A 57,671-nucleotide genomic window follows, 5' to 3' on the forward strand; every position below is an offset into this window, starting at 1 on the left:
CACTATACCTGAAAGAGTGGAACGATGCCATTACTTTCAGTACTGAATACATCAATGCAGTTCCTTTGGCTTCACGTACCAACTTCCCTGGAATCTGGACCGATGCCAACAACAGTGAAACTGCTTTTAAATTAAGTCGTACCGCTTCACTGGGTGGTCGTATCGGTAGCTTATGGCGCGGTACTTCTGCAAGTGCAAGTAATATTGGTGGTATTACCTGGACTATGTCGCAGAAGTTAATGGATATGTATGATCAGGCAAACGATATCCGTTTCTCTTCTTATGTGAAAGATGAGCCATTACTGGTAGGTACTGGTCGTAAATACACTCGTTTGATCACTAAATATGCTGGTACTGCTTATGGTACTGCAACTGAAAATGTAGCAGATGCTAAAGTGTATCGTACCGGTGAAATGTACCTGATCCGTGCAGAAGCACGCGCAGAAAGCAATGACCTGGTGAATGCTGCAGCTGATCTGAATGCACTGAGAGCTGCCCGTATCACCGGTTATGTTCCTGTAGTACTGGCTTCTAAAGATGCAGCCATCTCTGCTATTATGGATGAGCGCTTCAAGGAATTGCCTTATGAAGGACATCGCTTCTGGGACCTGAAGAGAAGAAACCTTCCTGTTGTTCGTCTGACTGTAGACTTACCACAGGTGAATGCAGCAACTACACTGCCTGCAGGTAACTTCCGCTTCCTGTTACCAATACCAAATGCTGAAATACAGGCTAACCCTGTTATACAGCAGAACCCGGGTTATACCAACTAACCTTATAATGCTAAATAAAAAAGAGGTCATCTGTTTAAAGCAGATGGCCTCTTTTTTTACAGGAAAATAGTATGTTTAAAGAGAGGTAAGTAAAATGAAAACAACATCGGTGCACTAAACCAATTTTTCATTCAAGAGAAAACCCATTGTTTCCTTTTCTTCAGGCAAAGTTGCTAATACCAGTTCAATGCCTTCTGTGGTAATATAACAATGCGGGGTATCAAGTTGCTGTAAAACTACAAGGCCTTCTTCTGCCAGGCTAATGAGGTGTTTATGAATAAGATCCCAACCATAAGTAGCATGCAATACCATTTCTCTGGGTGTACAGAGATATTGCTCAGGATGGGGTTCGTCTCTTACGATCCTATATAAGGTCTGTAAGGTTTGATAGCTGTTATCCATACCTGTAAGATACTTCAAGCCCTAATTTTTGATGCTTCCGGAAACCGGAATTTGTCAACATTGAATTCACCAAAAACACACAAAAATACACACATCAGGGAAATTTATGTTGAAAATCAATTTGTTAGGAGTTATTAGCTATTAGCAATTAGCTTTTGAACTGTTTCGATTTTAGGATTTTGTTCTGATAGTAAAACGCTCCCCAAGCACCTTCCGCCAAAAGAACAGAGTAATCTAATATTCAGATGTAGGTTCAGTTCGACATTGGACATTCCTCTGTTCCTCTGTTCAATATTTCATCAACCCTTTTCCAGCCATCAGTATCCCGGTAAGCAAAATAAAAATAAGTACAATTTTGCGGAACAGGTCTTGTGAAACACTGTTCAATAACTTTTTACCAATATAAGATCCTACAAAAGCAATCAGTATAAGTCCGGGCAAATACCACCAGTATTGTTCTTGAACATATCCCTGTTGTACATACACAACTGAACGACTTAAATCAACCCCAAAATCAATGGCAGCGGATGTCGCTATAAAAATATTTTTCTCTAATCCAAATGAGGTAAGTGTTACTGCCCTGATAGCCCCTCCGGTGCCAATAAATCCGGCCAGAAATCCTGCAATACCACCTCCGGTTATTGCATTGGCATTATTGGCTTTTAAGCGCAAATCTGGCTTCCAGAGGAACAAAAGCGCGAAAAATATACAGAAAACGCCCAATAACAATTCCGCATACACAAATGCTACCTGGTTGCTAAGCCAGGCCCCGCCAATTACCAGCAAAACGCTCGGAATACCAATTTTCCAGATCAGCGACCATTGTATATGCTGTCTGAATAACACCAGTTTGGCTATATTACTAAACACGTGGAGAAGCCCAGTTAAACCCAGAACTGTCTTAAAATCAAAGAAAAAGCCCGCCAAAGGCACAAAAAATACAGAAGATCCAAAACCGCCAACGGTACCCACTACTTCACTTAGTAGAGCCAGTAACAAAAAAAGAAATGCATTGGCCATGGGGCTTATTGTGTTTTAACGACTCATTTTTTCCGGTAAACTCGTACCTTTGCTCCCCATTTATCAAAAAAACCTTGAGCTGGTTAAAGATAAAGCTTGAGGATGAACAGCTAAAATATCAATAAAAAATACACCATGGCCACCGTTACCAGAGAGAATATCGGGTTACTGACCGACAAATTGACCGTTACCCTTAAAAAGGAAGATTATTTATCAGGATTTGAACAGAGCCTGAAAAAATATGCCAAGAATGCCAATATCCCTGGCTTCAGAAAAGGCATGGTTCCTGCCGGACTGGTTAAAAAAATGTACGGACAGAGTGTGTTTACCGATGAGGTATTGCGTACAATCGAGAAAGAACTGAACACCTACCTTACTACCGAGTCTCTCGACATCTTTGCCCAGCCATTGCCTTTAGACAATGATGCGCGTGCATTAGACATGAACAACCCGGCAGATGTAAGTTTTGCATTTGAAATTGGTTTGAAACCAAGTTTCGATATCGACACCAAAAAAATCAAAGTAACCCGTTACGTTATTGATGTAACAGATGAAATGGTTAACCAGGAAATTGAACGCTTACAGGTTCGTAATGGTAAAATGACTGAGCCTGAAGCTGTAACCGGCGATGATAACGTACTCAATGTAAAATTCATTGAAAGCGATAAAGATGGCAATGAAGTAGAAGGTGGTATCACCAAAGACAATTCATTACTGGTTAAATATTTTGAAGAAAAATTTCGCAAAAAATTAATCGGTAAGAAAAACGATGATACCGTTGTATTGCAGTTGGATAAAGCATTTGAAGACAAAGAGAAAGAAGCAATTCTTGCCGACCTCGGATTAACTGCAGAAGATGGTAACCGCTATTTCAAACTCCTGATCACCAAAGTTGGTTTGGTAGAAAAAGCGGAACTGAATGCAGAACTTTTTGCATCAGTTTATCCAAATGCTTCCATTGCTACTGAGGAAGATTTTCGTGCAGAAGTGAAGAAAGAAATTGCTAACTATTACGCTCAACAAGCGCGTAACCAGATACATGATCAGATTTATCACCACCTGGTAGACCATACCAACATGGAATTTCCGGAAGGATTCCTGAAACGCTGGTTACAAACTGGTGGCGAAAAACCAAAATCTGCAGAAGAAGCAGAAACAGAATACCCAAGCTTTGTCAACCAACTTAAATGGACATTGGTAAGCAGCAAACTGGCAGCAGATAATAAAATTGAAGTGTTACCCGATGATATCCGCGATTTCGCCAAACAACAACTGTTCAGCTATATGGGCGGTCAATTAGGCGCACTAGGCGATAACCAGCAGTGGGTTGAAGATTATGCTAACCGCATGATGCAAGACAGGAAATTTGTAGAAGACAGCTACCACCGCATCAGCACCGAAAAACTCTTTGGAATCCTGGAAACACAGGTTACTGCCAAAGAAGAAAGCATCAGCGCCGAAGCTTTCGCGGAGAAACTGCACCATCACCACCACTAAGACAAATGGCTGATATCTGATATTTTTTTGAGGCCGGATGCATCAGCATCCGGCCTTTTCATGTCAAATCCGACATCCGCCATCAGCCATCAGCCATCTTCACCTGTCTTGTTGTCGCAAAACCAACTTTGCACAGTATTTGAACAGTAATTTTGGTAGAAGTGCAAATCACTTATCTTCAAAGCGTAAAACGTACTATATGAATTTTGGAAAAGAGTTTGAAAAATACGCTGTGAAACACAGGGGTATCAGCAGTGCATCCCTTCACAGTTATCAGCAACACCATGAAGTAACCAATCTTACTCCTTATATTATTGAAGAGCGTCCACTGAATGTTGCCAGTATGGATGTATTCAGCCGTTTAATGATGGACCGCATCATTTTTATGGGTGAAGGCATCAATGACTATGTTGCCAATATTGTAACCGCACAATTATTGTTCCTGGAAAGCACAGACAGGTCACGTGACATCCAGATGTACATAAACTGTCCGGGCGGTAGTGTATATGCCGGATTAGGCATTTATGATACCATTCAGTTTATTGGTCCTGATGTAGCAACTATTTGTACCGGTATGGCAGCAAGTATGGGCCAGATATTGTTATGTGCAGGTGTAAAAGGCAAGAGAACAGCCTTAAAACATAGCCGTATTATGATGCACCAACCCAGTGGGGCCATCGGCGGACAAGCTACTGATATTGAGATTACTGCAAGGGAAATCAAAAAACTAAAACAGGAACTCTATTCCATCACCGCATACCATACTGGAAAAGAAGTAGAAACCATTGCCAAAGACAGCGATCGCGATTTCTGGATGACCGCCCTCGAAGCGAAAGAATATGGCCTGGTAGATGAAGTACTGTTAACCAATCCAAGGAAAGAGAAGAAATAGACCATAGTCAATAGACCATGGACCATGGTCTATTGACCAAAACCCATTTTCAAATTTTCAAATCTTCAAATTTTCAAATTACATGTCACACTTAAAATATATCAATCCTTTTCTCATGGAAGACGAGGAAGAGAACGAACCAAAAGATGATAAACAGGAACAACCAGGTTTTATCATGAAGAAGATGGAAAAGCTCTTCTTTGAAAAAAGGGCCGTTTACTTATGGGGGCCGGTTGAAGATAAATCTGCCCGCGAAGTGGTGAGCAAATTACTCCTGCTTGATGCAGATAAACCAGGAGAAGAAATCAAGTTTTATATTAATAGTCCAGGTGGTGTTGTAACCAGCGGGATGGTTATTTATGATACGATTAAAATGATCCAGAGTCCGGTTAGTACCATTTGTATGGGACTTGCCGCAAGTATGGGTTCAATTTTATTGAGTGTGGGAGCAAAAGGCAAACGTTTTATTTATCCTCACGGAGAAGTAATGATTCACCAACCAAGTTTGGGTGGTTATTTTCAGGCTACCAGTGCAGATATCGAAATACATGCAGAGCAGATCCGCAAAACAAAAGAACTGGGTGCTAAAATACTGGCAGAAAACTGTGGTAAAACAGTAGATCAAATCATGAAAGATTTCGATCGCGATTACTGGATGGATGCCACTGAAGCAGTAGAATATGGCATTGTAGACGGTATTTTATCAAAAATATAGGCCATTTAACCCATTTTCACCGAATTAAGCCCCGTTTGGTCACCCGAACGGGGTTACCTTTGCAACATAAGTCTTAAAAAATGTGTCTTGGTTTAAAGGTACCTGGTACACGATCATTGTATGGCAAAAGCAAATCATTTACATTGTTCTTTCTGCGGCAGAAACCGTGATGAAGTGAAAATCCTGATCGCCGGACAGGAAGGGCATATCTGTGAGAATTGTGTTGAACACGCTCAGGAGATCATAGTACAGGAACTCAGTAATAAAACAGATGTAAATAATGGCGGCTCAGGTTTTAAACTCAATGTTCGCAAACCGGCAGAAATCAAAAAATTCCTGGATGAATATGTGATCGGTCAGGATGATGCCAAAAAGGTATTATCTGTTGCCGTTTACAACCATTTCAAACGTGTTACCCAAAAACAACAGCAAGACGATATTGAAATTGAAAAAAGCAATATCATCATGGTGGGTGAAACAGGTACTGGAAAAACTTTATTGGCAAAAACCATCGCTCGCTTACTAAACGTACCCTTTGCCATTGTAGACGCCACCGTATTTACCGAAGCCGGTTATGTGGGAGAAGATGTAGAAAGTATGCTTACCCGCTTATTGCAAAACTGCAACTACGATGTTACTGCTGCAGAAAGAGGTATTGTATACGTTGATGAAATAGATAAAATTGCACGCAAAGGCGATAACCCTTCTATTACCCGCGATGTTAGTGGTGAGGGAGTACAACAAGGTTTACTCAAAATGCTAGAAGGCACCGAAGTACTGGTACCACCTCAGGGCGGCAGAAAACACCCTGAACAAAAAATGATTAAAGTCGATACGAGAAATATATTGTTTATCTGCGGTGGTGCATTTGATGGTATTGATAAAGTAATTGCCAGAAGGGTTAACACCAACGCTATTGGCTTTAGTGTAAACAAAGAAGAACAGGAGATGCAACGCAAGAACCTGTTGCAATTCATCAATGCTCAGGATTTGAAAAGCTTTGGATTGATTCCTGAACTACTCGGTAGATTACCGGTAGTTACCTATCTAAACCCACTCGATCAGGAAACCCTGAGAAGCATATTGGTTGAACCAAAGAACTCCCTGATCAAACAATACAATCGTTTGTTTGAAATGGAAGGCATTGAACTGATCATCGATAATGAAGTACTCGACTTCATGGTATCAAAAGCCCTTGAATATAAATTGGGTGCACGTGGCTTACGTAGTATCTGCGAAAGCATACTCACAGATGCCATGTTCGAACTACCCGGCACCGATACCAAACAACTGCATGTAACCAAAACCTATGCAGAACAAATGTTCAACAAAAGCAAGCTTAGCGCACTTAAAGTAGCCTAAAAAACTGAAGAACAGAGAAATAGAGAAATAACCAATTTTTAAGTAGGGAAATATTGATGAGCGATGGGAATAACTTCTTATCGCTTTTTTATGCAGAGCCATTAATTTGCAGTGAAGAATCGGGCCCGAACGACTCACTATTCACCATTCACTACTGACTACAATGAACGAACTAATTCAAAGATTAACAACTGAAGCAGGACTTACCCCTGAACAAGCACAAAAAGCTGTCGCTACTATTGCCGGTTTTGTAAAAGAAAAATTTCCGATGCTGGGAGGAGCCGTAGACCAGATTTTCTCGGCAGGTGCCAAGGAGGAAGAATAAATAAAATATGTTTTTCTGTGTACTTCAGTGCATTCAGTGGCAATCTATTTTTATTTATTGCCACTGAATGCACTGAAGTACACAGAAGACTATTTCTTTCTTTTACCTACTAACTGGTAGGAATGATTAATAAATTCTTTTAGCTGTCTGGTACTCAATACCCCATCTACCACAATTGTATTCCAATGTTTTTTATTCATGTGGTAACCGGGTAACACCGATTGCGGATACTGTTCCCGAAGTTCTATTGCCAGATCAGGGTCGCATTTAACATTGAACTGCACAATTTCATTATCGAGTCCCACGAGGAAAAAAATTTTCCCATTGATCTTATACACAAGTGTATCAGGACCAAATGGCGTGGTTTCTTCCACATCGGGAAGCGATAAAACATAATTGCGGAGATCTTCGATATGCAAGGGGGAAAAATTAAAAATTAAAAAGTCAAAAGTCAAAATCATCATTAGGTTTTGACTTTTGATTTTTGACTTTTGACTTTTGAACTATTTCTTTATCAACTCTCTCACTGCCGTAACCAACTCCCCTTTAGTAATCGGTATGCCCATGATTTTATTATATCCTTTGGCATCTACCAGGTATTGGTCGCGGATGATTTTGATGAGTTGACCGTTATTGATTTCGGGAATGAGTACATGTTCAAAATTGCCGATGATCTCTCCCAGGTTTTTCGGGAAGGGTCTTAAGTGGCGTATATGCGCATGACTCACTTCTATGCCTTCTGCCAGTAATTCCACTACAGCACTTTTAATGGCACCGTAGGTAGATCCCCAACCTAGTATCAATACTTTTCCTTTTTCGGGTCCGTTATCTAATGTTTGTAATGGAATGTAATCTGCAATCTTATCTACTTTGGCCTGGCGTGTTTTCACCATGTGCTGGTGATTCTCTGGCTCATAGTTTACATTACCCGTAACGTCTTGTTTTTCCAGTCCGCCTATACGATGTTCCAAACCAGCGGTACCAGGTACTGCCCATGGACGTACCAGTTTTTCATCGCGCTTATATGGCATGAATTTTTCTTCTCCTTCAGCCAACCCTTTTTTAAATTCAACCTTTATGGGCTGAAGATCTGATGATGATGGAAACTTCCATGGTTCGGCACCATTGGCAATATATCCGTCACTCAGTAAAATAACAGGAGTCATATGTTGCACCGCAATACGTACTGCTTCATAAGCCACATCAAAACAATCGCTAGGGGTTGACGATGCTATTACAGGCATGGGGCACTCCCCATTTCTTCCATAATATGCTTGCAATAGATCACTCTGTTCTGTTTTAGTTGGTAAACCGGTTGAAGGTCCACCGCGTTGGATATTTATAATGAGCAGTGGTATTTCAAGCATCACCGCCAAACCCATTGCTTCTGTTTTCAAAGCCATGCCCGGGCCTGAAGTAGTAGTGATACCCAATGATCCACCATAGCTTGCCCCAATTGCGGCGCTGATGCCCGCAATTTCATCTTCTGCCTGAAAAGTGCGTATACCAAATGCTTTATGTTTACTTAACTCATGCAGGATATCTGATGCTGGTGTAATAGGATAGGTACCCAGGAAAATAGGCAACCCACTTTTTTCACTCGCAGCGATTAAGCCCATCGATAAAGCCTGGTTTCCCATAATGCTACGGTATAAACCGGGGTTCATTTTGGCCTTCTCTACTTTATACCTTGTTGTAAACGATTCTGTAGTATCTCCATAATGGTATCCGGCTTGTAATACTTTGATATTACTTTGCAGGATCACATCTTTTTTACCAAACTTTTCTTTCAGGAAGTCAATAGTGTTTTCCAGACTACGGTTATACATCCAGTATAGTAGTCCAAGTACAAACATATTCTTCGCACGGTCTCTTTCCTTCGTACCAAGCTCAGTAAATTCTTTCAGCGCCTCGCGGGTAAGTTTGGTAACATCTACTTTGGTGAGTTCGTAACCGTCTAAACTGCCATCATCCAAAGGATTAACACCATCGGGATAATTGGCAAGTCGCAGATTTTTTGCATCAAACCCATCAATGTTTGCGATGATTTTTCCGCCGGTTTTTATACTCTTCAGGTTAACTTTTAAGGCTGCTGCATTCATAGCAACCAATACATCACAAAGATCACCAGGGGTAAATACCCGGTCGCTGGAGAATCGTAACTGAAATCCACTTACCCCGGGTAAAGTACCGATGGGGGCACGAATTTCAGCTGGAAAATCTGGAAAAGTAGCCAGGTCAATCCCCAATAGCGCAGTATTATTGGTAAACTGCTGTCCTGTTAACTGCATCCCGTCACCACTGTCACCGGCAAATTTTATCACTACATCCTGTAGAAGCGTTTCTTTTCTTTCCATCCGATAGGCTTTATATAGCAAAGTTAGCAATATTGAAGCTCCCCTGCCAGCAGATTTGCCAAAATCGAAAAACAATAATCATCTGTCATAAATTAGTTTATATTAATTAAATGTTTGTTATATTGATTTCCCATATGTATAGAATATTACTTTCTTTCTTGTGTATCGGCTTTGTTTTACCCTTGATAGCACAGGAAAGAATATATATTCATTACGATAGAGCCCAGTATAGTGCAGGTGATACTATCTGGTTCAAAGCCTACTTTTATAATAATGGGAAACCATCTTTCGCCAGTAAGAATTTTTACCTTCAACTCGTTGATTTGAATGGCAAGAAGATTGCAGAGCAACATTATGTGGTGATAGGCGGTTCTGTAAATGGTGGTATTGCGTTATCCGACACCTTAAAACAATCATATTATGTAGTAAGGGCTTTTACACCTGAAAGCATCGGGTATGAGGAAGCATTTATTTATAAAAAAATATTACCACTTCAGCAACGATCAATCGTACGAAAAAAAACAGGTTCACTATTAGCAAACTTTGTGGCGGATGGTAATGTATGGCCATTAGGTGTAGAAACTTCAATTTTTGCATATACCCGTTCTGCTGGTGGTGCACCCGTATCTGTAAAGGGGGTTATTAAAGATGAAAAAGATTCTATTGTTCAGCAATTTACATCTGATGAATATGGCATTGCGCAGTTTAACCTCAAAGCCATAAACTGCGGGCCGTACCGCGCCTCTATTATCTGGAACAATGAATCGCATATATATGAATTACCCAGAGTTGATTCTACGGGTATTGGTTTGAATGTTAGAACGGAAGGAAATGGGTTTGAATACAGGATAATGATAGGCAAGCACCTTGCCATTATGGATACTTTACTATTATCGGTTAAACAAAAAAACCAGTTGTTATTTTATAAAGAATATGTTTTACAAAAAGAGCTAGGTATTCAAGGAAGAGTAAATTTTTCCAATGCTGATGCTGGCTTTTTTGAATGTGTACTTGAAAATAAAAATGGTAAAGTACTGGCATCCAGAACTATTTTTGCCATCCCGGAAAAAATACAAACCACAGTTGAGATAAAACCAGAACAGCTTGATTTTGCAGCTCACGCACTCAATAAGTTCAATCTAATTTTTCCTGATACCATTCCACGTTCCTATTCCGTATCGGTGACAGCAGATTCCAACCTGAACGATAGCGAACAACAGGAATGGGTTGATTATCGTTTACTACTACCAGGTTTTCTCGAAGAAGATCTGAATGCTTTACAGCACGATTATGCCCGTTTTTTTTCTGACACGAATGGTATCAGCCAGCTCAATAGGGTATTGGCTTTTTATAAACCTCATCGCTTTATTTCGGAAGGGGTTAAAGCCGCTGATCCATATCTGATAAGTACAGAAGGAACTGTATATAATAATAAAAATACGGGAATAATGAGCGGCGGTAGTTTAAAAATGTTAATGGTGAATGATGGAAAACAATTACTGATTGAAACACCTGTATCTACTACCGGAAGATTTAAAGTTGATTCCCTTATTTTCTTTGGAGATGCCCGCATTTATTATACATACTATAATGAAAAGGGAAGAACACTAAGCGCCAAAATCAGGGTTGATAGTACAGAGCGTGATTTTCGTTTTAACCAGATCCCCTACTATAAACAGTTGTATGCTTCATTGATTGATACGGGTAATCTCAATCGCCCCGTATTTGCGCCCGCTACCGGAACTACGCTCAAAGAGGTAACCGTTTTCACCAAGATCAAAAAACCAACTGTTGCCGACAGATATGTAAGTGACCGTTTTAAAAATGATGGGAAGGTTTTATTTGATATGACCCAGACTTTAAGCCGACCAACGCTTGATCAACTGATTCGTGTAAAGCTCCCTTCTTTGTACATTAAACAGGAGGGGCCTGATGAATACAAATTACTTACTAAAACATATTACGGTTTAAGTCAACTGACAGGTCAATGGGAAGTTGATATTTATCTTGATGAATATAAAGTAAGGTTACAGGATGTATTAAACATCAATCTTGAAGACATCGCATTGATTAAATACAATACGGTTGGATTTCCAATTGGGGCCCTATTCATTTATCTTAAAAAAGCGGAAGATCGTGCCATTAATCTTCCATCCCGGACACAGTTTTTTGATATTAAAGGATATTCTCCCATTCTGACATATAACCCGGTTGATTATGAAGAGATAGACAAATCAAACCCTATCAGCGACAAAAGGAAAACCCTGTTATGGAAACCAGATATATATGTTCATTCTGTTGACGCAAAACCAGCTATCATATTTTATAATAATGATCAGGCAACTTCCTTTTTAATTACTGTAGAAGGCATGGATTTAAAAGGGAGACTATTTAAGAAACAGTTACGTGTACAGAAGTAAACCAACACGCATCAAATGATAAAGGTTAATTTTCCTGGGACACAGGTTAAGCTAGCATCTTTCCAAACCGTTTTGCATATATTTGAGTATTAAAAAAGAACAATATGGCTTTATTTAAATCTAGTAACCCTACCCTGTCTGAGAAAATGTTCAATAAGAGCCTGCAGGCAGATGCTGCGGCACAGGGTGTAATGAGTGTGAGAGGAACCATTAATAAGTTTGGTTTCCTGATGCTGATGGTGATAGGATCTGCATCTTATACCTGGCATTTGTTTGAGCAACTGAATGAAGGATTAATGAATACCCTGATGATTGTAGGTGCCATTGGTGGTTTAATCACAGGACTTGTTATTTCATTTAAACCGAATTGGGCTCAATATGCTGCGCCAGCCTATGGTATTTTACAAGGATTCTTCATTGGCGGTATTTCAGCCATATTGAATGCTGCATTTGCAGATAAATACCCTGGACTTGTAATGCAGGCTGTAGGACTAACTTTTGGTGTTGCGATTGCCATGTTTGCATTGTATAATTTCAGGATCATTAAACCTACTCAACGATTCAGGTCGATTGTAATATCTGCCTTAATGGGCATTATGATTTTTTACCTGATTACCATGGTGCTGAATCTTTTCGGTGTTACAGTAAGCTTCCTGTATGATAGCAGTTGGTTAAGTATTGGTATCAGTCTTTTTGTAATTACCATTGCTGCCTTAATGTTGATTCTCGATTTCGAAAGAATTGAACAGGGAGCAGAAATGGGTGCCCCTAAATATATGGAATGGTATTGTGCATTCGGATTAATGGTTACCATCATCTGGCTTTATATTGAAATACTGAAGCTTTTGAGTAAACTGGGAAGCAGAGATTAATCTCCTTTGCGTATAAAAAAACCATCCGCCAAAAAAGTGGATGGTTTTTTTATACCCACCATTAACGCAATCAAACTATCTTAGACCTGAATAATATTTGCCATGCAATTCAACAGAACCAAGCTAACAGACGACGAACTAGTATTCATTTACAGAAGCCTTGTATTGCCCAGAATGATAGAGGAAAAAATGCTGGTATTACTACGCCAGGGCAAAATCAGTAAATGGTTCAGTGGTATTGGTCAGGAAGCAATTGCTGTAGGCAGCACCCTTGCCCTGCAAAAAGATGAGTGGATTATGCCACTACATCGCAACCTCGGTGTATTTACCACCAGGCAAATGGGGTTGGAAAAACTGTTTAAACAATGGCAGGGCAATAAAGATGGTTACAGCAAAGGGCGCGAACGCAGTTTTCATTTTGGTAGTAAACCGCATTATATCTGTGGTATGATTTCTCACCTCGGTCCACAGCTTGCCTTGGCTGATGGGGTAGCACTGGCTTATAAACTCAAAAAAGAAAATAAAGTATCACTTGCTTATTCCGGCGATGGCGGCACCAGTGAAGGAGATTTTCATGAAGCTTTAAATGTAGCGGCAGTTTGGGAACTACCCGTAATTTTTGTGATTGAAAACAACGGCTATGGTTTGAGCACTCCCGTTAATGAACAATACCGTTGCGAAAGCCTGGTTGATAAAGCCAAAGGTTATGGCATGGAAGGAATTCGGATTGATGGCAATAATATACTTGAAGTATACGATACTATTCGCGGGGTACGCGATTACTGTATCAATCATCAAAAACCATATCTCATAGAATGCATGACATTCCGCATGCGCGGCCACGAAGAAGCCAGTGGCACCAAATATGTACCAAAAGAATTGTTTGAAGAATGGGGCAAGAAAGATCCCGTTAAAAATTATGAACAGTTCCTGATCAGCGAAGGAATTATCAGTGAAATGCAGGTAGCTGAAACCAGGAACGAATTCAGGGATTATATTGAAACAGAACTAAAAGCAGCATTCGAAGCAGAAGCAATTATACCAGACAGTGAAGAAGAACTGAGAGATGTTTATGCTAAAAAGTCAATGGTCGATAGTCAAAGGTCAATAGTTAATATTGAGGATACGCAAGCTACTATTCACCATTCACCATTCACCATTCACGAAAAACGCTTTATAGACGCTTTACAAGACGGCCTTCGGCAAAGTATGGAGCAACACGAAAACCTGATTCTCATGGGTCAGGATATTGCTGAGTATGGAGGAGCATTTAAAATCACCGAAGGTTTTGTTGATCAGTTTGGTAAAGACCGTGTACGCAACACACCTTTATGTGAGAGTGCGATTGTAGGTACTGCATTAGGATTAAGTCTGGAAAATTATAAGTCAGTGATGGAAATGCAGTTTGCCGATTTTGTAAGTGTTGGTTTTAACCAGATCGTTAATAATCTTGCCAAAATACATTACCGCTGGGGACAAAATGCCGACGTAGTAATACGTATGCCTACCGGAGGTGGTGTAGGTGCCGGACCTTTTCATTCTCAAAGCAATGAAGCATGGTTTACACATGTACCCGGACTTAAAGTTGTTTACCCATCTAATCCGCAGGATGCAAAAGGATTATTGACTGCGGCCATCAATGATCCGAACCCGGTGATGTTCTTTGAACATAAAGCCCTTTACAGAAGTGTAACGGGCATGGTGCCAAACGAATACTATGAAACACCTATCGGTAAAGCAATTATTACCAAAGCTGGAACAGATATCTCCATTATAACCTATGGCGCAGGCGTGCATTGGGCACTCGCATTCCAGGAACAGCACCCGGAAATCTCCTTACATATACTTGATCTCAGAACACTGCTTCCGCTTGACTTTGAAGCCATACGAAATGCAGTAGCTACAACCGGAAAAGTGTTGATTTTACATGAGGATACTTTAACCGGTGGCATTGGGGGAGAAATCAGTGCACTAATCAGTGAACATTGTTTTGAATTACTTGATGCACCAATTATACGTTGTGCTTCTTTAGACACACCGGTTCCTTTTAATATAGAATTAGAGAAAAATTTTATGGCTGATAGCCGGTTAGCAGATTCAATTAAAAAATTGATGACTTATTAATTATCTTAATACCTCCATTCATCTAACCCATCTGCGTAACCTTCCTTTATCAGGGTAACATTCGGAACCCACAGAACAAATGACAAAAAAGTTTACGTAAGGAGAGAGATATTTAATGTACGATTTATGAAAAAGATTATTTTTCTGGAATTGTTAGTACTGCTATGCATCTTCTGTAAAGCACAAAAGCAACAGGCTTACCAGCCTCCCTATTTTGCAGAACAAAACCGACTACAAAAAATAGCACCCCTGTTTCCGGCCATTGAACAACTCTACCGCACACACGCAGAAAAAAATCATTTCCCAGGTTACACATTTGGTATTGTGCTTGACGGCAAATTGGTATTTTCCGGTAGCGGTGGTTATCTTGATGTTCACAAAAAAAATCCGGTTACAACAGAATCGAGATTCCGTATAGCATCGATGTCTAAAAGTTTTACTGCAATGGCTATTGTAAAACTGAGAGACGAGGGCAAACTTCGCTTGGATGATCCGGTTGAAAAATACATTCCAGAAATAAAAGGACAACAACTCACCAACGACGCTCCAACACTTACCATTCGCGATTTGATAACACATGCAGGTGGCTTTCCGCAGGATGACCCCTGGGGCGATCGTCAACTGGCAGATACTGAAGCAGAATTACTGGCCCTCATTAAAAAAGGTCTGCATTATTCCAATGTAACAGGAGTTAAATATGAATACAGTAATCTCGGATTTACCATGTTAGGTTATATCATTCATAAGGTTTCAGGTAAACCTTATAGCAAGTATATAGCTGAAAATATCTGGGAACCACTTGGTATGACAGCATCCACTTTTGAATACAACAGCGTACCTGCAGCTTCGCTGGCTAAAGGCCATAGATGGATCAATAATAGTTGGAGAGATGAACCGCTTTTACACGATGGTATTTTTGGTGCAATGGGTGGAATGATAACCTCACTGAATTCATTCAGTAAGTACATGGCTTTACATTTAAGTGCATGGCCACCTTCCAATGATAAAGACTTAGGACCCATTAAAAGAAGTAGTATTCGTGAAATGCACCAGCCTCATAATTTTAGTTCATTAAACAGCCAGTACCGATACCCAGATGGAAGGTTATGCCCGATGGTTACCGCATACGGTTATGGCTTGCGCTGGTCGAGGGATTGTGAAGGAAGAACTTCTGTCGGTCACAGTGGTGGCTTACCGGGTTTTGGTAGCAATTGGGTAATACTTCCAGAGTTTGGAATTGGAGTGGTGATGTTTGCAAACCTTACGTATGCATCTACCGCCGGTATTAATGCACAGGTATTAGATACCTTGGTGAGAGCTGGTGGATTAAAACCAAGAATTGTCCCATCTTCCGATATACTTTTAGATGCACAAAAAAGATTACTTGAAATTATACCATCCTGGGATAAAGCAGAAAAATCAGGTTTGTTTGCCGATAACTTTTTTGATGATTATCCTATCGAAAGTCTGAAAGCGCAGTACCGTAAGATGTTTGAATCAGTCGGAAAAATTAAACAAGTGGGAGATATGATACCCGAAAATCAATTGCGTGGCAGCTTTACTATCTATGGCGAAAAGGGAAATATCAATCTCTTTTTTACTATGACGCCTGAAAACCCTTCAAAAATTCAAGAGTTAAGCATAAGGTAGCACTTGTCATTTTTTAATATGGCTTCTTTAAACCATTACAGTCCCAAGAAAATTGGCTGCAAGCCGCAAGCTACAAGCTTTGATGGGTGCTTATTATAGATTTTCTGGTTTTAATGGAATTAAAGAGGGGGAGAAAATTTAAAGTCAGTTGCTTAAAGAAATATTTGGTTGCCGTAAATGCACTATCTGCTATTAATAGAACACAGATCATCATACGCGACATCTACAGCACGCGGTTAAATTTCCCCGGACAACAATCTTTTTCAGGTATACCTATTACAGTTAATTCTGTAAATACCCAACCAATGTTATCAAATCATTACCAAATGATTAATAAATAGTTATTAAATAGTTACCGAATAATTTTGCGTCAACCATTTACGGCACTATGAACAGAATCTGGCTGGTAGCAATACTTTTAACTTTCGTAACTGGAATCAGTGCGCAACAAAAAGCAGATAGCCTGAAAGCCGTGGCTGCTTTACCAGAGAAAAAATGGTTTGAAACCATTTCGCTTCGGGGTTATGTACAGACCCGGTATAACAGGCTGCTCGAAACTAACCCAAACCTAAGCAATGAACAAGGTGATAAAAGCTGGGGCAATAATGGCGGTTTTTTTCTTAGGCGTGTGCGTGTAATCCTTTTCGGACAGATCAGTAAACAGGTTTATTTCTACCTGCAGCCCGACTTTGCCAGCTCTGCTGCTTCCAATAACCTGAACTTTGGACAAATCAGGGATGCTTATATTGATTTAGGGGTTGATGCAAAAAATGAATTCCGCTTTAGAATAGGTCAAAGTAAAATACCCTATGGTTTCGAGAACATGCAATCGAGCTCGAATCGATTACCGCTCGACAGAAACGATGGACTTAATAGCGCTTTCGTAAACGAGCGCGATCTGGGTGTTTTCTTTTATTGGGCACCTACTGCAAAAAGAGCTTTGTATTCTTCACTTGTTCGAGATGGATTGAAAGGTTCCGGCGACTTTGGTGTTTTCGCCTTTGGTGTTTTCAATGGACAAGGCGCCAATAAACCTGAACAAAATAATCAGCCACATATTGTAACCAGATTCTCTTACCCAATAGAAATTGGCAATCAAATAATAGAGCCAGGCATACAGGCGTATACGGGTAAATATGTGGTTACCAAAGACCAGACATCCTCTGGCATCAAACTAAAGCAAGATCGAAATTACCTTGATCAGCGTATTGCAGGCACATTTGTGCTTTATCCAAAACCTTTTGGCATTCAGGCAGAATATAATGTTGGGAAAGGACCAGAATTTAATCCGGTAACAGATTCTATTGAAACAAAATCATTGCATGGGGGGTATATCACATTATCTTATCTGCTAAAAAATAACAACAAACAAATTTTCATACCCTTTCTAAGAGGCCATTATTATAATGGAGGCAAAAAACATGAACTGGATGCACGTAGTTACCAGGTAAGAGAATTGGAAATAGGAATAGAATGGCAACCGGTAAAACAATTTGAACTTGTAGCCATGTATACCATCTCCTCACGCCGATTTGAAGATTTCAGCTTACAGAATAATTTACAAAAAGGAAGTTTATTGCGTATTCAGGCTCAGTTGAATTTTTAGATTTTTTCTAATAAATATTTTAGCCACAGATTCACAGATAAATCATTCATAATCTGTAAATCTGTGGCTAAAAAATCTTTCTTTACCGTTGGTTAGCCCGAAACACCCTGATAAAATTTCCGCCCAGTATTTTACGGATATCCTTATCGCTATAACCACGCTCCATTAAAACCTTTGTAATATTCGGGAAACCCGTAACATCATCAAGCCCTTGTGGTGATGAACTAATACCGTCGAAATCAGAGCCTAATCCAACATGATCCACCCCTATCAATTTTACAATATAATCCAGGTGATCGATTAATAAAGACAATGGTGGTCTCAATGATTTTACTTCTTCCGGATACTTTTCAAATAAATATTCCTGCACAAAATAATCTTCGGGATTTATTGCCCTTAGAGAATCTGTTTCTTTTTTATGTGCCTGCAGAAATTTTGTATTACGGTTGTTGAATCCGCTATCTAAAAAGCCAGAATAAAAATTCAAATGAATGACACCTCCATTTTTCCCTATTGCTTTTATTTGTTCATCATTCAGGTTTCGGAAAACAGGGCTTATCTGGTACACGCAGCTATGTGAAGCAATCACTGGTTTTGTGCTTATCCGTATAGCATCCCAGAATGTTTGCTCCCCAACATGTGAAATATCAACGATCATTCCGAGCTGGTTCATTCGTTTCACTACCTGTTCACCAAAATCGGTGAGTCCTTTTTTTCCTCCCGGCACAGTATTATTTGTTTCCTCCATAGCAGAGCTTGCCCAACTGGTAGAGTTGTTCCAGGTAAGTGTCATATAGCGTACTCCACGTTCGTAAAGTTTATCCAGGTAATCGATATTATCTTCCATCATGTGTCCGCCTTCTACACCCATCATAACTGCAAGCTTGTTTTTTCTGATCGCTTTTTTCAGGTCTGAATAATTTTTAGCAATCATCATATCCTGTGGATTTCGGCTGGCCCATGCATAAACAGAATCAATTTCACGATTGGCTCTTTCAAAGCCTTTGCCCTTTGTAAATGTTCCGTCGCTCCAGATTGAAAAAACCTGTACATCAATACCTCCTTGCTTCATCCGATTTAAATCGGAATGTGTACGCTTCCTCAGATCCTGATTAAATGAAACTGCCTTATCAATAGATTTATTGGGAAAGTCGTTATGCGTATCTACCACGATCGCTTTGCGATGAAGTTTTTCATAGCCTTGCGCCATCGATAAGATAGGCAGTAATACAAAAAACCAACAGATCTTTTTCATAAGCATTATTGTTTTCTGATACTGGCACCAGCACGAGCACCCGTATGTACCCCTTCATCCACAGTTACAGTTCCGTTAACCAATACGTATTTAAAGCCGGTTGAATACTGGTGTGGTTTTTCAAAGGTCGATTGATCTTTCACAGCATTTTCATCAAATATGAGGATATCAGCGGCATAACCTTCTACAAGCAATCCACGTCCTTCAAGTTTAAATTTATTGGCGGGTAAAGAAGTCATTCGACGGATGGCTTCCTCTATTGAAATTACTTTTTCATCACGAACATATTTAGACAAAACCCTTGCATTCGTTCCATAACCCCTTGGGTGAGGGTTACCCTGATTAAAGATGCGAATGCTTGCATCAGATGCAAACATGTTAAAAGGGTATTGCATGATATGCTTTACATCGTCTTCACTCATTCCATGAAATACCATACTTGCACCTCCCTTTTCCATCATCTGTACAATTGTTTCAGCTTCATTTACTGCATCGGAAGGTTTACCCATGATTTTATTTACTGCTTCAATACTTTTTCCATTCATGCTGGTATCTGCATCATAATAAGCCACAACGGGAAAACTGAAATGCGCCAATCCTCTTCTGGCAAGTTTTTGCAACATATAATCCTTTACAATCTTCCTGATGGTGGGTTTTGCCAGTCTGGCTTTTATAGAATCGCGACCATCCGCCAATACCCAGTCTGGTAACAAAGTACTTAATGAAGTACTGGATGCGGTATAAGGGTATTGATCAATGGTAACATCAAGTCCTTCCTGTCTGGCCTTAATAACCATTGGAACGGTTTCCTTACTTCTTCCCCAATTCTGCTGACCACTTAGTTTGAAATGAGATAGTTGAACCGGCAATCCGGCTTCTCTGCCAATATGCAGTGCTTCTTCAATAGCATATATAACGCTGTCGCCTTCATCGCGCATATGACTTGCATAAACGCCATGGTACTTGGCGGCTACTTTAGCGAGTCGCAATACTTCTTCTGTTTTGGAATAAGTGCCCGGGATATAAATAAGTCCGGTAGACATACCAACTGCCCCATCTTTCATTGCCTTCTCTACAATAGCCTCCATCTGTTGCATTTCCTGTTCAGTTGGGTCACGCTTAGCGGAGCCCATTACGGCTTTCCGAACATTATTATGTCCGATAAGCGCAGCTACATTTACAGAAGTTTTAAGGCTGTCGATCATTCCCAGGTAACGACCAATATCTGCATCAGATAAACCACAATTACCTGTAACTACCGTAGTAACTCCATCATAAATAAAATTACTGGCCTGTGGGTTCTTCTTTTCATCGTCTTCAATATGGGTATGTACATCTATAAAACCTGGAGTAACAAAAAGTCCTCTTGCATCAATCACTTTGTTGGCTGTCCAGCCATAAAGGTTTCCCTTTTTTACAATTTTACCGTTACTAACGGCCAGATCGCCATAATACCAGGAATTACCTGTTCCATCAAGTATCTTACCCCCTTTGATCAGGATATCAGCCTGTTGTCCAAAGGCTGAACTGCATACAAATAAGGCACAGAAAATAAATAAACGCATATTGGGCAGATTAGATGGAAAGATACTAATCTTAACTGACTGATTTACAGCTGTACAATTTCCTGGTAGGGGGGATATTTGGCTGCAAGCTTCAGGCTACAGGCTGCAAGTCTGCTCTCTATCAAGAACAGATAGCATTAACAGCAATCAATTATTTATTAAACCAGCCCATTATAAAATAGCTAATTCGCAGCCCCCATTATTTATTCTATTAATAGCAGAAAACCTAAAATGCCCCCCTATCAAGGCTTGCGGCTTGCAGCTTGCAGCTTGCAGCCAAATTTCCCGCCTGCAATGGTTTATTAGCACAAACTCAACCCGAATGCTGTAATTTTGCACTCCAATAAAAAAGCAGCTATGCTGGATAAGCTCGAAGCAATTAAGGCAAGGTTTGAACAGGTAGGGGTGGCATTAACCAACCCGGAGATCATCAATGACCAGAAGAAATTTGGTGCCTATAGTAAGGAATACCGTTCGCTGGAAAAGATTGTACAACCCTATGAAACCTATTTAAAGGTTATGGCGGATTATCAATTCGCCAAAGAGAGCCAACAAAGCAGTGATGAAGAAATGCGCGAATTGGCCAAAATGGAGCTGCCTGAACTGGAAGCCAAAAAAGAAGCACTAGAAAAAGAACTGACCAAACTCCTTATTCCAAAAGATCCTCAAGACGATAAAAACGCCATCCTTGAAATACGTGCAGGTACTGGTGGTGATGAAGCAAGCTTGTTCGCCGGTGATCTGCTGGGAATGTATCTCCGTTATTGTGCCAAAAAAGGCTGGAAAGCCGCGGTAGTTAGTGAAAGTGAAGGAACTGTTGGTGGCTATAAAGAAGTAGTGGTAGAAGTTACAGGCGAAGATGTGTACGGCACACTTAAATTTGAAAGTGGTGTTCACCGTGTTCAACGCGTGCCAGATACAGAAACCCAGGGAAGGGTACATACATCTGCAGCAACAGTAGCCGTTATGCCCGAGGCTGAGGAAGTTGATTTTGAATTGAAAGAGAGTGATGTGAAAATGGAGACTGCCCGTAGTGGTGGAGCGGGCGGACAAAACGTAAACAAGGTTGAAACAAAAGTATTCCTTACGCATATTCCAACCGGCGTTGTGGTGGTTTGCCAAACAGAACGTTCTCAGTTGGGTAACAGAGAGAAGGCTATGGCGATGTTACGTACCAAATTATATGAAGAGCAGGTGCGTAAACAGGAAGAAGAAATTGCCCGACACCGCAAAACACTGGTAAGTACCGGCGACAGAAGCGCCAAAATCAGGACCTATAACTGGCCACAGGGAAGGGTTACGGACCACAGGATTGGACTTACCTCCTATAACCTCGATGCGGTGATTAATGGAGATATCGATGAATTCATCGAAGCATTACAGGTGGCGGAAAATGCCGAAAAGATGCTGGAAAACTAATAGGTTCACCCTCCTTTTTGTCTTTATTTTCAGATTATGCTTATATTTAATACAGCAAGCCTGCTGATACAGGTCTGCTGTGGCATTACTCATGCATAATTGAGCTGATTTATTTATTTGGTAAAAAGGATAACCATTTCAGCATTATATGCATCAGATTTATGCTCACCTGTGTCACGAGGGAAAATAATGCACCATGAAAAAGCACTTCCTATTGCTGACGGCAATACCTGTTCTGTTGCTGCAAAGTATTTTATCTGCACAGGATTTTGATCGTATTGACATTCTCAGACATACCAAGGAAACCATTAACTTTCTCAACGACGCAAATGGCAAACCATTTAAATCACTTCGCAATTTCGAAGAAGAAGGTTCGCCTTTTTTTGCCCCTGATTATATTGATTGTGATATTCAAATGGTTAATGGGAAGACATACCATAATATTCCCATTAAAATAAATCTGCTAACAGGTGAAATAATATTCAAAACATCCGATGACCAGGAAATGCTTGTTGTCAACCCATTTCAGCGAATAGCTTTTATGTATGAAGGGAAGCAATTTGTATTCCGAAGTGGATTCCCATCAATTGATAAATTGAATGATTTATCAGTTTACCAATTACTAGATTCCGGCACCACCATTTTATTGAAACATACTTCAGTAAGTTATCAGGATAAATCTTCTTATAACAGCACTGCTATTACACGCAGTTATAACAAAAATGAAACCATGTATGCCTGGGTTCCGGATAAAGGGATGGTAAGATTACCAAAAAAAGAAGAAGACTGGAATGCCTTTTTCGGTGCTCAACTACCTGAAATGAAACGTTTTATGCGCGACAAAAACTCCAGGCTAAAAAAGGAAGAAGATGTGATTGAACTGTTTCGGTATTATAACCAGTTATTGAAACAGGTGGTAGCAAATAAAAACTGATGCGTTTATTTTAAAAAATGTATTTTAGAAAGACTATAATCTTGATACCATTTCAAATATCCCTTTAACATGAAATATTTTATCGCTTCACTTTGTATGTTTTTGGTATTGTCAGGAATAAATGCCCAGACTCCGGTAGTAGCTACAACAAGACTTGAACTCGATCGGTTTATGGTTGATGCAAACGGGAGGATGTTAAAACCTACAGGCGATTTTGATGAAGAAGGGTCGCCCTATTATGCCAAAGAATTTTATAACGGAACCGTTACGATATTAAAGGGTAAAACATATCATGGACTTAAACTGAAAATCAATTTCAATACAAACGAAGTTATTTTCATAGACAATAATGGCAATGAAATGGTGGTTGCTCAACCGATTGAAAAAATCACCCTGGAAACTCCAAACGGAACAAAGGTTTTCAGAACTGGTTTTGCACCTATTGAGAAGTTAGACGGCAATGCAATCTACGAAGTACTTGATTCGGGAAAAATCAGTTACCTGAAATATACTGATGTTAGTTTTAGTGAAAGACAGCCATACCCCAATGCACGTTATATCCGTACCTACCGCGATCAGGTTTCATATTATATTGCAATTGGAAATAGTGTAAAGAAACTACCTAAAAGTATAGATGAAGTTCCTGCACTATTCGGAGATAAAGCATCGCAGGTATCTGCACTCATCAAAAAGGAGAAACTAAAAATCAAAAAAGAGAGTGATCTAATTCAGCTCTTTAAATATGCAAATAGCCTGTAATTGGCATTGCATTAATTCCTGGATATATTTTCTTCTTCCTGTTTAATCTTTTGTTCCCAGGCCCAGGCAGTACGCATCATCTCATCGATATCGTATTGTATTTTCCATCCAAGTTGCTGAATGGCTTTTTCGTTATTGGCATAGATGGCTTTAATATCTCCGGACCTTCTTGGTCCTATTTCGTAATTAAGTTTAACGCCGCTAACCTGTTCAAAACTGCGGATTGCCTCCAGTACAGTTATACCAATACCTGTCCCGAGGTTAAATATTTCACAAGACGACCGATTTTTATGTGAACTCAGGTATTCTAATGCGAGTGTATGTGCCCTTGCTATATCAGAAACATGTATATAATCGCGAATACAGCTACCATCGCGGGTGTCGTAATCATTACCATATACCATCATTTTGGGTAATTTGCCTATCGCTGTTTGTGTGATAACTGGTACCAGGTTTTGTGGCTTGCCTAAGGGTAATTCGCCAATTAAACAGGAAGGGTGAGCCCCTACCGGATTAAAATAACGGAGTAACACAACTGAAGTCGCTTCTGATACGGTGGCAAAATCTTTCAGTATTTCCTCTCCCATTTTTTTTGTAGCCCCATAGGGCGAAGCTGCTGCCTGCAAAGGCGTTTCTTCTGTAACAGGAAACTCTTTGGGATTACCATATACGGTGCAAGAGGAAGAAAAAACAAAATTAGGAATAGCAAATTCCTTCACACATTTCATGATGCTGATAAGGGATCCCAGGTTGTTTTCGTAATACGACAAAGGTTGCTCTACCGACTCACCTACTGCTTTGTATGCCGCAAAATGTATAACACCGGAAATATCTGGGTTCTCCTGAAAAACAGCCAGGGTTTCATCAAAGTTTTTTAGATCAACCTTATAATTTTTGATTCTTTGGCCGGTAATTAATTGAATACCTGTTAAAGGATAAGGCGTGGAGCGCGATTGATCATCGACGGAAACGACTTCGTAACCATGCTCAAGAAGATCCACAATTGTATGAGAACCTATATAACCGCAGCCCCCAGTAACCAAAATTTTAGCCATGCCAAAAGTAATTAAGGCAGCAAATTACACCGTACCGCTAAAAATCAGATAAATAATTTCACTAGATAGTAAAACAAGGCTGCCATTACCGCAGAAACCGGGATAGTAAGAATCCATGCCCAAAGAAGATTCACTGTTACACCCCAACGAACAGCACTCAGTCGTTTAGTAGCTCCAACACCAATGATAGAACCAGTAATGGTGTGTGTGGTACTAACCGGAATACCCATTTTTTCGGTAAGAAATAAAGTAATGGCACCAGCGGTTTCAGCACTTACCCCTTCAAGCGGTGTAACTTTAGTGATACGTGTTCCCATTGTTTTAACAATCTTCCAGCCACCGCTAAGTGTACCCAGACCAATAGCCAGAAAGCTACAGAAAGGTACCCAGCTATATTCTGAAACAAACTGATTAAAACTCATATCAACACCTAAAGAATTCTCGTAGTAAATGATTGCGGCTCCAATGATACCCATTACTTTTTGGGCGTCATTACCACCATGACCAAGACTAAACGCAGCAGAAGAAATTAACTGTAGCTTTTTGAACCAGCTTTCTGCTTTATATGGATTAGATCGTTTACACAGGTGTACAATCAATATTGTAATAAAGAATGCGATAAACATACCCAGCAAAGGAGCCAGGAAGATGAACAGGAACGTTGGAATTACTTTTGCATAGTTTACTACATCTATACCACCATCGCTAAAGCCTCCGGCATGTGCCAGGGCAGCTCCCATAAAACCTCCTAATAGCGTATGCGATGAACTGGAAGGAATACCAAACCACCAGGTAACCAGGTTCCAGGTAATGGCTGCCAGAAGTCCGGCAAAAATTACTTCCAGTGTAATAAAATGTTCATTCACTGATTTGGCAATGGTATTACCAATTTTGAATTCTCCAATCAGGTATTTAGAAATAAAGAAAGCTGCGAAATTAAACAGTGCAGCCCACAGCACAGCCTGAAATGGTGTAAGTACTTTCGTGGAAACGATGGTGGCAATTGAGTTAGCCGCATCATGAAAGCCATTAATATAATCGAAGATGAATGCTAAAACAATAATAATAACCAGAAGAGTGAACATACGTTTTGGTTTTTGATGGCAGATACTGAAAACTCAACATTGAATAACTGGTTTTCAGTCGACCTTGCTACGCATACTTGATAATGATAGATTCAATCACATTAGCCGCATCTTCACATTTATCGGTAGCAATTTCCATTACCTGATAAATTTCTCTTTTCTTGATCACTTCTTTAAAGTCGTTTTCCTGCTGAAACAACATTTCAATACTCATGTCGAATACATCGTCTGCCTGATTTTCAATGCTGTTTACTTTTACCATGGCTTCCGTCATTTCGCGCAGGTTCTTCATATCGCGTAAACCATTTACCGCCTTTCTGATTTCTACAGTTCCTTGCAAAATAAGGTCAGCCATTTTCTGGATACCTGTATCGTTTGGATTAACGCTGTAAAAATTGATCTTCTTAGAAGAAGCGAAAATATAATCTGCTATATCATCCAGGGCAGTTGCGAGGTAGTGAATGTCTTCGCGATCGAAAGGAGTGATGAAATTTCTGCCCAGTTCTGTAAAAATGCGGTGGGTATTATCGTCGTTTTTATGTTCGAGGTCCTCAATCTGGGCCAATACTGCTGCTCTTTTATTATTGTCGGGCTCACTAACCATTTCCTTGAGCTTTAGTCCCATTTCGTAAACCTTTTCCGCAACATCTTCAAACAACTCGTAGAAAACCTTGTTTTTTGGCATGAACAAACGACCAAAAGTGTTGATACCCATAGTTTAAAATTTACGCAAAAATAGTTCCATCAATCCGATATCTAAAGTAAAACCGAGAATTAATAATTAGGTAACATTGAGATTTCCTGATTTTTTTGTATTAAAAATCAATGAAAATGATTATTTCATAACAGTTTCTTCTCATTTGCGTCATCTGCAGTTTACATTAGAATGCCAGATTTGCATTTCAGTTTATCGTATTTGAGCAACGAAAGTAGATTTTCTCATGTGTGAACCCCTGATGTCTATCGGGGGTTTTTTCGTGAATGGTCAATTGTCAATAGTGAGTGGGCTTATCATATAATGGTCCTATTCACCATTCACCATTGACAATTCACACCTCACTACTCCCGTTTCCTTTCCAGCGTAAACCCAATAGTAGTTCCCACATCAACCTTACTGCGAACATGCATGGTTTGTCCATGTGCCTCAATGATGTGTTTACAGATAGCCAGACCTAGCCCTGTTCCACCCTTATCCCTGCTTCGACCACGGTCGGTGCGGTAAAATCTTTCGAAGATGCGGGGGAGATGTTCTTCTGCGATACCAATACCATCATCACTGAATTCGATCAGTACATGTTCTTCATCGGTCTTATAAATACTTGCAACAATTGAACCATCCTGTTTGCCATATTTTACAGCATTCTCCAACAGGTTATTGATTACCTGTCTTATTTTTTCCTGATCAGCAAAAACAGCCACTGGATATTCACAGCCTTTTTTAATGCTGCATTTGATATTTCTGGCAGCGGTTTTAATAGACAAGGTTTCATATACTTCCCTGATCAGGTCCTGTATTATAAAATTCTCCTTGTATAAAGGTTGTTCTCCGCTTTCTAGTCTGGATATTTCATCAAGGTCTTTTACAAGGTTTACCATTCTGTCTACATTGCGGGCCGTGTTTTCCAGAAAACGTTTGCTTATTTCAGGCGATTCCATAGCACCCCCTAATAATGTATCCACATAACCCTGTATGGCAAAAATGGGGGTCTTGAATTCGTGAGCCAGGTTTTGTAAGAATTCTTTTCGGTAAGCTTCATTGTTTTTGAGCATTTCAATCTCAGCACTACGCTGTTCTGCCCATTTTTCCACATCTTCTCTTACTTCATCAATACCTTTTTGAGGGAGAATATATTTATAATAGGTTTCTTCCCGCTTACTTGCTTTGGTTTGGTAAATGAATTTATATATGAGTTTAATCTTCCTGTAAATAAAAGATTCCAGCATCATTCTTACTAGTAAATAACTACCCAGGAATACAACCACAAATGAAACAAGGGTAATTATCCAATCGGGTCTGATAACCCATATACCTAATGAAATAGGCAAAGAAAGAAACAATGCCGTTAAGGCCGACAATTGCTGGGGTGAGAAATTTTTTGTTTTAAACATTTGTACTAAGGTAAGCAGAAGTAAGAAGTTAGCGAGACAGATAGACCGAAAGTCGGAAAGTCCGGAAGTCCGAATGACGTTTTCTGGGGATCAACATAGTGATTTAGGAGTTAAGAAATTACTCTACTTAAATTTGTTGTTATCGATGAGCTACTATCCAGTGCTACCCGAGAAAAATAGGCTGCGAGTTTCTAGCCTCTAGCTGCTAGCTTTGATTGGTGCTTGTTTTAGGCTTTCTGCTATTATTTGAATAAATGACAAGTCTTGCGAATTTGTTTTGTAAAAACCCCACTTAAAATAAATATTTGATTACCATATCCACACTTGTGGATGTTTAAATTAATTCCAAAAAAAGCTAATAGCCAGCAGCTAGTGGCTAGAAGCTGTTTTTTACAGGACAGCGATGGCTATGGCCTTATAACTCAAACTTATACCCTACCCCTTTTACAGTAGTAATACAGTCGATTCCAAGCTTCTGACGCACTTTGCGGATATGGACATCAATGGTGCGGTCGCCTACAATAACATCATTCCCCCAGATCTGAGATAGTATTTCATTGCGAAGGAAAACCCTGCCTGGTCTGGATGCAAGCAGGTATAATAATTCAAATTCTTTTTTAGCCAGTATTACTTCCACATCATCCACATTCACAATAAACTTAACAGGATCAATTTGGATATTGCCGATTTTAATAGTCTTGCCTGCCTCTTTTCCATTCAATCTCCTGAAAAGAGCATTTACTCGGCTAACCAATACCTTAGGACTGATAGGTTTACTTACATAATCATCGGCACCTGTTTCAAGTCCTTTGATTTGTGAGGCTTCATCGCTGAGTGCTGTTAGAAAAATGATCAGTGTATCCTGGAAAAGGGGTTGTGTACGAAGTATCTGACAAACTTCTACGCCCGTTTTTTTAGGCATCATTATATCCAGGATGATGAGGTCGGGATGAATTTGTTTGGCTCTTTCGATGGCTTCATTTCCATCTTTCGCCGTATACACTTCATAGCCTTCTTTGGTAAGGTTATAAGTGATGATTTCTAGAATATCCTGCTCATCGTCTGCTATCAGAATCTGTTTCGCCTTACCTTCCATTGTTAACCTTATGTTTACACAAAATTAATTTTAATCATTGGCATATCGGGTTTTTGGCACTATTATGTTATTGTTAACTGAATTTACACCAAAAAAGGGGTCTAATCAGGTATAAAAGCCCTTTTCCGGCTTTTCATTCATTTGGCAGTATTTTTGCACCCGGATATGAGCATGAAGAAATTTTACCTGTTATTATTGGTATCTGCGATTGGGCATTTTGGTATGGCCCAGCAGGAAATGACAATACCCCCCGTTCCCGCTATGCGCGAATTGCACCATGAGTATATTCAAACCTCATTGCGTAATATAGCCCGATTAAACAGTGTTGCCGACCAGGTGTTTCCGGTTACCAATGATGCGAAGCTGAACCAGTCCATAGACAAAACCATCCGAATCTATGTAAACAATATGCGGGCCATCGTAGAATCGAGCACCCAACTCAGCGATAACCAGAAATATCTCTGGCTCAGAGGTATCAATGAACTACTAACCAGTTTCCAATCTGCCTGGCAATCCAAACTCATCAAAAATGTGATGTACCCGGGTTTGATAAAGGCATTTTATGAGTGCATTCAATTAGAGCTGGCCGGACAATCCATCCTCCCTGTTATTAAAAACAATGAACTGGAAATTGGGAATATCCTGATCCAGAATTTCTGTTTGAAAAACAATCCGGGTATTGAAGAAGCAAAGGATGTTTTAGTTTTAAAAACATGCCAGCGTGAACCAGAGAATATCCTGAAAATTCTCACCCGTTTTCCGGAAAACAGATACGCAGATAGTTTGATCATTGTTACCGCATTCCGTAACCAGGAAGAATTATATAATTATGCGGCAGCTTCAAATGCCTTGGGCAGACGCATACAATCAGTAAATCATCCCCTGGTAAAATTGATCGCAAATCTTGCTCAATCGAAAACAGGTCGTATGTATTTCCCATTTCTAGACGACCTGTACAAAGGTAAAATAAGCAGGGAAAAAATTGCCCCGGTTTTGGCCAATGAAGATTCTGATGATTATTATAAATTACTGGTAAAAACCAGGGTTGGTTATGCAGAAAGAATGCAGCGTGGCGATACAGCTATGGCAGCAAAAACACTGGTAGCAAAGCTTAGAAGCAAAGCTATTGAATTATACATTAATGAGATCAATGCACTTCATGATGAAAGCAATCCGGCTATTCGCTTTAAAAAAATTGATTCATTAAACCCGCAGGAACTCTATTACCTTGCAGTATTGGGTGAAGAAGAAATTTATACATCCAGTTTTGTTTCAGGTGTTTATCCGCGCATTTTCGCCCGCTTAAAACAAGGCGATGCAGATTCATTATTACATTCACTGGGATATGATTTCTATAGGAAGTTTATCAAAATGTCTGCAGCTTATAATACACTCGATGATTTACTCAAACGTATGAGTAAACTATCCGCAGAAAAACTGATGCGTAATTTTGTAAACGGATTGGAAAAAACAGGTTCCCTTGAAGATGCAGTTGATGTAGCAGATTCTTATGCCAGCATTTACAATAAAAATATTCGAAGCCTCATACTTACCCAGGTTAAACAAAACCTGCAGAAGAGTCAGGCAGAGCACGACAAAAGAGCTGAAGTAATTTACAATCTGTTGAAAACCATTTTTGTTTCCGCAGATTCTTCAGGTAAAACCAATTTATCCGCATCTCTCGGCATCAATACCGTATATAATATGCCGCTGAAGGAATTGGAGAATGAAGAAGGTCGCATAATTATTCAGCAATATGCTTATGGAGATAAAGATGCAGAGAGTTATTTTGGCGCCTTTCTTGCCCGTTTTTCCAACAGCAATTGGCGTATCGTTCGTAAGCCATATTGGGTTGAAATAAACTCAGTAAGGGGGACACCAGTTACCATTTATGCCAACTTACCCCTCGATGAAACCAAAGACCTGGATGCAATGGCACAGGATAGCCTGAATACCTATCTGAGAACAAATGGACTTGCACCAACCATGGTTATACACCGGGGACATAGTTATTATCTCCAGCAAACCATCGATCAACTGGTACCATCAGCCAAAGTGGTATTATTAGGCAGTTGTGGCGGCTACCAGAAGCTTAACCTAGTATTGGATATTTGTCCGGGTGCACATATCATTTCATCCAAACAGGTTGCCGCCGGGGTATTGAACCAGGCCTTGATTGATGCTATTACCGAACAAATCCGGATGAACAAGGATCTGGTATGGGATGAAATATGGCAAAAACTGCAATCGCGCGTAACAGGTGGTTATAAGGAGAAATTTGAAGACTATATTCCTCCCCATAAAAACCTCGGAGCAATATTCATTATGGCTTACAACAAAGCCATGGAATAGAATAATACTACAAAAAGGGATTATTCACCTGCTCATAACCAATAGTAGTAGGTATTCCATGACCAGAATACACAATTACATCGGCAGGTAATACGAATAATTTTTCCCGAATGCTTTGTAACAATGTGGCATGGTCACCACCGGGTAAATCGGTTCTACCAATGCTTTCGTGAAACAAAACATCGCCCCCAATCAAAAAACCTTGTTTGGCACAATAAAAGCAGATGCTGCCGGGTGAATGTCCGGGTGCTAATATTACCTCCAGGGCATCATTTCCCAGTTGCACGGTATCTCCAGAAGCAAGGAAATGAATGGGGCCACTGTAATTTTCAAAAGGAAGCCCCCATTTTTCCCCCGAAAAAGGAGCTCTTTCCAATACCGGTAATTCAAGCTGGTGGATATACAGTTCTAGTCCAAATTCCTCATGAACCCACTTATTACCGAAAACATGGTCGAGGTGGCAATGGGTATTGAGCAACTGAACGGGTTCAAGACCCGTATCTTTTATAAAGTTTTTTAACTTTTCCTGTTCAGCGGAATAGTAACAACCGGGATCAATTATAATAGCTTTGCCTTGTTCATTATATAACACATAAGTGTTTTCCTGAACAGGGCTGAATGTAAAGGCCTTTACCTGAAGCATAGGTTTTTGTGAAGGTTTTACGGGTAATTGACTAATTTTAAAACACTAAAGTTCGGATATGCAATTGAATCGCATCAAGAAAGGGTTGATTTTGGCCAGTTTTTTATTTCCAGCCCTTTCTATGGCCCAGGTTAATACAGTAGAATTTGGTAAAAACAGGGTTCAGCACAAAAAACTTGTTTGGAAATTTTACCAATCACCCAACTTCAATACCTATACATCACAAGGTGGGGTAGAATTGGGGAAATTTGCTGCTCAGGTGGCTGAAGAAGAACTGAAATCGCTGGAAAATTTCATCGAATATTCTTTACAAAGACGCGCCAATATTGTTGTTTACAATAATTACAACGACTACAAAAGCAGTAATATCGGACTCGGCATCGACTGGCAGAATTCGGGTGGCGTTACCAAACTGGTGAATAATAAGATCGTAGTGTATTTTGATGGTAATCACGCCAACCTTAAACGCCAGATCAGGGAAGGCATCGCAAAAGTATTAACCGATAACCTCTTATTTGGTGATGATATCGGAGAATTTGCCAGTAACCAGGCTTTACTCGATCTTCCTAAATGGCTGGTAGACGGCTATGTTTCCTACGCCGCAGAGCCCTGGAGTACTACTAAAGATGATGACCTGAAAAGTGCCATACTCGGTGGAACCTATCGCTCTTTCTACCAATTTGCATTTGAGAAACCAACATTGGCAGGTCATGCTTTCTGGTATTATATCGGTGAAAAATACCGCAAAGAAAATATTACCTACCTCCTATACCTCGCACGTATTTACAAAAACCTGAACCAGGCCTGTATGCGTGTATGTAAAAAGAAGTTTAAGGAAGTGCTGGAAGAGTTCATGCAGTTTCAGCAAGATCGTTACTCAAGAGATATTCGTCAACGCAGGAACGCTCCAAGAGGACAATTGAATGTATCTGAGGAAGTGCGCAAGAAAGATTTCTTCCGCTTTCAGGCAAACCCTAATCCAAGAAGCACCACCTATGCAGTGGTGGAATTTAATAAAGGCATTTATTGCGTGAAACTGATGGAGAATTTCTATGATGGAAAGATTCTCCTGAAAAGTGGTGTACGCACCAATCAGACAGATGTGAACCCAAGCTATCCTATACTTGCATGGGATGGTAAAGGTACCAGGCTGCTGGTGGCTTATTGGGAAGACGGAAAAATAAAAATGTTTGTTTATGATCTCATCTCCCGATTAAAAAGATACAAACAGGAAATAGAAGGCATAGATCAGTTACTGGATGCAAGTTTTATGCTTGATGCCAATTCACTTATTTTCAGTGCAGTTAAAAATGGGCATACAGATATCTTCACCTATAAGATTGAACAAAATAAACTGGAGCAGATTACCGATGATATTTATGACGACCTGAACCCAACATTTGTATCGTTCCCGAACAGGTCTGGTATTATATTCAGTTCAAACCGACCTTCTCCAAATGCTCCAACAACTGATACAGTTATTCCCAGCAGGTATCAATACAATGTTTTCATGGTAGACATCCTTAATACCAGTAAACAAAAACAAATCACCCAACTTACCAACCTGAAATTTGGTAACGCCTCTTACCCAATGCAATACAATACCAATCACTTCACTTTTGTTGCTGATGAAAATGGTGTTGGAAATCGTTGGGCAGGGTTCTTTGCAACACAACGTAATGGCCTTGATACCCTTTATTATATCGGCGATGAACTTCTCAGAAATCCATCACCTAAAGAATTCGATTCAACCTTGCGTGCATGGCAACGTGATGAACCTGATAGCGTAAGTTATTTCCAGGTGTATAAAGATTCCACTTATACCTTCCCCATAACCAACTACCAGAGCTCACTGCTCGAAACAAGGATAGCTGGTGATAATGGCCAGGTTAGTGAAGTAAGAAAAGAAGGTGATTTTAAATTCCTTTATAAACTAAGGGTAGATGAGCAGGCGCTGAATAAAAGAAATGTAAACAGCAGACCGACAGAGTTCATGAAAAAAGTGATGGATGAAAAGAAAGCATCACAAGGAAAAGCGTTGGTTTACAATAATGGCGTTGCTACAAAAGACACCACCATTAAAGCTGCTAAAGATTTCTTCCAAAATGAATTCGCAGATGAAAAAACAGATACATCAAAACGTGTTTTTGAAGATGTTCCATTACCCAAAACCACTACACTTGAACGCTCCCGACTTTTCGATTACAGATTAAAGTTTAGCAGTGATTATATTTTAAGTGGTTTTACCAATAACGTATTGGTTAATAGATACCAGCCTTATGGAGGCGGATCAGGACCAATTCAACTAAACAATGGCAACGATTTTAATTTCACATTCAGGGTAGGTGTTAGTGATTTATTTGAGGACCAGAAATTTGTTGGTGGCTTCCGTTTCGGTACTAACCTGAGTGATAAAGATGTGTTCTTCTCCTACCAGAATCTTCGGAAGAGATTCGATTGGGGACTTACTTATTACAGAAGCAATGTCAGCAACTTTTATAATATTCCTTATAATAGTATGCTGATCACCAATCTTTATCAGGGCAATATTACTTATGCCTTCAATGAAGTGAAAAGCCTGAGAGCAACTGTCGGATTAAGAACAGACAGAGGCATACTTCGTTCGTTTGATAATGGTAGCGGTATTCCGGATCCGAACGCGCTGGCATACCCCGATACCGTTAGCAAGTTTATTGTTTCAAGGATTGAATACGTGCACGATAATACCATTAATCCTACTCAGAATATCTGGAACGGCCTTCGTTACAAAGTATATTTTGATGTAAATATGCCAACATTAAAAACCTCGCTCAACAATGGCAAGGGTACATTCAACCTTGGCTTTGACGCTCGTTATTACCATAAAATTTATCGCAATTTTATCTGGGCCGGACGAGCAGCAGCGGATTTCTCATGGGGTGGACAGAAACTGATTTATTACCTCGGTGGGGTTGACGGATGGATTGGACCTAAATTCAATAACCAGAATACACCTGCACCTGACCAGTCATATGCATTCCAATCATTGGCGGTAAATATGCGCGGATACAGACAGAACATTGCTAATGGTAACAATGCATTTGTAATCAATAGTGAATTCCGGTTCCCGCTTTTTGCAACACTGATTAATAAGCCAATCAACAATGCCTTTATACGTAATTTCCAACTCGTACAATTTGTTGACCTGGGAACCGCCTGGAACGGAAAATACAATGGTATCAAACGTCCGGGAGATGTTATTTCCGATCCTAGTTCACCAGTTGTTGTGCGCATTGATGCTGGCGGACTTGGACCATTTGCCGGAGGATATGGTTTTGGCGCAAGAAGTACATTATTAGGATACTTTATGAAATTCGATGCCGGCTGGCCAATGAAAGGAATCTTCAAAGGAGCACCGGTGTATTATTTTGCCATCGGGTTTGATTTTTGATCTTTGAATATTTGATCTTTGATTTTTTGATTTGAAACTTTCACCCAAATCAAAAAATCAAAGATCAAAAAATCAAACTTCCCCTTTTCTTTCTTTCGCAAAGTACCTGCACAGTTCTGTGAGTCCACAGGTTTCGCATTTAGGGTTGCGAGCAAGACAGGTATATCTCCCATGTAGTATCAGCCAGTGATGTGCTTTGTGGACCAGGTTCACTGGAATTTCTTTAATCAACTCTTTTTCAACTGCCAAAGGTGTACTGGCTTTTGCTGATACCAACCCCAATCTTTTACTTACCCTGAACACATGTGTATCAACGGCCATATTTGGCTGCTGGTCTATAACACTGGTAATTACATTCGCTGTTTTTCTCCCTACACCAGGTAGTTTAACCAATTGCTCAACAGTCATAGGAACCTCACCATTGAATTGATCGATCAGCATATTTGCCATACCAATCAAGTGTTTGGTTTTATTGTTGGGGTATGAAATACTTTTGATAAATGGAAATAGTTCCTCAAAGCTTGCTTTCGCCAATTCAACCGGAGTGGGGTATTTCGCAAATATGGCTGGGGTTGTTAAGTTAACCCGCTTATCTGTACACTGTGCAGATAAAATAACGGCCACCAATAATTGAAACGGATTATCGTAAATCAATTCCGTTTCCGCCTCAGGAATATTGGTACTGAAATAATTAATTACAGCCGAGTATCTTTCTTTTTTCGTCATACGGTTACAAACCAAAAATAGTCAAGATCGACAGAATACCCGAGAGATAACTTATAATGCAAATCAAACCCAGTATTACTGGCTGGCGCTTATAGCATATAGTTCAAGGATGGTTTGTCTATGGACTATGGACCATGGTCCATGGTCTATAATCACATAAGCCATGCACCAAGTCCCAACCATTTATCCTTTAGGATGTGCATTCCTTGCATGTTGCATAATTGCCTTTATTGATAGCCGTGAAGGAGACTTTAGTTTAAGTTGATCCAACTGGCGTATACTTCTTTTCAGGACAGCAAGCTTTTCTGTTAATTCAATATCTCCCTCTTCCAGCGCTTCCTCTACTGCTTGTTGAATTGCAGGCGAACACTCTTTGTACAGGTACAATATCAAATCCTCTTCCTTAAGTTTTTTCATAAACATGATATTATCTGAGAGGATACGGTATATATTAAAACGGGGGGTGCATCGCTATTATTGTAAAGACTTTCTTAGGAAACAGTAAATTAGTCATTCGAAATAAAAATTTACTCACCCCGAATTATATCTTACTGAAAATCAATTAATTAAATTCCACTAAAAAAATGGAAAAATAGCAACACTTTAGGCTTATAATGCTACTTAAAATCTAAAAAAAGGGTTGGTAATGCCTGATAGATTATTGCTTTTCAATAGTAGAATCTTCGATAATAAAAATATCTTCCCCCTCTTTTTTCATGAGGTAACGTTCGCGGGCAAATTTTTCGAGGGCAGCAGGATTGCTTTGGATATCGTGTAGTTCCTGCTTTGTTTTATTGATTTCTTCGAGGTAGTAAGCTTTTTTCGCTTCCAGTTTTTTGAGTTCTGCTTTTCTTTCTCTTTGCTGAAAAAAATCACGCTGATCAAAAAACAACATCCATACCACAAAAAACCCGCCAGCCAGCAGGTATTTATTGGTGATGATGGATGCTACTTTCTTCATTGGGTAAAACTATGAAAAAAAAGCTACAAGCTACAAGCTTCTAGCTGCAAGCAAAATACTGCTTGTGGCTTGAAGCTTGTAGCTTGTAGCTTAAAACAAACTATTTCTTCCCAAACTTCACTTTCCCTTTAGGGTATATCGCCGTTTCTCCCAGCATTTCTTCTATACGAATCAACTGGTTGTATTTTGCGATACGATCGGTACGGGAAGCTGAACCTGTTTTTATCTGACCACAGTTCAACGCAACTGCAAGGTCTGCAATTGTGGTGTCTTCGGTTTCACCACTGCGGTGACTCATAATCGTATTATAGCCATTATGCTGTGCAAGTGTAACTGCATTAATAGTTTCAGTTAAAGTACCGATTTGGTTTACTTTAACCAGCAATCCATTTGCAATTCCTTTATCGATACCAGTTTGTAAACGGTTAACATTCGTTACAAATAAATCATCTCCTACCAACTGACATTTGCTGCCAATAGCCTGGGTTAATGCTTTCCAGCCATTCCAGTCATCTTCCGCCATACCATCTTCAATTGAAACAATGGGGTATTGTTTTACCCATTTCTCCCAATATTTAACGAGCTCATCGCTGCTTAATACTTTACCATTGCTTTTATGGAAAACATATTTTTTCTTTTTGGCATCCCACAACTCACTGTTGGCAGCATCCATAGCAATTACAATCTGTGAACCTGTTTTATAACCTGCTGCTTGAATAGATTCAAGTACTGTTTCAATAGCCTCTTCATTACTCTGGATATTTGGCGCAAAACCACCTTCATCACCTACATTGGTGCTGTAGCCCTTTTTCTTCAATACACTTTTCAGGGTATGGAAAATTTCAACACCCCAGCGTAAGCCTTCGCTAAAACTGGTTGCTCCCACAGGCATAATCATGAACTCCTGGAAATCGATTTTATTATCTGCATGCGCTCCTCCGTTCAGGATATTCATCATAGGAATTGGAAGCGTTTTTGCATTTGTTCCGCCAATATATCGATAGAGGGGAAGACCAGCTTCTTCTGCTGCAGCTTTAGCAACAGCCATACTAACTGCCAATAAAGCATTAGCGCCTAGTTTACCTTTATTAGGGGTACCATCGAGAGCAATCATCGCTTCATCGATCGCTGCCTGAGCAGCTACATCATATCCTACAATTGCATCTGCAATAATATCATTGACATTTTTTACTGCTTTTAATACCCCTTTACCTACATATTTCTTTTTATCGTTATCACGCAGTTCAACGGCTTCATGAATACCGGTACTGGCACCACTGGGAACTGCAGCGCGACCTAATGCGCCATCATCTGTTAATACATCTACTTCAACAGTTGGGTTACCACGGCTGTCGAGTATCTGCCGGGCATGAACTTCAATAATGTAACTCATGGTTGTTTTCTAATTTGAATATGATTAAGCTTGTCAAGGGGCAATAGCCCGGTGCAATTTACGCAATTAGTTTTAGCGGTAAATGACTATTTGCCCAGTATTAACAAGCGTTCGTATGTACAAATTAGTAGAATCAGCCTAGTTATTTGGAGGAACAACCAGGTTTCGAATAATAGTCCTGCCTTCCTTGTTATGATTTTGTAAGAATTCAGTATGAGATGAAGTACTAAGTATGGATTCCTTTTCCTGGCTATAGGTTGAAATATTATTCACCTTACTAAATATGCAATAGTATTTTTTCCCATCAAATACTAAATCACTAAGCACATATCCTAGATCCCTTTCTTTTTCTAGCCTATCCTCATCAAGCTTATCGAGTATGGAAATTTTTTGAGAAGTATAAGAAGATCCTTTCGACACAACAACCAACCAGCGGCCATTACCATAGCCCACGTTAGTTATGGCATATCCTTCTTTCCATTTATCGTTAACCCATGATTCAGGGAATTCCGTTTTACCAGATGCAGAAACAGATTGTGCGGTATAAGGTACAGTCTGGGTATATACAACCACCCATTGATTATTGAGGAAATTCAGGTAGGTAATATAATTTTTATTTGACTCTTTATACTTTTCGCGCACATTCGTAATAATCAACTCATCCGTATTTCTGGTGGCCCATTTTTGATCAGTATTGTCTGTTTTTCCCATGATAAGATGATAGGTTAAATCATCTTTATCCCCTACCACAGAAATATCCTGAATATAATAATCCTGCTTCCAGTATTTATCAATTAGTTCTTCCGGAAATTTTTTACTGGTTAATACAAGCTGCGATTTTTGCGGTGTTTTTGAACTGGTGAGTGTGTAAGATTTAGGCGCATTTGCTTCAGCCGCTGACAACATTTCGATCAGCGCATTCATATCTTCCTCGAAATGATCCGATTCGAGTTTTTTTCTTTCCTGTTCCGGAATAGCAGATAATCGGCCTCTTTTATCAATATAAAAATATTTTCCGTCCTCTTTTACTGTTGCTTTTTCATTTTCAAAATCTGTTGCCGATTCGTAACGGGGAAATATTACTTCCGTTCCCTCTGTGTTAATATAACCCCACTTATTATTAAGTTTTACAGCAGCCATACCATTGGAGAAATCTTCTGCCATTTCATATTTTGCAGATGTGAGTTCCTTACCTGTTACACTTAAATATCCAAACTTAGAAGTGCCGACATAAATCCCGGGAAAGTTTTCTTTATACCTCGCAATACCTTCCTTGAAATTGCCTATACCATCATATTTCGGAGGAATAATTTCTTTGCCATTTTGCAACGATACCATTCCATATTTCTTGTTTAATTCCACACCACAATACCCGTTCTCGCATTCAAATATTTTATCATAACGTGTAGGAATAACCAATCTCCCCTTCATATCAATCATCCCAATTTTATCTTTATACTCCACGTTTGCATATCCTTCATTTACATCAGAAAAATAATCGATATCGTCAAATTCAAAGGGTATTACTTCTCTCCCACGCTGGTCTATCATTCCGAACTTATCTTTCTTTTCTGCAATATACCAACCGGTATAGGGGTCATCATCCAGTGATTGATAATTAAAACCAATAACCGTTTTGCCAGATTTATCAATTACACCAGCTTTCCCATTTTTTTCAACTACAGCAATACCATTCTTAAAAAGACTCACTGCATCAAATTCAAATGGAAGCTTTACCTGATCTAAGGTATCTATGTAGCCATACTTATTTCCCTTCTTTGCGCCTATATATCCTTCACTATAATTTTGGATATAATCATATTCTGGTGGAATTATTTCCTGCCCAACTGCATTTACATAACCCCATTTTTTATCGAGCACCATCATGCCATAACCAAAATCACCAAACTTGAGGAGATCATATTTACGAAGGGTTGCCTGATTGCCTGATTTGTCTATCATCCATGATTTTTTATTCGCTCCAACAACTGCATACCCTTTGCTGAAATTATATCCCCCATCATATTCAAAAGGAATGACGGTTCTGTTTTGTTTGTTGATATAACCTACTTTACCACCCTTTTTTGCAGCAGATAACCCTTCATAAAAACCATTTGCAGCATCATACATCAGTGGAATAACGAGTTCATCTTTTTCATTGATGAAGCCAACTTTACTATTCTTGGTAACCATTCTAAGTCCTTCCCGTGCTTCAGCAATTTTATCGTATTTCTGGGCATGTGCAGACAAATATCCCATTAGGAGGAATAAACAGAGTAGCTTTTTCATAGAAGTATAAATAAAGGACTTGCCATTTGGCTGGTTGAAAATAAAAAAAAAGACCATTGGTCAATGATAGGGCATGAAAAATACACAGTTATGTGTATGGATTCGCTTTAAATAAAAGAGAGGATTCCTAATTTACGGTAGTTAATGACCGGAAAATTTGTTCAAGACTATTTTTCTCTGTTTCCAGCGAAACAATTTGTAATTGGTAGGTTACCGCTATATTCAACAGGTTTTTCCTAACCTGATCCGGATTTGAAGTGTAGATTCTATAACTTTTAGTTCCAATCGCATCAAACTTAGTAATCATAGGTATTCCCTGTATTATTTCTATTGCTATTGGCTCACTAAATGCTACTTTTAATGCAATCTCTTTACTGTTTTTTTGCTGCAGATTGGAGAGATTGTCGTTTGCTACAATATTCCCTTTATTTATTACCACTACCTGATCGCATATTGCTTCCACTTCCTGTAGTATATGGGATGAAAATAATACGGTTTTGCCAGCACCCTGTAGTTTTATTACATTTCGTATTTCAACAATCTGATTGGGGTCTAACCCGCTTGTCGGCTCATCCAAAATCAATACTTCCGGGTCATGAATCAATGCAGCAGCCAATCCAACCCTTTGCTTGTATCCTTTGGACAACTGACCTGTTTTTTTATGCGCTTCAATACCTAATCCGGTAAGTTCAATCGCATTTGCAACAGCTTTACTTATTTGTGGTAATCTATGTACTCCTGCAATAAAAGAGAGGTATTCCTTTACATACATATCGTAGTACAATGGATTAGATTCAGGGAGGTAGCCAATTTTTCTTTTGGCATCAAGAGGATACTTTTTTACATCAATGCCACATACTTCTACACTACCCCCATCAGCTTCCAGATAACCCGTAATTATTTTCATTGTGGTGCTTTTCCCGGCTCCATTTGGGCCAAGAAAACCCAATACTGCACCCTTTTCTGCCTTAAATGAAATCTCATTTACTGCCTTCTGAGCGCCATACAACTTGGTTAATCCTGAAATAACAATTGACATGCCGTAAAGGTATTAATTGAAAGCATTGTAACTAAAGGGGAAATGATAATAAAATGAGAAATTGATGGTAGTATAGGTATTAGGTGTTAGGCGTTAGGTATTAGGACAAAACACTAACCCCTAATACCTAACGCCTAACACCTAACACCTATAATTCAGTATCGTATTCTCCTTTCAGTGCATAATAACCAAATAAGCTAAGGCCAAATGCAATTGGAAGAAATACTACCACAAAAACACCCCACTGAATCCAGGTATCAGTGGATGGCTTTGCAGCAATTTCATTTGCTGCCGTTTTTATCATAAAAAAAACGGCCACCGGTCCGAGTAGTATCCATATTATTCCTGCAATTCTTTTTATCTGTTTCATATAACTAGTGAATCGTTTTTTTATTACTTAAATAAAGAACACCAATAACAAAACAAATACCTGCAACCAATATAGGATACATCAGGCCTGCCAACTGGTTACCAGTATAAATAGTAGTTAATAAAGTGGCGATAAAAGGAGTAAGTCCACCAAATACACCATTACCAATATGATATGGAAGAGACATAGAGGTATACCTTATGCGGGTTGGAAACAATTCAACCAGGAATGCAGCTATTGGACCATAAACCATCGTAACATAAATGATCATCAGGAAGATAATACCAATCATTTTCCAGTAAACACCATTACCTACTTCTTTAACAATAGTTACCGCAGGCTTTAAAGTAGTTCGTAAACCATCCGCATAAACTGTATCGGTAGTGGTAGTATGAAAAACGGACCCATCTGTAAAAAATCTATCCTGTTTCACTATCCTTAATGAATCACTCGATCCAGCAATTGAACTTACCTGTAACTGGGTTTTCAAAAGTTCGGTTTGTTCCACTTTTTGCGTTGCGTTACTCAATGCCGCCAATTCATTAAATAAGGGCCGATAAGTAACCACGGCAAGTAACATACCAATCATCATGATCCATTTTCGTCCAATCTTATCACTCAGGTGACCGAAAACAACAAAAAATGGTGTGCCAAAAACGATTGCCCAGATTAATATGGTTCTTGATTGTTCAAAATCTATCTTACAAATATTCTCCAGGAATGACTGCGCATAAAACTGACCTGTATACCATACTACCCCTTGCCCCATTGTTGCACCAAACAAGGCCAGCAATACCATTTTCAAGTTGGTTTTATGACCAAAGCTTTCCTTCAATGGATTCACAGATGTTTTTCCTTCTGATTTCAGTTTGGAAAATAAGGGCGATTCCTGCATTTTAAGCCGGATATAAATTGACACGATCACCAGAACAATAGATAAAAGAAAAGGAATACGCCAGCCCCAGTCATTAAATTTTGCAATGGATAACTGACGATCCGCATCAAGACTATGCCTCGTTAACAGGATAACGCCCAATGAAACAAACAATCCTAGCGTAGCAGTAGTTTGTATCCATGAAGTAAAATACCCTCTTCGCTCTGCAGGGGCGTGTTCTGCCACATAGGTTGCTGCTCCTCCATATTCGCCTCCCAATGCTAGGCCCTGTAACAATCGCAGAAGCAATACAATAATTGGCGCGGCAAAACCAATACTTTCATAAGATGGCACAAGCCCGATAGCAAATGTTGATCCGCCCATTAAAACAAGGGTTAAGAGAAAAGTATATTTTCTTCCTACGATATCACCAAGTCGACCAAAAACTAATGCCCCAAATGGACGAACTATAAAGCCTGCCGCGAATGTGGCAAGTGTAGACAATAGTGCCGCTGTTGGATTTGTTTTTGGAAAGAATTGTCCTGCAATAACTGTTGCCAGACTACCAAAAATGTAAAAATCATACCACTCTATCAATGTACCCAGAGAAGAAGCAGTAATTACTTTCCAGATGCCTTGTTCTTTTTTCATATGGATGTACAACTTACAGCAAAGAAGTGATTTTACGAAAAACTACCATAGTTTTCTGCAAAGCTGTAGTATGATTTGTTCTATATATTAAAAACGAACAATCATTCGCATAATCAGACGCAGTCACTGCGATGTATGTCTTATATTTATAGCCCAAAATTTCGATGAGCATGTCGTATCCGTATCAGATCAAAACCTTTGAAGAATATAAAGCAGCCTACCAGAAAAGTATCAGCGATCCAGCTTCTTTTTGGAGCGAAATTGCCGAACATTTTACATGGAAGAAGAAATGGGAGAAAACCCTTGATTGGAACTTTAAAGAACCAAAAGTGGAATGGTTTAAAGGCGGCAAGTTGAATATTACTGAAAACTGCCTCGACCGTCATTTGGAAACAAAGGGCAACCACCCCGCCATTATTTGGGAACCAAATGCGGCAGATGAAAATCATCGGATACTCACTTATAAAAAACTACATGAAAAAGTTTGCCAGTTTGCACATGTATTGAAAAATAATGGCGTACAAAAAGGAGATCGTGTTTGTATTTATATGGGCATGATTCCTGAACTGGCTATTGCCGTTTTAGCTTGCGCAAGAATCGGCGCCATACATTCTGTAGTATTCGGTGGATTTTCTGCACAAAGTATTGCCGACAGACTGGAAGATGCACAAGCAACCTATATTGTTACCTGCGACGGAGCATACAGAGGCGCGAAAGATATACCACTCAAATCGGTAATAGACGACGCACTCATTGGAAACAAAACCGTAAAACGCGTTATCGTTGCTACCAGAACACGTACCCCTGTTTCTATGATCAAAGGCAGAGATGTTTGGTGGGAAGATGAAATGAAACAGGTGGAAGAAAAAGGCATTACTTTCATTGAAGCAGAAGAAATGGATGCAGAAGACCCTCTATTCATTTTATATACCTCCGGCTCAACAGGCAAACCCAAAGGTGTGGTACACAGTGTGGCCGGATATATGGTTTATACCAATTACACTTTTATAAACGTATTTCAATACCAGCCCGGTCAGGTGCATTTTTGTACCGCAGATATAGGTTGGATTACAGGACATAGCTACATTGTTTATGGCCCACTTAGTGCAGGTGCAACTTCCGTTTTATTTGAAGGAGTGCCTACATGGCCAGATGCAGGTCGCTTTTGGGATATCGTTGATAAATATTGTGTAAATATTCTATATACAGCCCCAACTGCGATAAGAAGCCTGATGGGCTTTGGTCTAGGCCCCTTACAGGGTAAAGACCTCTCTTCTCTCAAAGTATTGGGCACAGTGGGTGAACCAATCAACGAAGAAGCCTGGCATTGGTATGATGAACATGTGGGTAAAAGAAAATGTCCGATCGTTGATACCTGGTGGCAAACAGAAACCGGAGGCTGCCTTATTTCTAACCTGGCAGGTGTTACGCCTGCAAAACCAGGATGGGCAACCTTACCGATGCCCGGACTTGAAATGGTACTGGTAGATGAAAATGGTAAGGAGATAGTTCAACAAGGTGATGAAACCATCAGTGGTAATCTTTGTATTAAATCTCCCTGGCCTTCTATTCTCAGAACCACTTATGGAGATCATGAAAGATGCAGGACCAATTATTTTGCCACCTATGAAAACATGTATTTCACAGGCGATGGTGCTTTAAAAGATAAAGAAGGTTTCTTTCGTATTACCGGTCGCGTAGATGATGTATTAAATGTTAGCGGTCATCGCATCGGTACCGCAGAAGTTGAAAATGCGATTAATATGCACGCCGGTGTTGTAGAAAGTGCCGTAGTGGGTTATCCGCATGATATCAAAGGACAGGGCATTTACGCATACATTATTTATCAGGGCTCACATGCACAAGACACCCATGGCACCGGTGATTTGGTAAGAAAAGATATCCTGCAAACCGTAACAAGAATCATCGGTGCTATCGCAAAACCCGATAAAATTCAGTTTGTAAGCGGATTACCTAAAACCAGAAGTGGAAAAATAATGCGCAGAATACTGCGCAAAATAGCAGAAGGTGAAACAGAAAATTTGGGTGATACTAGTACTTTATTGGACCCTGGTGTAGTCGACGAAATAAAAAAAGGAAAACTTTAGTTTTTATTGCCACTGGTTAATTATCTGATAAATAAGCAAGCTACTCTGTGGTCATCTTTATATATGGCTAATGCTTTCTTATAGTATCTTTAAGAGATGAAAAAAGTACTGTGCGTTTACTTATTCACCTGCATTGCTTTGTGCAGCCAATCCCAAAACCTGATCTGGTTTATGGAAAATGGCAAATTTGGTTTCCTCAATAAAAAAACAGGAAATACAGCCATCACGCCTCAGTTTACTTTTGCCAGTCAATTTTATGAAGGCTCTGCCGTTGCCGCCGTCGGGAATTATCTATTGCTATCAAAATATGGTTTCATTAACGAAAAAGGCAAATGGCTTATAACCCCACAATTCAATGCCGCCGGGCATTTTTCCGAAGGGAAGGCCAGGGTACAATTAAATGGTAAATGGGGTTATATCAATAAAAAAGGAACCTTTATTATACAACCTCAATTTGCGCTATGCTACGAGTTTAAAGGAGGACTTGCGCAAGCCTCAGTTAAAAGCAACTTATGGGGGTTAATAGATAGCACAGGAAAATTTATCGTACAACCGGAATACTATAATATTACCGACGCATACGCTGGTATCACCTGTACACAAAAAAACATGACAGATACCTGGGAAATACTTGATATTAAAAAGAAGACAAGTATTAAAACGGCGTTTACCAGGATGTATGCATTTGCTGATAGTTTAGCACCAGCTAGAGATACCAGTAACAAATGGGGATTTGTAAATACATCAGGTAATTGGGTAATTCAACCTCAATTCACCAATGCCAGCTCTTTCTCTGAAGGATTAGCCGCTGTTGAAAAAGACTATGGAGCATGGGGTTTTATAGACAAAACAGGAACATGGATTATTGCTCCCTCATTTCAAAGGTCAGGTTTTTTTAATAAAGGCCTGGCCTTAATGGAAAAAGGAAATGATCTTGTTTATATAGATAAAGAGGGAACCCCGGTGTATAGTTTTAAAAGATAGCTAACGTCACAACTCCCTCTATAACATCCATTATACTTTCATCAATCCAATATCCTGTCCATCCCAACCCGGAAACATCCCTTTTGTTTGCTTCAGTTGAAGATGCCCTTTCGCAACCGCACTGAATACTGCCCTGAAATCTGTTGATACCGGCAGGTCTCTACCATCTTCCAAATCTGCTTTTGCAAGTGATTTGATATTGTGGTACACTTTCCCTCCTTTTACATCATTACCTAATACGAATAAACAACTGGCCCTTCCATGATCGGTTCCACCTGTTCCATTCTGGTGTGCTGTGCGTCCGAATTCTGTCATAGTCATCACGGTTACATCATCCTGGTATTGTCCCATATCAGTCCAGAATGCTGCGATACTATCGCTGAAATCGCGGAGATTTCTGGCAAATGCGCCATTAAGGGTGCCTTGATTAAAGTGGGTATCCCATCCACCACTTTCTGCAAATGCTACTTCCACACCTACATCCATTTTAATTAAGGTTGCAATCTGCTTAAGTGAATTACCCAAAGGAGAATTAGGATAAACTGCACCATTGGCCGGCTGATAATTTTTGATATCACTCGACTTCAAAATCTTCATCGCTTCAAAACTTTCCTTGCCGGTTTTATTCAATAACTGGTTACTGGTTTGATCGTATAAAGATTCAAATGATTTTGCAGCCGCATTTCCAGCCATTGGGTTTCCTTGCATTTGAATCGCAAAATCCTGCAGGTTACTGATAGCAAGCGCTTCATGATCACCATACAAACTTCTCGGTAAAGCACTGGTTAAACTAACTGCACTAAATGGAGTAGCTTCATGACCCGTTAATCCAACGGCCCTGTTTAACCAACCGCTGTTTGTTCCTTTGTTAAAAGGTGTGCCACTTTCCATAAAATCCTGTGCATCAAAATGACTTCTGGTATTATTCGGACTGCCAACACCATGAACAACTGCCATTCTTCCTTCTTTAAAATAAGACGACAAACTGTTTAGTGCAGGGTGTAAACCGAATTTCCCGTCGAGATCCATCAAGCCACCTTGTGTTTGTGACGGACTCATATATAATGTGGGCCTGAGCGATTTCAGGTTTTCGTCTGCAAATGGACTAACCGCCATTAACCCATCCATAGCACCTCTTTGGAAAATACAAACCAATACTTTGTTCCTTTTGTATGGGTGTAGTATTTTTCTGGTATCGGCTGCACGTACAATAAAATTGGGCACGCCACCAAAACCTGCAGCAAAAAGTGCCATAGCACCTGATTTCATAAATGCTCGTCTGTTGGTCATAGTTGATGTTTTATAAACACGTGTAAAAACTCCGTCGTATTACAGTGATTGAAATATTGTTGATTTGAATAAATTTTATCGCCTGCTTTTACTTCCGCTGAAATTCAGGAGAACCAATTATAATTCCTACTACTTGAGCAACAGTTGCCGCAGTATTATTCATGGCATAAATATCTTTCCCTTTCGGATCCTGCTTTCTGTTTGGTTGCTCTTCATTTTCATCTTCTACCATTTCTGTTTTCACCTTTGCAGCAGCGGCATTTATTTTCTGTTCTACATTAGCATCTCTAACCATTGCCGTTAACCTTTTAATATTTTCTTCGAGGTTTCTTTCAGGCAATAAAAGTTTACTATAAATACGCAATGCCTGGTCTGCACTTTCCGGTTCATGGTTTTCATTTAGTGCAAGCAGGTTCAGACGAACTCCTGGGATTTTCTGTGTTGCCAATGCGAGTCCGAAATTCATCCTGTTTAATAATGCACCGCTATTGATCCAAAAATTTGCGCGATCAGGAAATCCGGTTGGAGCTTGATAATAATAAAAACGTTGCCCCATCTTTGTGCACCACGTATACAATTGATAAGGTTGTAATACCTGCGCCTTTGTTGCTCTTACTGCACTGATGGCAAATTCAAATGGAGATTTTACTTTTTCACGCAATGCATCTTTCGACCAGAAATCAGGATGATTTACCATGGCAATCATCATGGCCTTAATATTCCCTTCTGTATCACGATAAGTTTGGGCCAATGTTTTAATAAGTGCCGGGGATGGCTCATCCGACACAAAACGTCTGGCCAATTTTGTTGCAATAAACTGTGCAGTAGAAGCATGTTTCGCAAGCATGTTCAACACTTCTACCCCCTCCTGATAACCGTCTTTTCCACTGAATTGCTTTCCTAATACTGTTTTTGGATTTTCATCGTGTTTATCTTCCCTGAAGAGAAAATCACCATCAACAATTAATCCTCGTCTTTCCATTTGTTTCTCATTCAGGTTTTCTACCAATTTTTTTGCCGGACCTTCTTTATACATGGGTCGTACGCTCCATCCGGTTAGTGCTCTTGCCACTTCAGTTACATCTTTTTGTGCATATCCGCCATCTACCCCCAGCGTATGCAATTCCATTACTTCACGTGCATAATTCTCATTAAGCCCTTTTGTTTTTCTTGCGGCAATTGCTTGCTGCACCAACGCATTTCCTGCCATGGATGTATCCATCAATCTGGCTTCAACACGTTCTCTTGCAGCCTTAAGCATCGCATTGTTCTGTTGTTTGCGTGTACGTTCATTATCATTACTCACACTCAATGCATTATCCAGGTATTCCAGCATAGCCGGATGTTTGGCGGTGGCCATTAACATGTCTTTGAAACTACCCAACACATAGGGCCTAATGGCATCACGCTCATAAGTAAGCACGTATTGCTGGCTTTGTCCTTTTGTAAGCGAAACATTAAAATGGTTGAACCAGAAATCAGTTAATATTTCTTTCAATTGATTATTGCTGTAAACAGCCCTTAACACTTTCTGGTTAATTAGTTGTCTGTGTAGTTCCTGCACTGGTCTTATACCTTGTTCACGAACTACTTTAGCTATTAAAGCCCGGTATTCCTGTTTATTGGTATCACCGATTGAATCGGCCTTGATAATTTTATTGCGGATGCCATAACGTAAAATCTGGGCGGGGGTGAGATAGGTATTTACAATGGCTTCATTATCCATTTTTAAAGCCTCGAAATTTGCCAATCGTTTATCCAGTTCCTGATCGGGCAAGTTAGCATCCAATTGTTGTTGCAACCATTGCTCCAACCCCATGTTTACCACCTGTTCAATTTGTCCGGGTTGAATGCCATAACTAAACCTGTTCAATAAATGAGCCGCAGCCTGCTCTTTGGTAAGGCCTGCTTTTTTATAGGGCATTTTTATTTCTGGAAGACTACTCTTGTTGTTGGTAAATGCAGCCCCCAATGTAAACAGGGCTCCAACAGTAAAGGTTTTAAACATTCGCTTCAGGGACATTGGTTTTCGTTTTTCTTTTGACTGGGGGTTGGGTGGAAGGTTTAATCTTTATGATTAAAAATGATTGCCACTGAATACACGGAGAAGCACAGCATAAGTTGATTTTTTCTGTGCGTTTCTGTGCCCTCAGTGGCAAAAAAAAGAGCGCCTGAACAGACGCTCTTTTCACTAAGATTAAGTTGTTTTTTTCATAGCAACCCGATACAGTATAAAGCCCATGATGGCAAAGAACAAGGTACCTAACAGGAAGTATCCGTTTTCTGTGAAGGCACTCACCAATCCATGTTCCATACTGATACTTTTCAGGAATTGTTCTCCTCCAGACGTACCGGTAATAAATGCAATCACAACACCTGCAACGGCACCGCCCGCAACCAGTCCGGTAGCGAATAAGCTTCCTTTACTCAGTTCCTCTTCTTCTGCACTTACTTCCTTTTTATCTTTTTTCTGCTTGCCTTCCACAATTCCACGAATAGCACCACCAATAAATATAGGCAGGGTAGTGGCAAGTGGCAGATAAACCCCAATTGCAAAACTCAACGATTTAATACCACAAAGTTCCATCACCACTGCCAGGAACATCCCTACGATAACATACTGCCAGTCGAGATTTTGAGACAGGATACCTTTAATTAAAGTAGCCATCAATGTTGCCTGAGGGGCAGGATATTTTTCTGTTCCGATAGCATGTTGTATCCCCTGTTGTACCATTTCAGTGGTTGGTTTATCAAGGAACTTCACCGTTATACCAATAACAATGGATGATACAATAGCGCCTACAAACAAAGCTATTTGCTGGTTACGTGGTGTAGCGCCAACAATATAACCACTCTTTAAATCCTGTGAAGTGGCACCCGCATTGGCAGCAGCAATACAAATCATACCTCCTACAACCAACACCAGTGGTTCATAGGCCTGACCAGACCAGCCAAGACTTAAGAATATCAGGCTGGTTCCCATAACGGTAGCGATGGTCATACCGCTGATTGGGTTATTTGAAGATCCAATTAAGCCCACAATTCGGGATGATACCGTAACAAACAATGCACCGAACAATACTACCAGTATTCCTATCAAAATTTTCTGAAGAAAACCATCTCCGGGTAAACTTGGTATAACAGAGATAATGGCTATCAGGGCAAGACTACCTAAACCCACAATTTTTAAGCTAAGGTCTTTGTCTGTACGTGAAACATTAATGCCAGATGCAGCACCGCCGCCCTTGAGAGAAGCCATGCTACCCTTTACAGATTTTACAATGGTAGGTAAGGTCTTAAGCAGTGTAATGATACCTCCAGCAGCAACAGTACCAGCGCCTACCTGACGTACATAAGCATAATAGATAGCCGCAGAGTAATCAGCGAAAGTATGTGTTACCGGATCCCATCCGCCTTTGCCACCTGCTTTTGTAATATCTGCCAGGTATCCAAGTTTAGCCAACTGAATGGCAATAGCGTCAGCAGGAACAAGGGTTGATAACAATGGAATAAATACCATCCAGCTAAGCACACTACCCGCAACCAGTACCCCTGCAATTCGCGGTCCGATGATATAACCTACCCCAAGGTATTCCGGCGTAATTTCACCACTCACTTTGGCTGATGGGAAGAATTTATTGATTTGTTTAGTGGCATAGAAAGGTGTCTCCGCTATCACATGCATTACTTTTTGCAGAAGAGCATATACAAAAGCAACACCCAGACCCCAAAAAGCAGTTTTAGCAAAATCTCCCCCTCTCTCTCCAGCTTTTAATACATCTCCGCAAGCAGTACCCTCCGGATATGGAAGATTATCGTGCTCATTTACAATCAACGCTTTTCTCAGTGGCACCATTAATAAGGTACCCAGTAATCCGCCCACAATTGCAAGTATGAGAATAGTGAGATAATTAAAGTATTCAGCACTGGAAGGAGAAGATAAAAACAGGAAACCTGGTAATGTGAATGCTACCCCTGCTGCAATACTTTCACCAGCAGAACCGGTAGTTTGTATGATATTGTTTTCAAGAATCGTGGTCTTCAAAAATTTTCTACCCAGTGTAATGGCAATTACGGCAATTGGTATAGAAGCTGAAACGGTTAACCCGGCTTTCAGCGCTAGATAAACTGTGGCCGCGCCAAAAATTACACCGAAGAGACTACCTACCAGAATCGATTTTACGGTAAGCTCTTTCATATTTGTTTCGGGGGAAACAAAGGGTTTAAAAGTTTTTTGAGATTGGGACATGAGTTGGTTTTTAGATGAAGCAAGCATTTTTTTCGGCAAACAATGAACCGTTTACCGATAGTTTCCGATACTTTTAAATTTCAAAATACGATTTATGTCTGATATACAAAAAGAGTCAAAGAAAGGCAGTATGCCAAAATCGATTCCATTTATCATTGGAAGCGAGATTGCAGAAAGATTTAGCTTTTATGGCTTGCGCTCCATTATGGTTACTTATATGGCTGTCGCATTTTTTAATCCAACCCTAAACCCCGCACTCACTGCAGAGGCCGATGCCAAAGCAAATGAGATGTCGCACCTTTTTGTAACACTGGCCTATTTCATGCCCATGGTTGGAGCCATAATGGCAGATTGGTTTTTTGGAAAATACAGGGTTATCCTATTGGTATCAATATTATACACTATCGGCCACTTGATTCTTGCAATATCAGATAATAGCTATACGGTTTTCAGTGCCGGATTAGTAGTAATTGCCTGCTGTGCCGGAGGTATTAAATCCTGTGTGTCTGCAAACGTGGGCGACCAGTTCGATAAATCAAATGAACACCTGCTTTCAAAAGCATATGGCTGGTTTTATATGAGTATCAATACCGGAGGCACACTAGCTCCTTTATTTATCCCTTTGCTAAAAAAATACTATGGCCCTGAAATCGCCTTTGGTGTGCCTGGTATTCTGATGGCCCTGGCTACCATTTTATTCTGGTTAGGTAGGAAAAAATATGTGCGTGTTCCACCGGCTGGTATTAAAAAAGAGAATTTCTTTTCTATTTCCATCTATGCACTAATAAAATTATTCAGCCGCAAACCCGGACAAAAAGTTTGGGAGGCTGTTGGAGAAAAATACTCAGCAACATCTATTGATGGTATCAAAGCTGTTTACCGCGTATTAGCTGTTTTTGCTTTTACCCCTATTTTTTGGGCACTTTGGGATCAGAACCTTTCGGAATGGGTATTACAGGCTACCAGGTTAGACCTGACCCTTGTCGGAGATTTTTCCATTTTACCAGAGCAAATCAATTTTATCAACCCTTTATTCCTGGTATTATTAATTCCTGTTTTTAACTCTCTTATTTTCCCTTTTCTAGAAAAAAGGGGAATTAAAATCAGTCCTCTACGCAAAATAGGAGCCGGACTGGTCGTAATAGGCATTTCATTTACCATTATTGCCCTGATTCAGGAAAGTATTGATGCGGGTGGAAAACCATCGGTTTGGTGGCAGATAATAGCCTATATCCTGTTGGCTGCATCAGAAATACTTGTTTCAGTTACCTGTCTTGAATATGCATATACACACTCACCCGTATCAATGAAAAGTACCATGAGTGCATTATACCTGCTGGGTATTTCTGCGGGTAACCTTTTAGTGGGTCTGATTAATGGAAATATCGTCGACAAAGGATTTTTCAGTCAGTTTACCGGTGCACGTTATTATTGGTTATTTATTGGCATACTAGCCGTTTCCATACTATTGTTTATGCTGGTAGCCAAAAGACTACCGGAAAAACGCTATGTAGGCGTTGCCGAAGCGGAAAACTAATTTTTGAGTATGAGTAGGGCGTTAACAAAAAAACACCCTACTCATGCTGAAAATCCTACATAGAGCCTACTTTCGCCACCTGAACTTATTTCTATGAATATTCTTCTTCTCGGATCAGGTGGCCGCGAACACGCGCTGGCATGGAAAATGTCGCAAAGTCACCACTGCGACGCACTTTTTATCGCTCCAGGCAATGCGGGAACCAGCGAATTTGGGACCAATCTACCGCTCTCTGTTACCGATTTTGAAGCCATTAAAAAGGCTTGTTTGGAAAACAATATCAGTATGCTGGTTGTAGGACCGGAAGAACCTTTGGTGAAAGGGATCTATGATTACTTTGAAAGCGATCCACTTCTACAAAAAATACTCGTTGTGGGCCCATCTGCAAAAGCCGCTCAACTGGAAGGAAGTAAAGCTTTCAGTAAAAAATTCATGGAACGCCATGGAATACCAACCGCTGCTTATGCAGAATTTACCGCAGCTAATTTTGAAGAAGGAAAAATTTATATCGCTAACCACAGTTTGCCCGTTGTTTTAAAAGCTGATGGGCTTGCTGCAGGAAAAGGTGTGGTTATCGCAAATACACACGAGGAAGCACTGCAAACATTTGAAGAAATGATTCTTCATAAACAGTTTGGAGAAGCAAGCAGTAAAGTGGTGATTGAAGCTTTTTTACAAGGAATTGAAGTGAGTGTGTTCGTATTAACTAATGGATCAGACTACCAGATCATTGGACATGCAAAAGATTATAAAAGAATTGGTGAAGGCGATACTGGCTTAAATACAGGTGGAATGGGCTGTGTAAGTCCTGTGCCATTTATGGATGACACATTTATGCGCAAAGTAGAGGAGCGCATAATCGCACCAACAGTGAAGGGATTGGAACTGGAAGAACTGATATACCACGGTTTTATTTTCTTTGGTCTGATGAATGTTGCAGGCGAACCATTTGTAATTGAATACAACTGCAGAATGGGTGATCCTGAAACAGAAGTAGTAATGCCTCGCCTTCAAACAGACCTGGTTGCATTGTTTGCAGCTATGGATAATGGCACACTTGCTGATGCAAATATTTCATACGATGAAAGAGCTTGCGCAACAGTAATGGCTGTAAGTGGTGGTTATCCGGGTGATTATGAAAAGAATAAAATGATCCATGGACTTGAACTGCCTGCAACAAAAGATGTGATGGTATTTCATGCAGGTACCAAAAAAGATGAAAACAAAGTTTTAACAAATGGTGGCAGGGTTTTGGCAATAAGCGCCTACGGAAAAAATATTACTGAAGCAGTTCAACAATCAAAAAATAAATTATCAGAAATCACGTTTGAAGGAATGTATTTCAGGAAGGATATCGGATACGAATTCGGGCTATAGTCAACAGACCATGGTCCATGGATCATGGTCTATTCGCCAACCCCTGAAAAATCGGTACTTTAGGCTTTGTTATTTCAAGTAATTTCAACCACCTTTGCTATCATTGATCAAGAAATAAAGTATTTTTAATATACAATGGGATTATTCAACTTTTTTACGCAGGAAATAGCTATGGATCTGGGTACCGCAAATACCCTTATAATCCATAATGATGAAGTAGTGGTAAATGAGCCATCAATTGTGGCCCTGAACCGTAACAATATGAAAGAAGTGCTCGCGGTGGGTAAAAAAGCCCTGATGATGCACGAGAAAACCCATGAAAGTATCCGAACGGTACGTCCCTTAAAAGACGGTGTTATCGCAGATTTTAATGCTGCGGAGCTAATGATCAGGGAACTGATCAAGATGATCTATCCCAAAAAACCCCTTTTTCCACCAAGCTGGAGAATGGTAATATGTATCCCTTCTTCTATTACAGAGGTTGAAAAACGTGCGGTACGCGACAGTGCTGAGCAAGCCGGGGCTAAAGAAGTTTATATGATCCATGAACCTATGGCCGCGGCCCTGGGTATTGGTATAGATGTTGAAGAACCTGTTGGAAACATGATTATCGATATCGGGGGAGGTACCACAGGTATCACTGTAATTGCCCTTGCAGGTATTGTTTGCGACCAAAGTATACGCGTTGCCGGTGATGAATTCACTGCCGACATTATGGAAGCACTTCGTCGTTACCATAGCCTGTTGATTGGTGAAAGAACCGCAGAACAGATCAAAATCAATGTGGGTGCTGCGATGAAAGACCTCGACAATCCACCCGATGATATGCCGGTAAACGGTCGTGATCTTGTTACAGGTATTCCTAAACAAATCATGGTAAGCTACCAGGAAATTGCTGAAGCACTTGATAAAAGCATCTTTAAAATTGAAGAAGCAATCCTAAAAGCACTTGAAACCACACCTCCTGAGTTAGCTGCCGATATCTATCGCAGAGGATTATATCTCACGGGTGGTGGAGCTCTTTTACGTGGATTGGATAAACGTTTAAGTGCGAAAATCAAATTACCCGTTCATGTTGCCGATGATCCTTTAAAAAGTGTGGTACGTGGTACAGGGCTGGCCCTCAAGAATTACCAGCGCTTCCCATTCATCATGCGATAAAAAGTGATCCTATCCTGTAGTAACAGGCTATAAGATTTTACTGATCGCTAATCAATTCCAGGTTGAAGAATATCTTTTATTTCATACGGCGCTATTTTACTTTCCTGAGCTTTCTGGTTTTACAGGTGTTAGCAATCATTTTGCTTACAAGATCCAGCAAAACGCATGAAGCTTTTTTTGCTGATGCTACCAGTGAGCTTACCGGCAAACTCAATAAGCAATACAGCACCCTGAGAAATTATTTCAGTCTCGCAGAAGCCAATCGACAGCTCGCAGAAGAGAATACCCGATTGAGAAATTTGCTCCAGTCTAATGTTATCGCACCTGATAGCTCTAAAATAAATTATACAGATACGACTCACCGCGATTCATCTGGCCGTTACCGCAAGTTTACCTGGCTTCCGGCAAGGGTAATAGGCAATACTGTTACACTTCAAACCAATTTCCTAACCCTGGAACGAGGAAGTAATCAGGGCGTAAAAAAGGGTATGGCCGTAATCGGACCCGAAGGTATTGTAGGCGTAGTGGTAGATGTGAGTCCAAATACCAGCAAAGTAATGAGCCTGCTTCACAGAAACAGTAAGGTTAGTGCCATGCTGAAAAAAGACAATAATGCGGGTAGTATTGAATGGGATGGCAGTGACCCATCTATACTTACACTTAGAAATGTATCAAAAAGTGCGAAAGTTGTAAAGGGTGATACTGTAGTAACAAGTACATACTCTGCAAATTTTCCGTCACACCTCATGGTTGGAACAGTGGCTGACATTGTAAAAGATCCATCCAGTAATTTTTATACTCTAAAAATAAAAACTGCGACCAATTTTTTCAATATCCAATACGTGTACTTAGTAGAAAATACAAGGTATGCGGAACAGGTTCAACTGGAAAATACCCCATTATCTAATCAATGAGCAACCTCATCAAAAATATCGTCCGTTTTAT

46 protein-coding genes (1 of these 46 running past the window's edge) are annotated in these 57,671 nt (G+C 39.9%); 23 read left to right on the forward strand and 23 right to left on the reverse strand.

The window, feature by feature from the left end; genetic code table 11:
- Positions 1 to 773: RagB/SusD family nutrient uptake outer membrane protein (locus tag ACH30E_RS16245; RefSeq protein ID WP_490847356.1), on the forward strand; the 773-nt coding region annotated here is incomplete at its 5' end.
- A 114-nt stretch (positions 774 to 887) separates the two neighbouring features.
- Here the strand turns inward: ACH30E_RS16245 and ACH30E_RS16250 are convergent.
- A complete protein-coding gene (locus ACH30E_RS16250; RefSeq protein ID WP_294995142.1) occupies positions 888 to 1,193 on the reverse strand; it encodes a hypothetical protein in 306 nt (101 codons plus the stop codon).
- A gap of 270 nt (positions 1,194 to 1,463) precedes the next feature.
- On the reverse strand, positions 1,464 to 2,195 hold the full coding sequence (locus ACH30E_RS16255) for a sulfite exporter TauE/SafE family protein (protein ID WP_294995144.1): 732 nt from the start codon (positions 2,193 to 2,195) through the stop codon (positions 1,464 to 1,466).
- A 135-nt stretch (positions 2,196 to 2,330) separates the two neighbouring features.
- Between ACH30E_RS16255 and tig the strand changes: the two genes are divergently transcribed.
- From tig to ACH30E_RS16280, 5 genes are all read left to right on the forward strand, one after another.
- A complete protein-coding gene (gene tig / locus ACH30E_RS16260; protein WP_490825699.1) occupies positions 2,331 to 3,692 on the forward strand; it encodes a trigger factor in 1,362 nt (453 codons plus the stop codon).
- Positions 3,693 to 3,891: 199 nt separating this feature from the next.
- The gene (locus tag ACH30E_RS16265) at positions 3,892 to 4,584 is read left to right on the forward strand and encodes a ClpP family protease (RefSeq protein WP_294995150.1); all 693 of its coding nucleotides are present in this window, start codon (positions 3,892 to 3,894) and stop codon (positions 4,582 to 4,584) included.
- Positions 4,585 to 4,666: 82 nt separating this feature from the next.
- Entirely contained in the window at positions 4,667 to 5,299 is a 633-nt protein-coding gene (locus ACH30E_RS16270) for a ClpP family protease (protein ID WP_294995153.1), read from the forward strand.
- Between the two features lie 120 nt (positions 5,300 to 5,419).
- Entirely contained in the window at positions 5,420 to 6,661 is a 1,242-nt protein-coding gene (gene clpX, locus ACH30E_RS16275; RefSeq protein ID WP_294995155.1) for an ATP-dependent Clp protease ATP-binding subunit ClpX, read from the forward strand.
- Between the two features lie 163 nt (positions 6,662 to 6,824).
- Positions 6,825 to 6,986: a hypothetical protein gene (locus ACH30E_RS16280; RefSeq protein ID WP_490825698.1), complete on the forward strand. Its 162-nt coding sequence runs from the start codon at positions 6,825 to 6,827 to the stop codon at positions 6,984 to 6,986.
- 89 nt (positions 6,987 to 7,075) lie between these two features.
- On the opposite strand, the gene ACH30E_RS16285 is transcribed toward ACH30E_RS16280, so the two are convergent.
- A complete protein-coding gene (locus ACH30E_RS16285) occupies positions 7,076 to 7,405 on the reverse strand; it encodes an MmcQ/YjbR family DNA-binding protein (RefSeq protein ID WP_490825697.1) in 330 nt (109 codons plus the stop codon).
- A gap of 84 nt (positions 7,406 to 7,489) precedes the next feature.
- Positions 7,490 to 9,343 carry a 2-oxoacid:acceptor oxidoreductase subunit alpha gene (locus ACH30E_RS16290; protein ID WP_490825696.1) on the reverse strand — a complete coding sequence of 618 codons (1,854 nt, stop codon included), beginning with the start codon at positions 9,341 to 9,343 and terminating at the stop codon, positions 7,490 to 7,492.
- A gap of 134 nt (positions 9,344 to 9,477) precedes the next feature.
- Here ACH30E_RS16290 and ACH30E_RS16295 point away from each other — a divergent pair, with 134 nt between their 5' ends.
- The 5 genes from ACH30E_RS16295 to ACH30E_RS16315 all read left to right on the forward strand — a co-directional run bounded on the left by ACH30E_RS16295 (position 9,478) and on the right by ACH30E_RS16315 (position 18,015).
- A complete protein-coding gene (locus tag ACH30E_RS16295) occupies positions 9,478 to 11,763 on the forward strand; it encodes a hypothetical protein (protein ID WP_490825695.1) in 2,286 nt (761 codons plus the stop codon).
- Positions 11,764 to 11,867: 104 nt separating this feature from the next.
- Complete coding sequence (locus tag ACH30E_RS16300; RefSeq protein WP_294995169.1) at positions 11,868 to 12,635, forward strand: Bax inhibitor-1/YccA family protein; 768 nt, start codon at positions 11,868 to 11,870, stop codon at positions 12,633 to 12,635.
- Positions 12,636 to 12,737: 102 nt separating this feature from the next.
- A complete protein-coding gene (locus ACH30E_RS16305; RefSeq protein WP_490825694.1) occupies positions 12,738 to 14,759 on the forward strand; it encodes an alpha-ketoacid dehydrogenase subunit alpha/beta in 2,022 nt (673 codons plus the stop codon).
- Positions 14,760 to 14,885: 126 nt separating this feature from the next.
- Complete coding sequence (locus ACH30E_RS16310) at positions 14,886 to 16,409, forward strand: serine hydrolase domain-containing protein (RefSeq protein ID WP_490825693.1); 1,524 nt, start codon at positions 14,886 to 14,888, stop codon at positions 16,407 to 16,409.
- A 388-nt stretch (positions 16,410 to 16,797) separates the two neighbouring features.
- On the forward strand, positions 16,798 to 18,015 hold the full coding sequence (locus tag ACH30E_RS16315) for a porin (protein ID WP_490825692.1): 1,218 nt from the start codon (positions 16,798 to 16,800) through the stop codon (positions 18,013 to 18,015).
- Between the two features lie 82 nt (positions 18,016 to 18,097).
- Here ACH30E_RS16315 and ACH30E_RS16320 read toward each other — a convergent pair whose 3' ends face one another.
- Complete coding sequence (locus ACH30E_RS16320; RefSeq protein WP_490825691.1) at positions 18,098 to 19,270, reverse strand: dipeptidase; 1,173 nt, start codon at positions 19,268 to 19,270, stop codon at positions 18,098 to 18,100.
- Positions 19,271 to 19,275: 5 nt separating this feature from the next.
- Positions 19,276 to 20,835: an N-acyl-D-amino-acid deacylase family protein gene (locus tag ACH30E_RS16325; protein WP_490825690.1), complete on the reverse strand. Its 1,560-nt coding sequence runs from the start codon at positions 20,833 to 20,835 to the stop codon at positions 19,276 to 19,278.
- Between the two features lie 357 nt (positions 20,836 to 21,192).
- Here ACH30E_RS16325 and prfA point away from each other — a divergent pair, with 357 nt between their 5' ends.
- The 3 genes from prfA (at position 21,193) to ACH30E_RS16340 (ending at position 23,947) form a co-directional block, all read left to right on the forward strand.
- Complete coding sequence (gene prfA, locus ACH30E_RS16330; protein WP_294995187.1) at positions 21,193 to 22,254, forward strand: peptide chain release factor 1; 1,062 nt, start codon at positions 21,193 to 21,195, stop codon at positions 22,252 to 22,254.
- 196 nt (positions 22,255 to 22,450) lie between these two features.
- A complete protein-coding gene (locus tag ACH30E_RS16335; protein ID WP_490825689.1) occupies positions 22,451 to 23,188 on the forward strand; it encodes a hypothetical protein in 738 nt (245 codons plus the stop codon).
- A 69-nt stretch (positions 23,189 to 23,257) separates the two neighbouring features.
- Complete coding sequence (locus tag ACH30E_RS16340) at positions 23,258 to 23,947, forward strand: hypothetical protein (protein WP_294995193.1); 690 nt, start codon at positions 23,258 to 23,260, stop codon at positions 23,945 to 23,947.
- Positions 23,948 to 23,958: 11 nt separating this feature from the next.
- Here ACH30E_RS16340 and galE read toward each other — a convergent pair whose 3' ends face one another.
- The 5 genes from galE to ACH30E_RS16365 all read right to left on the reverse strand — a co-directional run bounded on the left by galE (position 23,959) and on the right by ACH30E_RS16365 (position 29,292).
- Complete coding sequence (gene galE / locus ACH30E_RS16345; RefSeq protein WP_294995196.1) at positions 23,959 to 25,002, reverse strand: UDP-glucose 4-epimerase GalE; 1,044 nt, start codon at positions 25,000 to 25,002, stop codon at positions 23,959 to 23,961.
- 44 nt (positions 25,003 to 25,046) lie between these two features.
- The gene (locus ACH30E_RS16350; protein WP_294995199.1) at positions 25,047 to 26,087 is read right to left on the reverse strand and encodes an inorganic phosphate transporter; all 1,041 of its coding nucleotides are present in this window, start codon (positions 26,085 to 26,087) and stop codon (positions 25,047 to 25,049) included.
- 67 nt (positions 26,088 to 26,154) lie between these two features.
- Positions 26,155 to 26,802: a DUF47 domain-containing protein gene (locus ACH30E_RS16355; protein WP_294995202.1), complete on the reverse strand. Its 648-nt coding sequence runs from the start codon at positions 26,800 to 26,802 to the stop codon at positions 26,155 to 26,157.
- Between the two features lie 344 nt (positions 26,803 to 27,146).
- Positions 27,147 to 28,196: a sensor histidine kinase gene (locus ACH30E_RS16360; protein WP_294995205.1), complete on the reverse strand. Its 1,050-nt coding sequence runs from the start codon at positions 28,194 to 28,196 to the stop codon at positions 27,147 to 27,149.
- Positions 28,197 to 28,611: 415 nt separating this feature from the next.
- Positions 28,612 to 29,292 (reverse strand): response regulator, encoded by a 681-nt coding sequence (locus ACH30E_RS16365; RefSeq protein ID WP_490825687.1) that lies wholly within the window; start codon positions 29,290 to 29,292, stop codon positions 28,612 to 28,614.
- A 165-nt stretch (positions 29,293 to 29,457) separates the two neighbouring features.
- Between ACH30E_RS16365 and ACH30E_RS16370 the strand changes: the two genes are divergently transcribed.
- The gene (locus ACH30E_RS16370; RefSeq protein ID WP_490825686.1) at positions 29,458 to 31,644 is read left to right on the forward strand and encodes a hypothetical protein; all 2,187 of its coding nucleotides are present in this window, start codon (positions 29,458 to 29,460) and stop codon (positions 31,642 to 31,644) included.
- A 7-nt stretch (positions 31,645 to 31,651) separates the two neighbouring features.
- Here ACH30E_RS16370 and ACH30E_RS16375 read toward each other — a convergent pair whose 3' ends face one another.
- Positions 31,652 to 32,287 carry an MBL fold metallo-hydrolase gene (locus ACH30E_RS16375; RefSeq protein ID WP_490825685.1) on the reverse strand — a complete coding sequence of 212 codons (636 nt, stop codon included), beginning with the start codon at positions 32,285 to 32,287 and terminating at the stop codon, positions 31,652 to 31,654.
- Between the two features lie 58 nt (positions 32,288 to 32,345).
- Between ACH30E_RS16375 and ACH30E_RS16380 the strand changes: the two genes are divergently transcribed.
- Positions 32,346 to 35,717, forward strand: coding sequence for a hypothetical protein (locus tag ACH30E_RS16380; RefSeq protein WP_490825684.1), 3,372 nt, complete (start codon positions 32,346 to 32,348; stop codon positions 35,715 to 35,717).
- Between the two features lie 72 nt (positions 35,718 to 35,789).
- On the opposite strand, the gene nth is transcribed toward ACH30E_RS16380, so the two are convergent.
- From nth to ACH30E_RS16420, 8 genes are all read right to left on the reverse strand, one after another.
- Positions 35,790 to 36,443 carry an endonuclease III gene (nth, locus tag ACH30E_RS16385; protein ID WP_294995219.1) on the reverse strand — a complete coding sequence of 218 codons (654 nt, stop codon included), beginning with the start codon at positions 36,441 to 36,443 and terminating at the stop codon, positions 35,790 to 35,792.
- Positions 36,444 to 36,626: 183 nt separating this feature from the next.
- Positions 36,627 to 36,860 (reverse strand): hypothetical protein, encoded by a 234-nt coding sequence (locus tag ACH30E_RS16390; RefSeq protein WP_294995222.1) that lies wholly within the window; start codon positions 36,858 to 36,860, stop codon positions 36,627 to 36,629.
- A gap of 241 nt (positions 36,861 to 37,101) precedes the next feature.
- Positions 37,102 to 37,404: an FtsB family cell division protein gene (locus ACH30E_RS16395; RefSeq protein ID WP_294995224.1), complete on the reverse strand. Its 303-nt coding sequence runs from the start codon at positions 37,402 to 37,404 to the stop codon at positions 37,102 to 37,104.
- 100 nt (positions 37,405 to 37,504) lie between these two features.
- On the reverse strand, positions 37,505 to 38,797 hold the full coding sequence (eno, locus tag ACH30E_RS16400) for a phosphopyruvate hydratase (RefSeq protein ID WP_294995225.1): 1,293 nt from the start codon (positions 38,795 to 38,797) through the stop codon (positions 37,505 to 37,507).
- A 138-nt stretch (positions 38,798 to 38,935) separates the two neighbouring features.
- Positions 38,936 to 41,086 (reverse strand): WG repeat-containing protein, encoded by a 2,151-nt coding sequence (locus tag ACH30E_RS16405; protein ID WP_490825683.1) that lies wholly within the window; start codon positions 41,084 to 41,086, stop codon positions 38,936 to 38,938.
- A 127-nt stretch (positions 41,087 to 41,213) separates the two neighbouring features.
- The gene (gene gldA, locus ACH30E_RS16410; protein WP_490825682.1) at positions 41,214 to 42,125 is read right to left on the reverse strand and encodes a gliding motility-associated ABC transporter ATP-binding subunit GldA; all 912 of its coding nucleotides are present in this window, start codon (positions 42,123 to 42,125) and stop codon (positions 41,214 to 41,216) included.
- A 148-nt stretch (positions 42,126 to 42,273) separates the two neighbouring features.
- Positions 42,274 to 42,495: a DUF6814 family protein gene (locus ACH30E_RS16415; protein ID WP_294995234.1), complete on the reverse strand. Its 222-nt coding sequence runs from the start codon at positions 42,493 to 42,495 to the stop codon at positions 42,274 to 42,276.
- 4 nt (positions 42,496 to 42,499) lie between these two features.
- Positions 42,500 to 44,020, reverse strand: coding sequence for an MFS transporter (locus ACH30E_RS16420; protein WP_294995237.1), 1,521 nt, complete (start codon positions 44,018 to 44,020; stop codon positions 42,500 to 42,502).
- Between the two features lie 170 nt (positions 44,021 to 44,190).
- Between ACH30E_RS16420 and acs the strand changes: the two genes are divergently transcribed.
- Both acs and ACH30E_RS16430 read left to right on the forward strand, forming a co-directional pair.
- Positions 44,191 to 46,128, forward strand: a complete 1,938-nt coding sequence (acs, locus tag ACH30E_RS16425) for an acetate--CoA ligase (RefSeq protein ID WP_490825681.1) — start codon at positions 44,191 to 44,193, stop codon at positions 46,126 to 46,128.
- A 171-nt stretch (positions 46,129 to 46,299) separates the two neighbouring features.
- Positions 46,300 to 47,112 carry a WG repeat-containing protein gene (locus ACH30E_RS16430; protein WP_490825680.1) on the forward strand — a complete coding sequence of 271 codons (813 nt, stop codon included), beginning with the start codon at positions 46,300 to 46,302 and terminating at the stop codon, positions 47,110 to 47,112.
- Between the two features lie 30 nt (positions 47,113 to 47,142).
- On the opposite strand, the gene ACH30E_RS16435 is transcribed toward ACH30E_RS16430, so the two are convergent.
- From ACH30E_RS16435 to ACH30E_RS16445, 3 genes are all read right to left on the reverse strand, one after another.
- Positions 47,143 to 48,402, reverse strand: a complete 1,260-nt coding sequence (locus ACH30E_RS16435) for a DUF1501 domain-containing protein (RefSeq protein WP_490825679.1) — start codon at positions 48,400 to 48,402, stop codon at positions 47,143 to 47,145.
- A gap of 88 nt (positions 48,403 to 48,490) precedes the next feature.
- Positions 48,491 to 50,425: a DUF1800 domain-containing protein gene (locus ACH30E_RS16440; RefSeq protein WP_294995249.1), complete on the reverse strand. Its 1,935-nt coding sequence runs from the start codon at positions 50,423 to 50,425 to the stop codon at positions 48,491 to 48,493.
- 174 nt (positions 50,426 to 50,599) lie between these two features.
- The gene (locus tag ACH30E_RS16445) at positions 50,600 to 52,651 is read right to left on the reverse strand and encodes an OPT family oligopeptide transporter (RefSeq protein WP_294995252.1); all 2,052 of its coding nucleotides are present in this window, start codon (positions 52,649 to 52,651) and stop codon (positions 50,600 to 50,602) included.
- A 94-nt stretch (positions 52,652 to 52,745) separates the two neighbouring features.
- Between ACH30E_RS16445 and ACH30E_RS16450 the strand changes: the two genes are divergently transcribed.
- From ACH30E_RS16450 to ACH30E_RS16470, 5 genes are all read left to right on the forward strand, one after another.
- A complete protein-coding gene (locus ACH30E_RS16450) occupies positions 52,746 to 54,188 on the forward strand; it encodes a POT-type proton-dependent oligopeptide transporter (RefSeq protein ID WP_294995254.1) in 1,443 nt (480 codons plus the stop codon).
- A 93-nt stretch (positions 54,189 to 54,281) separates the two neighbouring features.
- Entirely contained in the window at positions 54,282 to 55,565 is a 1,284-nt protein-coding gene (gene purD / locus ACH30E_RS16455) for a phosphoribosylamine--glycine ligase (RefSeq protein WP_294995257.1), read from the forward strand.
- Between the two features lie 135 nt (positions 55,566 to 55,700).
- Positions 55,701 to 56,726 (forward strand): rod shape-determining protein, encoded by a 1,026-nt coding sequence (locus ACH30E_RS16460; protein ID WP_133473547.1) that lies wholly within the window; start codon positions 55,701 to 55,703, stop codon positions 56,724 to 56,726.
- 62 nt (positions 56,727 to 56,788) lie between these two features.
- Positions 56,789 to 57,640: a rod shape-determining protein MreC gene (mreC, locus tag ACH30E_RS16465; protein ID WP_294995261.1), complete on the forward strand. Its 852-nt coding sequence runs from the start codon at positions 56,789 to 56,791 to the stop codon at positions 57,638 to 57,640.
- A protein-coding gene (locus ACH30E_RS16470; protein ID WP_490825678.1) for a rod shape-determining protein MreD crosses the window boundary here: on the forward strand, positions 57,637 to 57,671 show its 5' portion. 499 nt of this gene lie beyond the right edge of the window; the window shows 35 of its 534 coding nt (coding positions 1–35); the start codon lies at positions 57,637 to 57,639; its stop codon lies off the right edge, out of view. The genes mreC and ACH30E_RS16470 overlap by 4 nt, the downstream gene beginning before the upstream one ends.

The sequence above is a fragment of the Sediminibacterium sp. FW305-C-61 genome, from assembly GCF_058231065.1.

What these genes read in the sequence shown, in the direction of transcription:
- ACH30E_RS16255 (WP_294995144.1), bottom strand. Translation starts at nt 2,195, where the DNA reads ATGGCCAATGCATTTCTTTTTTTGTTACTGGCTCTACTAAGTGAAGTA.
- ACH30E_RS16380 (WP_490825684.1), top strand. Translation starts at nt 32,346, where the DNA reads ATGCAATTGAATCGCATCAAGAAAGGGTTGATTTTGGCCAGTTTTTTA.
- ACH30E_RS16440 (WP_294995249.1), bottom strand. Translation starts at nt 50,425, where the DNA reads ATGTCCCTGAAGCGAATGTTTAAAACCTTTACTGTTGGAGCCCTGTTT.
- ACH30E_RS16300 (WP_294995169.1), top strand. Translation starts at nt 11,868, where the DNA reads ATGGCTTTATTTAAATCTAGTAACCCTACCCTGTCTGAGAAAATGTTC.
- ACH30E_RS16365 (WP_490825687.1), bottom strand. Translation starts at nt 29,292, where the DNA reads ATGGAAGGTAAGGCGAAACAGATTCTGATAGCAGACGATGAGCAGGAT.
- ACH30E_RS16320 (WP_490825691.1), bottom strand. Translation starts at nt 19,270, where the DNA reads ATGAAAAAGATCTGTTGGTTTTTTGTATTACTGCCTATCTTATCGATG.
- ACH30E_RS16370 (WP_490825686.1), top strand. Translation starts at nt 29,458, where the DNA reads ATGAGCATGAAGAAATTTTACCTGTTATTATTGGTATCTGCGATTGGG.
- ACH30E_RS16395 (WP_294995224.1), bottom strand. Translation starts at nt 37,404, where the DNA reads ATGAAGAAAGTAGCATCCATCATCACCAATAAATACCTGCTGGCTGGC.
- purD (WP_294995257.1), top strand. Translation starts at nt 54,282, where the DNA reads ATGAATATTCTTCTTCTCGGATCAGGTGGCCGCGAACACGCGCTGGCA.
- ACH30E_RS16375 (WP_490825685.1), bottom strand. Translation starts at nt 32,287, where the DNA reads ATGCTTCAGGTAAAGGCCTTTACATTCAGCCCTGTTCAGGAAAACACT.
- ACH30E_RS16270 (WP_294995153.1), top strand. Translation starts at nt 4,667, where the DNA reads ATGTCACACTTAAAATATATCAATCCTTTTCTCATGGAAGACGAGGAA.
- ACH30E_RS16445 (WP_294995252.1), bottom strand. Translation starts at nt 52,651, where the DNA reads ATGTCCCAATCTCAAAAAACTTTTAAACCCTTTGTTTCCCCCGAAACA.
- ACH30E_RS16315 (WP_490825692.1), top strand. Translation starts at nt 16,798, where the DNA reads ATGAACAGAATCTGGCTGGTAGCAATACTTTTAACTTTCGTAACTGGA.
- ACH30E_RS16265 (WP_294995150.1), top strand. Translation starts at nt 3,892, where the DNA reads ATGAATTTTGGAAAAGAGTTTGAAAAATACGCTGTGAAACACAGGGGT.
- nth (WP_294995219.1), bottom strand. Translation starts at nt 36,443, where the DNA reads ATGACGAAAAAAGAAAGATACTCGGCTGTAATTAATTATTTCAGTACC.
- tig (WP_490825699.1), top strand. Translation starts at nt 2,331, where the DNA reads ATGGCCACCGTTACCAGAGAGAATATCGGGTTACTGACCGACAAATTG.
- ACH30E_RS16435 (WP_490825679.1), bottom strand. Translation starts at nt 48,402, where the DNA reads ATGACCAACAGACGAGCATTTATGAAATCAGGTGCTATGGCACTTTTT.
- ACH30E_RS16460 (WP_133473547.1), top strand. Translation starts at nt 55,701, where the DNA reads ATGGGATTATTCAACTTTTTTACGCAGGAAATAGCTATGGATCTGGGT.
- ACH30E_RS16420 (WP_294995237.1), bottom strand. Translation starts at nt 44,020, where the DNA reads ATGAAAAAAGAACAAGGCATCTGGAAAGTAATTACTGCTTCTTCTCTG.
- ACH30E_RS16430 (WP_490825680.1), top strand. Translation starts at nt 46,300, where the DNA reads ATGGAAAATGGCAAATTTGGTTTCCTCAATAAAAAAACAGGAAATACA.
- ACH30E_RS16360 (WP_294995205.1), bottom strand. Translation starts at nt 28,196, where the DNA reads ATGTTTAAAACAAAAAATTTCTCACCCCAGCAATTGTCGGCCTTAACG.
- ACH30E_RS16350 (WP_294995199.1), bottom strand. Translation starts at nt 26,087, where the DNA reads ATGTTCACTCTTCTGGTTATTATTATTGTTTTAGCATTCATCTTCGAT.
- ACH30E_RS16310 (WP_490825693.1), top strand. Translation starts at nt 14,886, where the DNA reads ATGAAAAAGATTATTTTTCTGGAATTGTTAGTACTGCTATGCATCTTC.
- gldA (WP_490825682.1), bottom strand. Translation starts at nt 42,125, where the DNA reads ATGTCAATTGTTATTTCAGGATTAACCAAGTTGTATGGCGCTCAGAAG.
- ACH30E_RS16290 (WP_490825696.1), bottom strand. Translation starts at nt 9,343, where the DNA reads ATGGAAAGAAAAGAAACGCTTCTACAGGATGTAGTGATAAAATTTGCC.
- ACH30E_RS16340 (WP_294995193.1), top strand. Translation starts at nt 23,258, where the DNA reads ATGAAATATTTTATCGCTTCACTTTGTATGTTTTTGGTATTGTCAGGA.
- ACH30E_RS16390 (WP_294995222.1), bottom strand. Translation starts at nt 36,860, where the DNA reads ATGAAAAAACTTAAGGAAGAGGATTTGATATTGTACCTGTACAAAGAG.
- ACH30E_RS16295 (WP_490825695.1), top strand. Translation starts at nt 9,478, where the DNA reads ATGTATAGAATATTACTTTCTTTCTTGTGTATCGGCTTTGTTTTACCC.
- ACH30E_RS16335 (WP_490825689.1), top strand. Translation starts at nt 22,451, where the DNA reads ATGAAAAAGCACTTCCTATTGCTGACGGCAATACCTGTTCTGTTGCTG.
- ACH30E_RS16405 (WP_490825683.1), bottom strand. Translation starts at nt 41,086, where the DNA reads ATGAAAAAGCTACTCTGTTTATTCCTCCTAATGGGATATTTGTCTGCA.
- ACH30E_RS16415 (WP_294995234.1), bottom strand. Translation starts at nt 42,495, where the DNA reads ATGAAACAGATAAAAAGAATTGCAGGAATAATATGGATACTACTCGGA.
- clpX (WP_294995155.1), top strand. Translation starts at nt 5,420, where the DNA reads ATGGCAAAAGCAAATCATTTACATTGTTCTTTCTGCGGCAGAAACCGT.
- eno (WP_294995225.1), bottom strand. Translation starts at nt 38,797, where the DNA reads ATGAGTTACATTATTGAAGTTCATGCCCGGCAGATACTCGACAGCCGT.
- acs (WP_490825681.1), top strand. Translation starts at nt 44,191, where the DNA reads ATGTCGTATCCGTATCAGATCAAAACCTTTGAAGAATATAAAGCAGCC.
- galE (WP_294995196.1), bottom strand. Translation starts at nt 25,002, where the DNA reads ATGGCTAAAATTTTGGTTACTGGGGGCTGCGGTTATATAGGTTCTCAT.
- ACH30E_RS16450 (WP_294995254.1), top strand. Translation starts at nt 52,746, where the DNA reads ATGTCTGATATACAAAAAGAGTCAAAGAAAGGCAGTATGCCAAAATCG.
- prfA (WP_294995187.1), top strand. Translation starts at nt 21,193, where the DNA reads ATGCTGGATAAGCTCGAAGCAATTAAGGCAAGGTTTGAACAGGTAGGG.
- ACH30E_RS16305 (WP_490825694.1), top strand. Translation starts at nt 12,738, where the DNA reads ATGCAATTCAACAGAACCAAGCTAACAGACGACGAACTAGTATTCATT.
- ACH30E_RS16325 (WP_490825690.1), bottom strand. Translation starts at nt 20,835, where the DNA reads ATGCGTTTATTTATTTTCTGTGCCTTATTTGTATGCAGTTCAGCCTTT.
- ACH30E_RS16280 (WP_490825698.1), top strand. Translation starts at nt 6,825, where the DNA reads ATGAACGAACTAATTCAAAGATTAACAACTGAAGCAGGACTTACCCCT.
- ACH30E_RS16355 (WP_294995202.1), bottom strand. Translation starts at nt 26,802, where the DNA reads ATGGGTATCAACACTTTTGGTCGTTTGTTCATGCCAAAAAACAAGGTT.